Genomic DNA, 57,671 nt, shown 5'->3' on the forward strand with positions numbered 1-57,671 from the left:
AGAGGCCATGCGAAGGTTTGCCAGAAGCAAGGAGCGCAAATTATCCGCTTTTAAACGCGATTCAAAATACGACGCAAAAAACTTTAAGATCAAAGAGTATTCGGATTTCCTCAAGGATGAAAACGTGAAACTCGAATTTAAATAGGTACGATCCTAATAGTAAATTTGACAATCATCGTTCCCTTGACCAAGTGGCTCCTGGTCATTACCTCTTACCAATACTGAATTGTTCTTGATTGTGCCAAAAGTAGCTGACGTTCAATAGCTTAACACTAAAGGCCTGTTCGCTGGTTGAATGCTTTCTTGATAATGATGAACATATAGTATTTGAAATCGTTTATCGTGCCGTAACCGTACATGATATAATTTTAGTAGGGTTTTTAACGTTTATAGTGTTGTAATAAAAACACTATTTACCTAACGATGAAATATTTTATTCTTGTATTTGTGCTTTTGATCGGTATATCCTTTAGCTGTTCTACCGACACTATTACTACTGAAGAAAATATCGATACGGTCTCCGAGGAAGACCCTATCGATGATATAGAAACTCCGCCCAGCGAGGAGACACAGGTCTCAAACGATACGAACGTTACTAGCTTAACCACCTATATCTTTGGGCACAGTTTAATTGTACATGATCCACCAAGCATAGCAACACCTAGCAATGAAACTACGGTGCCGCATTGGATGGCAAGCTTTGCAAATGCCAGCAATACCAATTTTAAGGTTGCGGGCCAATACGGGTTCCTTACCCAACATGACAACTTACCGCCAATATCGCAATGGGGGTTTGATAGTGCAAAACCTGCATGGGACTCCGACAATGAAAGTTTTGCCGCTGCAGGATTTAACACGATTCTTTTGACTGCTGGCAACTTTATTCAATATCAAGCAGCAACAGAAAATTATTACAACGAGCCTATTTCACCTGTTGGATCTACCTTACGGATTTTTGATTGGGTAAACGAGCAGGCGCCAGAGGCTACTTTTTATGTTTATGAAAACTGGCCGGATATGGCACCTTTTATAGAGAATGAAGCTTTTCCTCCTACCGGCGAAGAGTTGAACAATTATCATGAACACACACTAGATGCCTTTCACAATTGGTGGCTAGATTATCATGATTCATTATTGAGCGAACGGCCCAACAGTAGCATTAAAATGATTCCCGTTGGTCCTATTATCAGTAAACTATTAACGGAAACGCCCTTACAGGAAATCCCCATTTTGGAACTCTACGAAGATAACGCACCTCATGGCCGCCCCACGGTATACTTTGTAGCAGGTTTAATATCTTACATGGCCATGTACAACACCAAGGTCACCGAGGAGTACAACGTGCCTAACACCGTCCACGCTGCCGTAAGAGACAATTTTTCTTTAGTCGTGGATTACATCTGGGACGAATTGAATAGTTTTAACTTTGAAAATGGAGAAAGCAGGGTTCTTTTACATGTAGAATAAATGCATTAAGAAAGTAATTTTGACGCGTCCTCGTCCATAAACCAGCTTAATTTTCCAGATATCGGTGCTACCATGGCAGCAGGATAGGATTCATAACCCTTTCCCCTTTCCAAAATTTCCTTAACCTTGGTGGCTTTCGATGTGCCCGTGACCAAGAAAATAACTTCTTTTGCGTTATTAATGACCTTCCCGTTTATGGATACACGTTTTTGACCGGATTCCGGGTGCGTTGCTACCACACAATGGTCCTTTGCATTCCACAGATTTATCTCATGCGGAAAAATGGAAGCTGTATGACCGTCATCGCCCATACCTAAAAGAACCAAATCGAATTGGGGAATATCGTGTACCCGATCTAAATTAATCTCGAGCACATTGGCATAGCGCATAGCTTCGCCCATAGGCTGATTTTCTCCGAGTACGCGATGAATATTTTCCTTTGGCACCTTAATTTTTGAAAACAAATGGTCTTGGGTCATTTTAAAGTTGCTTTGGGTATCTGTGGGTGGCACACATCGTTCATCTCCCCAATAAAAATGAATTTGCGACCAGTCGATCGTGTTGCCATAGGTATCCGCCAATACATCAAAAATAAGCTTTGGTGTACTTCCTCCGGAAAGTGCTACATGAAAGGTTCCGTAGTCTTTCACCAAGTTTGCAAAGTAAGCAGCGAACTGTTTAGCCACATCATTTTTATCGGTATATACTTTCGTTTCCATCTTCTCAATTAGGTTATTTAATACTTTGAATATGTTGATTTTTAAGCCTCTCTATTGATTAAAAACCATCGGTAACTTAAACAAGTACTTTAACTACATTATGCTGCAACAAAGAACTATTTATTTTTTTCTTCCTTCGTCTTACTATTTCAACAAGGTGCCAGATCACATCAACTTCTATCCATCTTTTAAAATTTCGTATGGCTCTTTATAACGGCCCAAATCGAAATAAAAAACACGTCTTACAGCCACTGCTAACTGCGACTTCACATTTATTACTTTTCACTGATTACTTTTCACTGATTACTTTTCACTGAATTCCCCGCTAATATCAACAAAGCACACAAAAGCCAGGGTCATCTGTCAAGTTAGGACCAGGGTTTCTCCACATACCAATTCCGTCAATCAATTCGTCGGCATTCACAGGTCCCCACACTCCGGATGCGTAGCCATACATTCGCACGTCGGTTCCATTTTTCCAGTAATCCAAAATAGGATTTACAAATTCCCATGCGGCCTCTACTTCATCCGCTCTAGCATATAAAGTCGCATCGCCTTGCATGGCATCTAACAAAAGGCGTTCATAGGCTTCCATCACATGGGTTTCTGCCAGACTGGAATAATAAAAGTCCAAGTTTGCGCGCTCAACCTTAAAGCCCTGTCCAGGTACTTTTACGCCAAACTTCACCAAAATACCCTCATCCGGTTGAATGCGTATGATCAATTTATTGTCCTTGCTCTGCATTCCGGAATCCTGAAATATCTGGTGATGGGGAGATTTAAAATGAATGACCACCTCGGTTACCTTGGTGGGCATTCGTTTTGCGGTCCTTACATAGAAAGGTACATCTTTCCATCGCCAGTTATCTACAAAAAACTTAATGGCGGCATAAGTTTCGGTCAGGGAATCCTTTGCTACACCATCTTCTTCCCTATATCCTTTTATGCTCTTACCATCAATGTTGGACCCCATATATTGGGCCCGTATGGTATGGTCGTGTATGGTTTTATCATCCTTCATGATCCGTAAGGATTTTAGGGCCTTTACCTTTTCGTTCCGTATTTCTTCGGGATGGTCACCGATCGGCGGTTCCATAACAATGAGGGAAACAATCTGCAACAAATGGTTCTGAAACATATCCCGGAGGGCACCGGAGCTATCGTAATAGCCACCTCTTTTTTCCACACCCACACTTTCGGCATTGGTGATTTCTACATGGTTAATATAGTTTCTGTTCCATAAGGGTTCAAAAATGCTATTGGCAAAACGGGTAACCAGAAGGTTCTGTACAGTTTCCTTTCCCAAATAATGATCGATCCTATAAATCTGACTCTCCTTAAAATAATTTTGTAAGCCCTTGTTCAGCTTTTTTGCCGTTTCTAGATCATAGCCAAATGGCTTTTCCACGATCATACGTTTCCAACCATTGTTTTGTGTATTTAAACCTGCGGCAGCTAGGTTCTTTGCAATGGTCTCGTACAACGTGGGCGGGGTAGAAAGATAGTACATTATGTTTCCTTCCGTACCTTCGGCATCGTTTAGCGCTTCAATGCGTTTTTTTAATGTGTAATAGTCCGTATCATAATCTCCTCCCAAATCCTCATAGAAGAACCTATTGGCAAAAGTTGCCTTATGATCTTCCTTAAGGTCTTTAAACTTTTCCTGTAAATAACTGCTTTCCAATACAACTTTGTTGCGGAATTCAGCATCGGTCATATTAGTTCTACTGGCACCTAGTACTATAAAATTCTCGGGCAACTGTTTGTCAAGATAAAGGTTAAATAGGGCGGGCACCAATTTCCTTGCGGTTAAGTCTCCGGATGCACCAAAGATGACAAGCATTTGGTTTTCTGTGTTCTTCATGAGGTGCTTCTTAATTAGGCCCTAAAAGTATCGAAAAGAAAAGGCTTTCACAAAGAGTTTACATCAAGTTACCAAAGGATATGGAATTTTTTCGTTTATTTTTGACCGATTAGAAGAATAAACGAAAATTACTTTTAGGCTTAATGGGGTCTTCATCTTTTATAAAAGAAATTACATGAAAAATAAATATGATTTTGGATTGGTAGGATTAGGCGTTATGGGGCGCAACTTTATCTTGAACGTAGCCGATAACGGATTTACCGCTTTTGGAAACGACATTGATTCCGAAAAGGTAAACGCACTGATATCAGAAGGAGGGGATACCGATAGAATTAATGCATCGACCGATATCAAAACCTTTACTTCGGCCTTGTATACCCCACGTAAAATCATGCTTTTAGTTCCTGCCGGTAAAGTTGTAGATGTGGTTATCGAAAACCTAATACCGCATTTAGAAGAAGGGGATATTATTATCGATGGCGGAAACAGTTTTTATACCGATACGGATCGTAGGGACACTTATTTAGAAAAGAAAGGCATTAATTTCTTTGGCGCCGGAGTTTCCGGGGGAGCCAAAGGAGCGAGAAAGGGCCCAAGTATTATGCCCGGCGGTAATCGTGAGGCCTATCAACATGTAAAACCGATTTTTGAAGCTGTTTCCGCCAAGTATAAAGGTGAGCCCTGTGTTGCGTATTTGGGCCCCAAATCTGCCGGAAATTATGTGAAAATGGTACATAACGGTATCGAATACGGATTAATGCAGCTCACCTCCGAAATCTATGACCTGTTAAAAAAAGGAGGAAATTTCTCCAATGATGAATTGCATGATACCTATGCCGACTGGAACAACGGCCGCTTAGAATCCTTTCTGGTAAAGATAAGTTCAGAAATTTTTAATCAGGAAGACGACTTGACAGATGGACGTTTGATCGATCAGATTCTGGATAAGGCAAAACAAAAGGGCACCGGAAAATGGACGAGCCAAAATGCGATGGACTTGGGTATTCCCGTACCTTCTATAGATATAGCCGTAAGCATGCGCGAAATCTCTGCGTTAAAGGACGAACGCATAAAAGCGGATGCGCTTTATGATAGGCCTAAAGTAGCACTTATGGATAAAGAAAAACTAGAAAAATTGGCCGAAGAAGGCCTCTTCTTTTCCTTTATCATCACTTACGCACAAGGACTGCACCAATTGGCCGATGCCTCTAAGGAATATGGTTATGAACTGGATATTACCGTAGTTGCCAAAATATGGCGTGCAGGATGCATTATCCGTGCGGGACTGTTAGCAGATATTACCAAGGCTTTTGAGGCGAACAAGAACCTACCAAACCTATTGCTCTCCCCTACCTTTGTAGAAAAAGTACAAAGTACGGTAGCCTCTGTCAGGGAACTGGTCGCCTATGGTGCAACAAATGGAATTCCACTACCCGGACTTTCAAATTCACTAACCTATTTTGATGCCTATACCTCCTCTAGGCTCCCCTTAAATGTAATTCAGGCGCAACGAGACTACTTTGGGTCCCATACGTATGCCCGTTCAGATCGTGAAGGTGTTTTTCATACGGAGTGGAAATAAGCAATGATATAGGAATAGAATATTTAAGTGGCATTTAGGCGAAAAAACCGTTCGGCTTTCCAAATGCTTTACTATTTTTTCGATAGTATACCCTAAAGTGGTTTAAACTTTTCGGGTTCAATCGAAACTTAGTGATTTTTTGAACATTTGAAGACTTTTTGGAGTTGCATAGCATCGCTACGGAAGGTAAAAAGACAGGGCCGAAACAAAAGCCAACAATTTGGTTTTTGAATGAGGAGCCAGCTGAAACGCGCATTGAGAAAGAGCATTTTTTTAGCGAACCGAAAAAGTTTAAAGGACTTCACGGGGTCAACTCATTCATTTAGAGCAAAAAGACACTAAATTACATAACTAACTCAGCTTGACCTTTTCAGTGATAACCAATTAAAACTTCCAAATGATATCGTATACGATTACCGAGATCAACACTATTTTAAAAGGCGACCTAATAGGGCTACAGACCAACAAATAACCGGAGCAGGAGAAATACGAAAAGCAACTAATGCACAAATAATCTTTATCGGAAACAGCAAATACGCCGGTTTTTGGAAAGATTCCAATGAATATGCTGCACTAGTGCCACGTACTATGAAAATAGACCTAGGAGAAAAGCGTGCTTTAATAAAAGTGCTAAATGTTGATCTGGCAATGGCCAAGATTTTGGAGCTATTTAGTCCACCTAAACCGGTCTTCGAAACGGACATACACCCAACAGCGGTCGTACATGAAAGCACACAGCTTGGCAATGGCTGTAAAATTGGTGCCAACTGTTATGTTGGCAAAAATGTTGAATTAGGAAACGGGGTTGTTTTATATCCCAATGTATGCGTTTTTGACGAAACCATAATCGGTGATAAAACCGTGGTTTGGTCTGGAACCGTAATACGTGAACGCTCTATTATTGGCAAGCACTGCATTTTTCATACTAACGTTAGCATTGGATCGGATGGCTTTGGATATAGACCAAGTGAAGACGGCAAGGGTCTAGTTAAGATACCACAAATAGGAAATGTAATTATTGGGCATTACGTAGAAATTGGTGCGAATTCATGCGGAGACAGGGCAAAATTCGGTTCCACCATTGTGGGTGATGGCTGTAAGGTAGACAACCTGGTACAGATTGCCCACAATAGCGTTATGGGTCGTTCCTGTATTATGGCAGGGCATAGCGGTCTTGCCGGTTCCGTTACTTTGGGCGACGGGGTCATTATTGGCGGTAGCGCCTCTATAAAAGACCATGCCACAATTCATTCGGGAGCAACGGTTGGCGCCGGTTCGGGAGTTATGAACGATGTGCAGGCTGGAAAAACGGTTTTAGGCTACCCCGCGCAAGATGCAAAAGATATGTTAAGGCAATGGGTATTCATAAAACGTTTGGTCAAGACTAAATAAACTCATCTTTAAATCATAATCGGGTATAAACGTACGAGAGGCACTATTCTTTATAAAAAATAGAACCCATGTAATTCAAACCCTCGGTATACAGATGCTTCCAAAAGGATACTCTTGTTTGCCAATAACAGTCATGCTTTTTAAACAAATTGTTAAGTCGGCATAATGGGTTTTAAGACTCGTAACAGGATATAGGCTAAGGATGGTGTTAGAAACAAATCCGAGTTATAGTTTTGAAAGGATTATACTTCCGGGGCGTATAAAAATATCAACATCAGTAGTTGAAAACTGTTCATACCGGTGCAAAAAGATCACGCATTAAATCGTAAATTTGCGTTTTCCTAACCCGCTCAATACCTAAGTATACTATGATTCATTTCTTCGGGGATATCGCAACCAAAGTTTTTGCTGTCCAAACTACTCAAGAAATCAACCCAACCGATATAGAAAAATTAACCTGGTTGTTCGGTAACAAACCTAAAATAGATGTAGCGTCGGTCGACGCTTTTTTTATTGGTCCACGTGCCGCTATGGTAACGCCTTGGAGTACCAATGCCACGGAAATCACCCAAAATATGGGTATTACGGGTATTATTCGTATCGAGGAATTTAAAGGTACTTCAAAAGAGGACACCCATTTTGACCCCATGCTTTTCCAAAAGTATGCGGAATTAAATCAAAACATTTTTAAAGTGGACGTACAACCAGAGGCCATTTTAGAAATTGATGACGTTGCAGCCTATAACAAACAAGAAGGCTTGGCGTTAAGCGATGAGGAGGTTGCCTACCTAAATGGTCTTTCCGAAAAAATGGGCAGAAAACTAACGGATTCCGAGGTTTTTGGTTTTAGTCAAGTAAATTCGGAACACTGTAGGCATAAAATATTCAACGGCACTTTTATCATCGATGGGAAAGAGATGCCTTCTTCCCTCTTTAAATTGATCAAAAAAACCTCTTTGGAAAACCATAACGACATTGTATCGGCCTACAAGGACAATGTTGCTTTCGTAAAAGGCCCCAAAGTGGTTCAATTTGCACCAAAAACGGCCGATAAACCCGATTTTTATGAGGAAACCGAATTTAACTCGGTCATATCCCTTAAAGCGGAAACACACAATTTCCCTACCACCGTGGAGCCCTTTAACGGTTCCGCGACCGGTGCCGGTGGCGAGATTCGCGATCGTTTGGCAGGTGGTAAAGGTTCTTTGCCATCCGCGGGAACGGCGGTATATATGACCGCACTCTCCAGATTGGAGAAAAACAGGCCTTGGGAAAAAGGCATGGCAGAGCGTCCGTGGTTATACCAAACACCTATGGATATCTTGATCAAAGCATCCAATGGCGCATCCGATTTTGGAAACAAGTTTGGTCAGCCACTCATCGCGGGTTCGGTACTAACGTTTGAACACGATGAAAAAACGGATGTAGTCCCAAACGCTCCCGATGCATCGGATGAAGGACAAGAAGTTTCAACTGCGCTCAACATGACAAGAAGATTGGGTTATGATAAGGTTATCATGCAAGCAGGCGGCATAGGCTATGGAAAAGCGGAACAGGCTTTAAAGGACACCCCGAAAACAGGTGATAAAATCGTAATCCTTGGTGGGGATAATTACCGTATTGGAATGGGCGGTGCCGCGGTATCAAGTGCGGATACAGGCGAATTTAGTTCGGCCATAGAGCTGAACGCCATTCAACGTTCCAACCCAGAAATGCAAAAACGTGCTGCGAACGCTATTCGTGGTATGGTAGAAAGCGATAAAAACACTATTGTATCCATCCATGACCATGGTGCAGGCGGACACCTGAACTGCCTCTCCGAACTGGTTGAGGATACAGGAGGGAAAATCGACTTGGACAAACTACCGGTGGGCGACCCTACCTTATCGGCCAAAGAGATTATTGGCAACGAATCCCAAGAACGTATGGGCTTGGTAATCGGCAAGGAAGATGTTGCGGTATTGAAACGTATTGCGGACAGAGAGCGTTCTCCCATGTATGAAGTTGGCGATGTTACAGGAGATGATCGGTTTACCTTTGAATCTGCCACTACGGGAGAAAAACCAATGGACGTGCAGCTTTCGGATATCTTTGGTAGCTCCCCAAAAACGATATTGACGGACACTACCATAAAGAGAAGCTATAAGTCCCCTGCTTACGAACTGGAATTTTTCCATGATTACTTGGAACAAGTACTACAACTAGAGGCTGTGGGCTGTAAGGATTGGCTCACCAACAAAGTAGATCGTTGTGTGGGCGGAAAGGTCGCCAAACAACAATGTGCCGGCCCCTTACAATTACCATTGAACAATGTGGGCGTCATGGCCTTGGATTTTAAAGGAAAGGAAGGGATTGCCACCAGCATTGGCCACTCCCCCATTTCCGGACTAATTGACCCGGCCGCGGGTAGTAAAAATAGTATTGCAGAGGCCTTGACGAATATTATTTGGGCTCCTTTAAAAGACGGATTACAATCGGTATCTCTTTCCGCCAACTGGATGTGGCCTTGCAAGAACGAAGGCGAAGATGCGCGGCTTTACGATGCCGTTAAAGCGGTATCGGACTTTGCCATCAACCTAGGCATAAACGTACCCACGGGCAAGGATTCGCTTTCCATGAAGCAAAAATATAAAGATGGCGATGTGATTGCGCCAGGCACCGTGGTAATTTCCGCTGCCGGAAACTGCAACGATATTACCAAAGTGGTAGAACCCGTTTTGCAAAAGAATGGAGGTGATATCTACTACATTAACCTATCCAAAGATGGCTATAAATTGGGAGGCTCTTCCTTTGCACAAGTACGAAATGCAATTGGTAATGAGGCTCCTACGGTAAAGAACGATGCCTATTTTAAGTCGACCTTTAACCTAATGCAAAACTTAATAAAACAAGGGCAAGTACTTGCAGGCCATGATGTTGCATCAGGTGGATTAATCACTACACTTTTAGAATTGTGCTTTGCCGATACCGATTTGGGAGCCGATCTGGATTTGACCGCTTTAGGGGAATTAGACACCATTAAGTTGCTCTTTTCCGAAAATGCCGGAATTGTATTTCAGTTAAAAGACAATGCTGCGCTAGAGTCATTTACAGAGGCGCAAATCGATATTAAAAAAATTGGAACCGTTACGACCGAACCTATTTTAAGCATTAAAAACGGAGGTATGGAAATGGGACTGAACGTGACCTCCTTGCGTGATACTTGGTTTAAAACTTCCTATCTATTGGATGACAAACAAACCGCGAACGGACTCGCCAAAGACCGATTCGATAATTACAAGGTGCAGCCTTTAACATACGTTTTTCCGACTTCGGCTCCGCTCAGTCTCCCAAATCGTTCCCTGAGCGTAGACGAAGGGAGACCCAAAGCGGCAATCCTCAGAGAAAAGGGCAGCAACTCCGAACGCGAGATGGCCAATGCCATGTACTTGGCAGGTTTTGACGTAAAAGACGTGCACATGACCGATTTAATATCCGGTCGTGAGACCTTGGAAGACATTCAATTCCTGGGAGCCGTAGGCGGCTTCTCCAATTCAGATGTACTGGGAAGTGCAAAAGGATGGGCAGGTGCCATTAAATACAATGAAAAAGCAAACAAGGTCATTAACGATTTCTTTGCAAGGCCGGACACCTTGTCCGTTGGTATCTGTAACGGATGCCAGTTGTTTATGGAACTAGATCTCATCAATCCAGAACATGAAACGCATGGAAAAATGACTTATAACAATTCTCAAAAACACGAGAGCAACTTTACATCGGTCCACATTCAAGAAAACAATTCCGTCATGTTATCCAGCCTTGCCGGCAGCACCTTGGGCGTATGGATATCGCATGGCGAGGGAAAATTTAGTTTACCACAATCAGAAGATGAATATAACATCGTAGCTAAGTATGGCTATGAGACCTATCCTGCCAATCCTAACGGTAGCGACTTTAATACTGCGATGCTTTGTGATAAAACGGGGAGACATTTAGTGACCATGCCGCATATAGAACGTTCTACCTTTCCGTGGAACTGGGCGCACTACCCTACGGATAGAAATGATGAAGTTTCGCCTTGGTTGGAGGCTTTTATAAATGCAAAGGATTGGGTGTTAAAACATAGCTAGTTGTTTAAAATGAGGGTTAAATAGAGAATGGATTCATTGTAATAGCCTACCTCCAGTATTTCAAAACGAACAAAAAAAGTTAAAAGAATTTTGCAAATTAGATTGTGAACTACTTTTATGCCCTTTCCTTTACCACTACTAAGATGAGGTAGTGAAATAGTATCACTCTTGAATACTAAGGAATTTGCGTATTACCTTAACAATCTCTTTACTATTAAAACCTTTGATTCCTAAAATCATCTCTCTGTAAGAAAATGATAACCAAGCATCTACCCCTATTGCTAAAACTTTGTTAAACTTGAATTTTAGGTGATTTATACATTTCTTAATTTTCTAATTTGTAGGGATATGAAATATACCAAACCTTCTCATTGTTTTAATAGTGTAGTGTATCTATGGCTGTTTATGTTTTGCTTCTTTGCAGGTTCAACATCCTTTGCTCAAGAGATGGCTGAGCCAGAAGCAGCAGTGCTTCCGACCGAAAAAGTATATCTTCATGTTGATAAAAGCTTTTATGCGGCTGGCGAGGATATCTGGTTCAAAGCCTATTTGCTAGATGGTGCCAGCAACAGACCGGAGACCATGAGCGAAATACTTTATGTTGAGCTCATAGCACCGGACGACAATATATTGGCAACAAAAACCATTAAAACTACCAATGGCACAGGACATGGGGATTTTAAGTTGCCCCCGCAATCTGAAAGTGGTACGTATACCATAAGAAGCTATACCAACTACATGCGCAATTTTAGTGAGGAAATGTTTTTTCATAAGTCGATCGTAGTCAATTCCACAAAAACCTCCGAAGGTATGGTTCCGGCAGCAAGTAAAGGAACTACATCCACTAAGCGCTCACTTCAATTTTTCCCGGAGGGCGGTTATATGGTAAATGGTCTGGTAAATAACGTTGCCTTTAAAGTCTTGGATGGCCAAGGCAAGGGAACAGAAGTTTCTGGAACGATCAAGGACGATACGGGCCGCACCATAACCAAATTCGCAACTTCACATTTAGGCATGGGACTACTCCACTTTATCCCTACCGCGAATAGATCATACAGTGCTTACGTAGAGGACAAAAAAGAGCCCTTTGCCGTGGCACTGCCCGAAGCGTTGGAAGATGGGGTGCTTATGACGGTATCTTACCAGCACGACTACTACAAAATAGAGCTACGCGCCACAAATAGTGTCGATTTTAGCGACTATGTGCTAGTGGTAAAACAGCAACGAGACCCGATTTTAGAAGTTGCCGTACCTAGCCAACAAAACGAAAGAACGGCGGTGATAAAACTCTCAAAGAACATCTTAAAGCAAGGTGTGGCCCAACTTACGCTGTTGGACCAAATAGCGCGTCCCGTGGCCGAACGGCTCATTTTTAACGAAAATGATGTCATTGCGAATCCGATTGACATCCAAACCGGAAAAACGGAGTACGGGAATAAGGAGCGGGTCTTACTAGAAATTGAGGTAGATCCCACGCTGGTAAAAAATGCTGCTGCCAACAGTATGTCCTTGGCCGTAACCCATTCGGCGGTGTCCCAATTGCCAATTGCCGGTATGGATATTAAAACATATCTTTTATTGGATTCCGAATTGAGGGGTACCATAGAAAACCCGGGGTATTATTTTAACTCCAAGGATGTGGAAAGAAAAAAGAACCTAGATCTCTTGATGCGCACCCAAGGATGGCGGCAGTACGTACTCCAAGGGGAAGGGGCAAAAACAGGGCTCGATTTTGCTCCCGAAACGGGAATACCCATGGCAGGAAAGATCGTACACGCCCTAGACCGAAAAAAAATATTGGCGGGCAGCGTACTACTTACCTCCAGTAATCAACAGGAAATGGCCCAACATACCGCACAAACAGACACAGAAGGCAATTTTAAATTTAACAACCTTGATTTCAGGGATACGACGGACGTGCTTTTGAGTGCCCGGGTAGCCTATGTAAAAGAGGGCAAGAAGGGAAAATACACAACGGATTATAAGATAGTGTTGACCCCTACGGCACCACCCGAGTTTGATAATGGCAGTACCGACTCTGGACCCCTAATGCCTTTAGTTGGCGATGAACGGGAAGCGCAGGAACTTAGCAATACTTTCTTATTGGAAACGGGAAACACCATACAACTGGACGAAGCATTGATATCCGCAGAAGAAATAGAGGAAAAATCGGAGAAGCAACTAAACTACGAACGAAAAAGACAATCCGCCCTATATAAAGAACCTTCCCAAACAGTAGACTTTAACGACATAGTGGCCATGCCGAACCTGAATCCCTTATATGCTTTGCAAGGTAGGATTGCGGGCCTTGAAGTGAGGTTAGAGAATGACAACAGGATAAGCCTAAATATGCGAGGAAGGAGCTCTGCGCAGCCCCTTATACTGTTAGATGGCCTACCTATTGACCCAAATGGTTTCTTTTTACAACCAGAGGATATAGATTTCATAGACGTAATCAAAGGGCCAAGGGCAGGTATCTATGGGCTAAGAGCGGGAGGTGGTGTTATAGCTATTTACACCAAGGATGGTTTAGAGCCACTTTCAGGGAAAACCAAAGGCATAGGATCCATTCGCATGCAGCACCCTGGATATAACTATGCAAGAAAATTTTATGAACCCGACTATGGCAATACCGTACAGGCCGTTCATAAAGTAGATAAACGAACCACGCTGCTCTGGCAACCCTACATTTCATTTAATAACGATGGAAAAGCCTATATCAGTTTTTATACGGGCGATATTGAAGGGGACTACAACCTTACCCTGGAAGGAATAACCTCCGAAGGGCTTCCTTTGCACAGTAGCGCAAGGGTAACGGTAGTTTCCAATTTATAAGGAATTAGTAGTACGGGATACTATGCATAATAACATGTATACAACCATTAGAGATAGGATAAACGATAAATTTAGGGCGAACTATCCAGTAATACGTTTAGAATAGGAACGAATTAGTCCGGGACAAGAAAATACATCTTGTTACAAAATCGGAAATAGGTCCATCAAAACTATTTCACGGAGTACTCCGCATACATCGTCTTCTCAAAGACTTGCTAATGTTCTGGTTTCATACGTTCAGGAGCAAACAAACAAATACCGGTAGCTCCATTTTAGCTGAAAACACGTATTGCTGTTCTCAGTTCTGAAGGTAGCAGTCGGCATACACTGGGTCACTATCATTCGACTTATTTTCAGGATATAGACAAATGAACAGTAAACTGTAGATTGGTTTTGTACCATTAACGGAGGCTACCGCTTCCTTCACCAAGACATCGAATGTAGCAAAGACCCTATTCTTTAGAGTAGAAACAATCTCATTAGGATCGATTTCATATTTGATAGCCGAATCTACAAAAAGAACAAATTTCCATACCCGATCTTAGCTTTATGACTTATATGGGAATACCAACAACCTAATGTTATGATTCTATACATTTTAATGTAGTTACAAGATTTACATTAATAATATTTATAATCAGAATTAGAATTTTTATATCTAATACATGTCAAATTGCGAATCTCGTTTTAAATATTGCCGTTCTTTCCCTATTTTGCAAGTACCTAAAAAAACATAAAATGCAAAACGTTACCCGCCTTTTCGATTTTCCTTACTATCAATTGGAAAATTACAACTTGGATAAAGCTCTCGTGAGCAAAAAAGATGGTGAATGGATAGCGACCTCCACGCGGGAATACATCGATAAGGCCAATGCGCTAAGCCGGGGTCTATTAAGACTTGGTGTTAAACCAAACGATAAAATTGCTATTATTTCCATGACCAACAGAACCGAATGGAATATCTGTGATATAGGTATCTTACAAGTGGGCGCCCAGAACGTACCTATTTATCCTACCATATCGGAAGATGACTATGAATATGTATTAAACCATTCTGGCGCTACCTACTGTTTTGTTTCCTGCAAAGAAGTTTTGGACAAGGTTTTATCCATAGGTGAAAAACTTAAAAATTTAAAAGAAGTATTCTCTTTTGATGATTTGAATAATTGTGAAAGCTGGACCAACGTTTTAAAAAAGGGTGCCGATGAAAGCAACCAGCATGAAGTAGAAGCGAGAAAGGCAGCCGTTACACCGGGAGATTTAGCTACCTTAATTTACACCTCCGGTACCACGGGCAGACCAAAAGGGGTAATGCTATCGCACAATAACATAGTATCCAATGTAATTGCCAGTAAAAAACGTGTTCCTTTTGAGCCAGGAGCAAGCGCATTGAGCTTTCTCCCTGTTTGCCATATTTTTGAACGTATGATATTGTATTTGTACCAATACTGCGGCATTAACATCTATTTTGCAGAGGGATTGGATAAAATAAGTGATAACCTAAAGGAAGTAAAACCCAATGTAATGACAGTGGTGCCAAGGCTCTTGGAAAAAGTATACGACTCTATTATTGCAAAAGGTTCCGCTTTAACCGGAATTAAGAAAAAACTCTTTTTCTGGGCGGTAGAACTAGGTTTGAAATTTGAACCCTACGGCCAAAACGGTTGGTGGTACGAAAAAAGATTGGGACTTGCACGAAAACTTATTTTTAGCAAATGGAAAGATGGCTTAGGTGGTAATTTGGATACTATGGTATCCGGTAGTGCAGCGTTACAGCCTAGATTGGGTCGTATTTTTGGTGCAGCGGATATTCCGGTCATGGAGGGATACGGCTTAACAGAAACCTCACCGGTAATTTCGGTAAATCAGGCAAAAGGCGGCGGATGGCGTATTGGCTGTGTAGGTCGTGTCATAGACAATGTAGAAGTGAAAATTGCCAGCGATGGTGAAATTCTTTGTAAAGGCCCTAACGTAATGATGGGATATTATAAGGATGAGGTGAAAACAGCCGAAGTATTAAAAGACGGTTATTTTCATACCGGCGACATAGGCATCATAGACTCGGACGGTTTCTTGAAGATTACGGACCGTAAGAAAGAAATGTTCAAAACATCGGGCGGTAAATATGTAGCGCCCCAGTTATTGGAGAATCGATTTAAACAATCTAGGTTCATAGAACAGATTATGGTAGTTGGCGAAGGAGAAAAAATGCCTGCAGCTTTGATCCAGCCTAATTTCGAATTTCTGTATCAGTGGGCAGAAAAACATAACATTACCCTGAGCGAAAATTCGGATATCGTACTCAATGAAAGGGTATTGGCACGTTTTCAAGAAGAAGTTGATGCTGCCAATGAGGATTTTGCGAAATGGGAAAAAATAAAGCAGTTTAGACTAACCCCCGATGTGTGGACCATTGATGATGGGCATCTTACGCCTACCATGAAATTGCGTCGAAAAATCATAAAGGGCAAGTATGAAAGTTTGTACAATGATATATACGGGCATTAAGGTTATTAGTGCGAACGCACAGATAAGTTAATAAACTCGGAAAAGGCCTGACCCAGATCAAATGGTAAATTAACTTAGACTATAACACAAGCAAGCTAATATTTTAAATGGTGATTATGGAGTAAAAATCCCCTTACCAGTTTACGTGTTGGTTCGTTGCATATATCAAATTCGATTTACCTTTTTTATAAAACCGCTTTGCAAGCATATTTATTATGGATACCCCAAAAGTTTTGATAAGCTTTGGTTCCTACGCTTACATGTTTTTGAACCGTTCTGTTGAATATTCTATAGGTATTGCCAAAAGGAACGATGTAAAGAATTTATTTTTGAAAATATACTTATGAACTTACTCAAAACCAAGACATCGGATCAGCTAAAAAAATGGAATAAATTTTGTTTGGGAATAGCGCTATTTATCCTGTTTCTCATGTCCACTCTTTTAGGTATAGCTTTATTTCAGATATCGGATGGTAGCCATAGCGCCGTACTTACCTCCCTAGCTCCTTCGTTATTGCTTCCCTTCATTTTTGTCCCCCTTCTTTTTTCTGCACTAATAAGTAGTGAACTCAAAAAGCGAAAGCATTAAAATCCATACCCATTGCAAAACCGGATTTTAGTAATACATTTCAATAAATTTATTATGCATGCATAATAAATTTTCTTATATTTGAGGACGAACTTATAGTCCCATGAAGGAAATTACAATTGATTATGCACTTCGAGCCACTTGGCAAGCCGTTGCCAGAATGTATAACGAGGAGGCCAAACAATTTGAAAGTACAATGGCAGTGGGCTTTACCTTGCTAAGTATAGATCCAAAAACAGGAACACCTTCTACCGCTTTAGGCCCTAAAATGGGAATGGAAGCCACAAGCCTATCAAGAATTTTAAAAAGTATAGAGGAAAAGGGACTTATAGAACGTAAGCCTAATCCTGCCGATGGTCGTGGTGTTCTTATTCATTTAACTGATTTTGGATTGGAAAAAAGAAAGGATTCCAAAGATGTGGTTATGCGTTTTAATGAAATCGTGAAACAAGCTGTGGAAGCAGAGAAACTTCAGCACTTTTTTGAAGTGACCGAAACGATCAACAAACTCATCGCGGACAAAAAAATATACGTAAAGAATACAACAAATCATTAATTACAGGGTATAGTACATGAACAAGCACATTAAAAAAGTAGCAGTAATTGGCTCGGGAATTATGGGAAGCGGTATAGCTTGCCACTTTGCCAACATTGGGGTAGAAGTTCTTTTATTGGACATCGTACCCAGAGAACTTAACGATAAGGAAAAAGCCAAGGGCCTTACCTTGGAAGATAAGATCGTTAGAAATCGTATGGTAAACGACTCGCTTGCGGCGGCTTTAAAATCAAAGCCCTCCCCTATTTACCATCAAAAATTTTCGGGTAGAATCACCACAGGGAATTTAGAGGATGATATTGCAAAAGTCAGCAAAGTAGATTGGATCATCGAGGTCGTGGTGGAGCGTTTGGACATTAAAAAAACGGTATTCGAAAATCTTGAAAAACACCGAACGCCTGGTACCTTGATTACCTCCAACACTTCGGGTATCCCCATAAAGTTTATGAGCGAAGGAAGAAGTGAGGATTTCCAGAAACACTTCTGCGGAACCCACTTTTTTAACCCTGCCAGATATTTAAAATTATTCGAGATTATCCCTGGGCCAAAGACCTCCGCGGAGGTATTGGATTTCCTGAACGGATATGGTGAAAAATTCTTGGGAAAAACATCGGTCGTTGCAAAGGATACTCCGGCATTTATCGGAAATAGAATTGGTATTTTCAGTATCCAAAGCTTATTCCATGCCGTTAAGGAAATGGGAATGACCGTTGAGGAAGTGGACAAATTAACCGGACCTGTCATAGGCAGGCCTAAATCGGCCACGTTCAGAACGGTCGATGTGGTTGGTTTGGATACCTTAGTGCATGTCGCCAACGGTATTGCAGAAAATTGCAAGGAAGACGAGCGACACGCGCTCTTTGCCCTGCCCGATTTCATCAAGACCATGATGGAGAACAAATGGCTGGGAAGTAAGACCGGACAGGGATTCTACAAGAAATCAAAAGACGCCAAAGGCAAAACTGAAATACTAACACTTGATTTGGATACGATGGACTATCGTTCTAAAAAAAGTGCCAAGTTCGCCACCTCGGAAATGACCAAGACCATTGACAAAGTGGTAGACCGTTTTGCTGTCTTAACGGGCGGAAAAGACAAAGCAGGCGAGTTTTATAGAAAAAGTTTTGGGCAATTGTTCGCGTACGTATCGCACCGTATTCCTGAAATAACGGATGAACTCTATAAAATAGACGATGCCATGAAAGCCGGTTTTGGCTGGGAGCATGGGCCGTTCCAAATCTGGGACGCGGTAGGTCTTGACAAAGGACTGGAATTTATTGGTGCCGAGAATCAAGAAGCCGCCTCATGGGTATCGGAAATGAAGGCCGCCGGAATTGCGTCTTTCTATACCGTAAAAGACGGTGCTACCTATTTCTATGATATTCCATCAAAGAAAATGGAGAAAATACCTGGTCAGGATGCATTTATCATTCTGGACAACATCAGAAAATCCAAAGAAGTATTTAAAAACTCCGGAGTTGTCGTAGAAGATTTAGGCGACGGCATTTTGAATGTGGAGTTCCAGTCTAAAATGAATACGATCGGTGGCGATGTGTTGGCCGGATTGAACAAGGCAATAGACATGGCCGAAAAGGATTTCCAAGGATTGGTCGTTGGTAATCAAGCTGCCAACTTCTCTGTTGGCGCCAATATTGGTATGATTTTCATGATGGCTGTAGAGCAGGAATATGATGAGCTGAATATGGCCATAAAAATGTTCCAAGATACCATGATGCGCATGCGGTATTCATCCATCCCAACAATTGCTGCGCCACATGGAATGACTTTAGGAGGCGGTTGCGAGCTATCCTTACACGCAGATAAGGTAGTTGCAGCGGCAGAAACTTATATTGGTTTGGTAGAATTTGGTGTTGGGGTTATCCCTGGTGGTGGGGGTTCTAAGGAATTGGCACTAAGAGCATCGGATACCTTTAGAAAAGGGGACGTAGAGCTGAATATCTTACAAGAATATTTCCTGACCATAGGAATGGCAAAAGTATCCACATCGGCCTATGAGGCTTTTGATACGGGTATTCTCCAAAAAGGAAAAGATATTGTGGTGGTCAATAAAGACCGTCAAATTGCTACGGCAAAAGCACATGCAAAATTGATGGCCGAAATGGGCTATACCCAACCTCCAACAAGAAATGATGTAAAGGTATTAGGAAAGCAGGCCCTAGGTATGTTCTTGGTGGGAACAGATTCCATGGAAGCGAGTCACTATATAAGTGAACACGATAAAAAAATCGCGAACAAACTGGCCTACGTGATGGCTGGTGGCGATTTATCAGAACCGACACTGGTTTCTGAACAGTATCTATTGGATTTGGAACGTGAAGCATTTCTTTCACTTTGTACAGAACGGAAAACTCTGGAACGAATTCAGCACATGTTAAAAACTGGGAAACCACTTCGTAATTAGATTTGAGATTTGAGACATTAGATGTTAGACTAAAAACTATAAGAAGATGCACGACTTTCAGAAATTAATCATTTGGCAAAAATCCATGGAGATAACAGAAGATATTTATAGATTATCTGCAGAATTGCCAAAAGAAAAAAAATACGGATTGACAAGTCAAATAAAAAGAAGTGCCGTTTCAGTTCCTTCTAACATAGCCGAAGGTGCAGGTCGGAATACAGATCGAGAATTCAAAAATTTTCTGGGTATTGCAAGTGGGTCTGCTAATGAGTTATTAACCCAGCTCATACTATCACATAGATTGGATTTGGTCTCAGAAAAAGTTGTTGAACCTATTCTAAGCAAACTTATTGAAGTACAAAAAATCAATTATTCATTAATTAAAAAATTTACAAAGTGAAATATCTTAGCTCTAATATCTCACGTCTAATATCTAACATCTACAAATGAAAACAGCATACATAGTTAAAGCATACAGAACGGCAGTTGGGAAAGCACCCAAAGGCGTATTCCGTTTTAAAAGAACAGATGAATTAGCGGCGGAAACCATCGATTATATGATGAAGGAACTGCCAAACTTTGACAAAAAACGCATCGACGATGTGATTGTGGGCAATGCTATGCCGGAAGGTTCCCAAGGACTGAACATGGCCCGTCTTATCTCATTAATGGGACTGGATATCGTAGATGTTCCCGGTGTAACGGTTAACCGTTTTTGCTCCTCGGGGATTGAAACGATTGGTATGGCCACGGCCAAAATCCAATCTGGAATGGCGGATTGCATCATTGCAGGTGGTGCGGAAAGTATGAGTTCGGTACCTATGACAGGCTACAAAACTGAATTAAACTACGATATAGTAAAGGCAGGCCATGAAGATTATTATTGGGGCATGGGGAATACCGCTGAGGCGGTGGCCAACGAATTTAAGGTATCGCGTGAAGATCAAGATGAATTTGCCTACAATTCGCATGTAAAGGCATTACGGGCCCAAGCAGAAGACCGTTTTCAAGATCAGATTGTTCCCATTGAAGTGGAAGAAACTTATGTGGGTCCTGATGGTAAAAAAGCCACAAAGAACTATACGGTAACCAAAGATGAAGGGCCGCGAAAAGGAACTTCTGTTGAGGTGTTGAACAAATTAAGACCTGTATTTGCAGCGGGCGGAAGCGTTACCGCAGGAAACTCGTCCCAAATGAGCGATGGCGCGGCTTTTGTTTTGATCATGAGCGAAGAAATGGTAAAAGAATTAAACCTTGAGCCCATCGCTAGATTGGTAAATTATGCAGCCGCAGGGGTTCCTCCAAGGATAATGGGTATAGGACCCGTTGCCGCAGTACCAAAAGTTTTGAAGCAGGCCGGACTAAAACAGAACGATATTGAATTGATAGAGTTAAACGAAGCCTTTGCCTCGCAGTCCTTGGCCGTCATTAGAGAGCTTGATTTAAATCCGGATATCATCAATGTCAACGGAGGAGCCATCGCACTGGGCCATCCATTGGGCTGTACAGGTGCAAAATTATCCGTTCAGGTCTTTGATGAAATGCGAAAACGCAACATGCAAGGAAAGTATGGGATGGTCACAATGTGCGTAGGAACAGGACAAGGTGCCGCAGGGGTATTTGAGTTTTTAAATTAAACGCCCCCTAACCCCAAAAAGGGGAACAAAAGATAAATATAAAATAAGTTAAATTTAAAATGCCCGTTAGACTTCCTCTCCTTTGGAGAGGACTGGGGAGAGGTTATGGAAACAACAACAAAAGAAATACTGCGAGGCGGACAGTTCCTCGTAAAAGAAACAAAATGTGAAGATGTTTTTACCTTAGAAGATCTAAGCGAAGAACAAAAGATGATGCGCGAGAGCACAAAAGAGTTCGTAGATCGTGAACTTTGGGCCCATTGGGAACGCTTTGAGCAAAAGGACTATGCGTATACCGAAGAGACCATGCGCAAGGCTGGCGAACTGGGACTACTAAGTGTAGCCGTGCCGGAATCTTACGGCGGTATGGGCATGGGCTTTGTATCTACGATGTTGGTATGTGACTACATCTCTGGAGCTACCGGATCTTTTAGTACGGCCTTTGGAGCACATACGGGTATCGGCACAATGCCTATTACATTATATGGAACCGAAGAGCAAAAACAAAAATATGTTCCAAAATTAGCCTCTGGCGAATGGTTCGGTGCGTATTGCTTAACAGAACCGGGAGCGGGATCTGATGCCAATTCAGGTAAGACCAAAGCGGTACTATCCGCTGACGGGAAACATTACCACATCTCTGGACAGAAAATGTGGATTTCAAATGCAGGTTTCTGTAATCTTTTTATCGTTTTTGCAAGAATTGAGGATGACAAGAACATTACCGGCTTTATCGTAGAAAACGACCCCAGCAACGGTATTTCGTTAGGCGACGAAGAAAAGAAATTAGGAATTCACTCCTCCTCTACCCGTCAGGTGTTTTTTAACGAAACAAAAGTTCCGGTAGAAAACATGCTATCCGAACGGGGCAATGGTTTTAAAATCGCCATGAACGCCCTAAACGTAGGACGTATAAAACTCGCGGCAGCGTGCCTGGACGCACAACGCCGTATTGTGGACGAGGCTACCAAATACGCTAATGAACGCGTACAATTTAAAACGCCGATAATGAATTTTGGCGCTATAAAAGCAAAGATTGCCGATATGGCCACCAATGTATATGTAGATGAATCGGCCTCGTACCGTGCCGCTAAAAATATAGAAGATCGTATTGCCATGCGATTAGCGGACGGAAACACCCACCAAGAAGCGGAACTAAAGGGTGTTGAGGAATATGCCATAGAATGTTCCATACTTAAGGTTGCCGTTTCTGAACATGTACAACAAACCACGGATGAAGGTGTTCAGATTTTTGGAGGTATGGGCTTTAGTGCGGATACACCCATGGAATCCGCTTGGAGAGATGCGAGAATTGCCAGAATATATGAAGGTACCAACGAAATAAACCGTATGTTGGCGGTAGGCATGTTGGTCAAAAAAGCCATGAAAGGCCATGTAGATCTATTAGGCCCTGCAACCGCTGTGGGTGAAGAATTAATGGGTATCCCCTCGTTCGATACCCCCGATTTTTCAGAGCTCTTCGCAGAAGAGAAAGACTTGGTCAAAAGGTTAAAGAAGGTCTTTCTAATGGTCGCCGGCAGTGCCGTACAAAAATTCGGGGCGCAATTGGAAGAACACCAACAATTGATGTTGGCCGCCTCCGATATTCTGATACAAGCCTACTTGGCCGAATCTGCCATCCTAAGAACGGAAAAGAACGCAAAACGATTTGGGGAAGAAGCACAAGCAGCGCAAATTGCGATGTCCAAACTCTATTTATACAGAGCTACGGAAATCGTAATCCAAAAAGGAAAGGAAGCCATTGTTTCATTTGCCGAAGGAGATGAGCAACGTATGATGCTTATGGGCCTAAAGCGATTTACAAAATATACGAACAATCCCAATGTCATTGCACTGCGTACACAGATAGCGGACAAAATAGCAGCGGATAACGAGTATACATTTGACTAACTCAACAGACTTTTGTTCTACAACAGAAGCAAAACCGTCCGCCAATTGGTGGGCGGTTTTTATTTGCACATATTCTTGCAAGCATCTAACTTTAGCCGATGAAAAAACCGCTTTTACACCAGGTGTACGACACCGATATGTTTCGGAAAAAAGGCCATGAACTGATCGACCAATTGGCCGACCATCTAGAGGATAAACTCCGGCAAACATCCAAAAACGCCATTCATTGGAACGAACCGGATACCGAATTGGCCTTTTGGGAGAACTTTCTTAAAAATGGCGTGGAGAACCGATTATTCCCGGAAATCATCAAAAGGACTACCTACATACACCATCCGCATTACATAGGACACCAAGTAACGCCCACCGCGCCCATGACCGCTTTAACGGGCATGATTAGTTCCTTGTTGAACAACGGCATGGCCGTCTATGAAATGGGAATGTCCCCTTCCGCTATCGAACGTGTCGTTACCGATGTACTGTGTAAAAAAATAGGTTATGATACACACTCCGGTGGCTTCCTTACCTCCGGTGGAACATTGGCCAATTTAACCGCCTTGCTTACTGCCAGAAAAGCAAATGTCGAAGCTGATATTTGGAACGAGGGCTCGCAACAGCAATTAGGCATAATGGTTTCCGAAGAGGCACACTATTGTGTGGATAGAGCGGCCAAGATTATGGGGCTTGGGGAACAGGGCATCATTAAAATTCCGGCTACGACCGACTTTAGAATGGATACTGCACTATTGGAAGAGACATACGCGGAGGCAACGAAAAAAGGCATCCATATTTTCGCCATTATTGGCAGTGCCCCGAGCACGGCCACAGGCATGTTCGATGATTTGCAGCAAATAGCAGACTTCGCAAAAAACAAAAAACTCTGGTTCCATGTAGATGCTGCCCATGGCGGTGCCGCCATATTCTCTCCTAAATACAAACCACTATTAAAAGGTATAGACCAAGCGGATTCCGTAGTCATAGACGGACATAAAATGATGATGATGCCCGCCCTAACCACGGCATTGTTATATAAGAAAAGTGTACATACCAATGTAACCTTTAGTCAAAAAGCAGACTACCTTTTAACCGAATCCGAACTCGAAGACTGGTGCAACTCGGGTAAAAAAACCTTTGAATGTACCAAGACCATGATGAGCATTCATTGGTTTACCATGCTAAAATTATATGGAGAAGATGTTTTTGATGCCTATGTGACCCATTTGTTCGACATGGGCGAACACTTTGCGGGGGTTATTTCGGAACATCCGCATTTTGAACTGGCCGTACAACCTATGTCCAACATCGTTTGTTTTAGATTTATAGATGCCAAACTATCGTCTGAAGCCCAAAATAAACAAAACGAAACTATCAGAAAAGCCTTGTTGGAAGATGGCGAATTTTATATCGTACAAACTAAATTAAGAGGTGTTCACTACTTGAGGGTAACGATAATGAACCCGTTTACGACCGAAACTCATTTTAACAACCTACTGGATAAAATTTGTGTACTAGCCGATAATATCTAATCAATCTATTTCTAAAAAAAATATTTGTGACTTCCAATACTTAGAAAAGGTGCCTTATACTATGATTGCGAAAAGTGTACGGAGTGACTAAAAATTGTACTGCTAAACGGACTTTTTGCACTTTTTGCTGCAAACCGGACAAGGCATTGTAAAGAACAATCTTACGGCAATAGGCAAGAGTATTTTCGCAATAGAGGCCTATTTAAATATTACTTGAACACATAAAGCTATCGGCCACTAAAAAACTACTCTGAGTTCCTAAGCGCAAATTTATATATCGTTCCTCCAAAATCACAGACATAAAGTTCGTTCTCATTGTCCGTTCCAAACGATGCTATGCTCAACCTAGGTTCCAGTAAGAGCGCATTGGTAGCATTAGCTGTGTCCAGCGCCCAAATACGCCCACTAACAAAATCCCCATACACATATTTTCCAACTAAAGAGGGCAGCTCAGTGCCACGATAAACAAAACCACCCGTTACGGAGCGGTCACCGTTGTCATGGCCGTACTCAAAAATAGGAGCTTCCAATCCTGTTGTTTCACAATCTCCTGAAAAACAGGAGTTACCTTCGAAAATTCTCCAACCGTAATTACCGCCCGACACAATCGTATTTATTTCTTCACGCGCACCTTGGCCCACATCTGCGGCCCATAGTGAACCATCTTGGACATCAAAACTCATACGCCATGGATTACGCAGTCCATAAGCAAATATTTCGGGTCTAACCGATGCTTCGTTCACAAAAGGGTTCGTTGCAGGTATTGCATAGTTTAATCCATTATCTTCATTATCCACATCGATTCTTAGTATGTTACCCAAAAGATTTGTCCTGTTCTGTGCATTATTATCTGGATCACCTGCGCCCCCGCCATCACCAACGGCAATGTATAAATAACCGTCCGGCCCAAAGGATAACTGTCCTCCATTATGATTGGTTTCCGGTTGTGGTATTTCCAATATAACTACCTCGCTCCCGGCATCTGCAACATTTACATCATCAGATACCGTAAACCTAGAAACTACCGCTAAGTTAGCGTTTGGGGTATAAAAAATATAAAAATAGCCGTTACTACTATAATTAGGATGAAATGCCAAGCCTAACAATCCTTGTTCGCTAGCCGATGAAATAGTTGAAATATTTAAAAAATCCGTAACCGATGTAGTAGTAGAATCATTTTCAAATACTACAATACGACCGCGTTTTTCAACCACAAAAATACGGTCTGTGCCATCATCAGGTGATTGAAGGTCTAAAGGTTGATTGAAAGATAAGTTGGGAAATGGGTTTACAAGAGCGACTTCTTTTCCTTCTTCATCAATAATTGGCGCATTGGTATCGTCAGAGTCACAGGATACAAGACTTGTAAAAACAAAAAGTAAAAGATATTTAATTTTTTTCATAGGTAGTAGGCTTTACTTGATTTACGGAATCAAACGTATCTCGGATTACGGGCATTCTCTTAAAAAATGCTAAAGTTTTAACTTAAAGTACCGTTACCCGTACCTTCTTCTTCTTAAGTCGCGTATTATTTAATATATGCACCAAGGTATCTGCAAGAGCCAACGGGACGGCTACAAAGGCACAATCGTGTTTTAGTTCGATCACCCCAAGTTGGTCCTTGTTGATTCCCCCTTGCTTAAAAAACAAACCGGCTATATCACCTTTAGAAATTTTGTCTTTTCGTCCGCCAGATATAAATAGTGTTTCCCAATACTGTTCGTTATATGCTTCCTTCTTTGAAATTGAAACTGGTTTTTCTTTTGGAATAAAGCTTGGTAAACGTTCTTGACTATGTTGAAGCACGTATGCCGTTCCTTTCTCATTTACACGGGCGGTTCTTCCATTTCTGTGCGTAAACTCTTCTGCGGCTCTAGGAAGCTCATAATGCACGATGTATTTCATTTCTGGAATATCAATTCCTCTTGCCGCTAAATCGGTAGCTACTAGTATTTGGCAAGTACCATTCCTAAATTTAATCAAGGAACGTTCCCGATCTCGTTGTTCCATACCACCAGAAAAACAAGCATGGTTTATTTGATACGCATTTAAATAAGCGCTCACCCTTTCTATACTATCCTTAAAGTTACAAAAGACGATACCTGGTTCATTTCCTATATGCTTAAGTAAATCTACCAAGGTCTTCAACTTATCTTGATCAGCCGAGTACACTGTTTTTATGCTCAGGTTAGACTCGGCCTTTTTATGTAAGAAATTGATAAGAACAGATCGTTCCAAGCCTACAAAATTTGGGATTTTAATTCCTTGAGTAGCCGAGGTCAAAATACGTTTATTCAGCTTAGGGAGTTCATTTATAATAGCATTCATTTCCACTTCAAAACCTGTTTCCAGCGATTTATCGTACTCATCTAAAACGAGTGTTTTTATGTTATCCTTCGAAAAACGTTCTGCATGAAAATGATCAGATATTCTACCAGGTGTACCTATTAAGATAGCTGGCGTATGTTTTAATTCTATTTTATCCTTGGAAATAGCTCTACCGCCATATACCGCATTTACCTTAAACCCGGAACCCATTGCCCTAACTACCTGCTCAATTTGGATGGCGAGTTCTCTCGATGGCACTAAAATTAATGCTTGTACCTCATTACAGCTTGCATCTAAGGAGTTTATAAGTGGTAATAAAAAGGCTAACGTTTTTCCTGTACCCGTAGGGGAAAGTTATACCGTATTCTCGGTTTTATCAATGATTTCCAGTGCCTCCTTCTGCATTGGGTTCAGCTCCGAAATTCCTAACTTTTTTAATATTTCTTCCTGATTCCGTATGTGATTGGCCATAGTTTTTACGGTGTTTCGGGTGATTCAGGTTTTGCATTTGCACTGCCGTTTTGCACTATATAATCGGCTAACACTTTTTCTACGAGTTCCTCTTTCGTCAAATGATGAAAAAGGTTCTTCACTTTGTCCTTGGTTTCTAATGGTATAGTACGATTTGGCTTTGTTTTAAAAATCTTCTTTGCCCACAAAAGCAGGTTTGTTTCATCCCTATCTTTTGCATCCTGTATTTGAACTTCAGTAAAAACAATACCGAGCTCTTTTTCAAACTCCGGGATATCGATGCGTTCTTCTTTTTGTATAATACTTAACGAAACTCCGTTTGCCCCTGCCCTAGCGGTTCTGCCACTTCGGTGTACGTAGGCATCATAAGTGTCTGGCAAATGGTAGTTTACCACATAAGAAGTTTGTTTTACGTCTATACCACGAGCCGCTAAATCCGTAGCTATTAAAATAGCTATAAAACCTTCGCGAAACTGCCCCATAATACGATCCCGTATACCTTGGCTCAAACTTCCATGAATAGCTCCTGAAGAGAATTTATTGATGGCTAATTTTTTTGCCAGTTTATTAACCGCAGCCTTTGTCTTACAAAATATGATACCACGTTCCCCATCCTTAGAATTTAAGAAATGTAGTAAGACCTCTAATTTTTCAATAGGCTCTACCACAACATAGGTGTGTTCTATTCCTTTATGGCCAGTCTGTTCCATATCTGCAGACAAATGCACAACATGTTTGGACATGTAATTTTGTATCATTTGTTTTACTGCACCGGTTAAGGTTGCCGTAAACAAAAGTGTTCTTCTCTTTTTAGGTATTTCAGCTATTACAACATCAAGATCTTTTTTTAAGGAGCTAATCATTTCATCGGCCTCATCTAGCACCAAAGTGCTAATATTCGTAACATTGACTGCTTTGCGTTGTATTAGGTCTATTAGTCTACCCGGTGTTGCTACTAGCAGATGTGTGGTTTTCGATAGCCGATCTATTTGAGGTTTTATAGGGATTCCGCCGCAAACATAAGCAATGGATAGCTCCGGTATAGTTGATGAGAACGATATTAGGTTTTCATATATCTGCTGTCCTAATTCTCGTGTTGGCACCAATATTATTGCTTGTACGTTGTTTTTTTTTAGGTCGATCAACTGTACTATCGGTAAACCAAAAGCTATCGTTTTACCAGTACCCGTTTTAGCCAAACCAACCACATCTTCCTTTTGCTTTAATAGCACTGGTATGGTTTTCTTTTGAATATCTGTAGGAACGGAAATCTGTAATTTGGCAAGACTTTTTAAAAATTCTGCAGCTACACCTAATTCAGCAAATTGTTTTGACATGTGAAACGTTTGCGCAAAGATAGTTACACCGAATCTGGAAATCTGGTAAATGAGTTGATAATTACAGGATGAGGGAAATGAAGTCATTTAAACTTTTTCCGTTAGCTAAAAAATTGCTCTTTTTCACCCATTTTTTGTCTTTTTTTCTTTCCATAGCATAGCTATGGAAAGAAAAAAAATCTTCAAAGGTTCAAAAAATTTCTAATTTTCGCTTGAACGCGAAAAGTTTAAACCACTTCAATATTAAGATTTAATTTCCCGTAGGATTAACTTCTGGCCGAAACAAAAACTTAATTCGCTTATATTGTTGATATTTGAATTTAGGGCCAAAACGATAATGCCTGGACTAATTTTATTTTTTTGTGCCAAATTTAAAAGTGCACATCGAAAGGATTATTTGTTCGCATACGATCATTAACTAAATTTTTCTGCACATATATGCAATCAACCGAATTAAAAAAAGTTATTCAAGGTATTCCAAAAGCGGAACTTCATTTACATTTAGAGGGAAGTTTTGAACCAGAACTTATGTTCAAAATTGCAAAGAGAAACAAAATCGTTTTAGATTATGCTTCTATTGATTCATTAAAGGAGGCCTATAAATTCAATAATCTCCAAGAATTCCTAGATCTTTATTACATTGGCGCACAAGTATTGCTTCATGAGCAGGATTTTTTTGATTTAACCTGGGCTTATCTAACTAAAGTACATAGTCAAAACGTGGTACATGTCGAGGTTTTTTTCGACCCACAAACGCATACGGACAGGGGTGTCCCGTTTGATGTTGTTATTACGGGTATTCATAAAGCACTCGAAAAGGCAGAACACGAATTACATATTTCTTACAGACTTATCATGTCCTATTTACGGCATCTTAGCGAAGAGGCAGCATTTAAAACGCTAGAATCTTCCCTACCCTATAAAGACTGGATAGACGGTGTAGGCTTGGACTCCTCCGAGTTAGGAAACCCTCCCAGTAAGTTTGTCAATGTATTTAAAGCCTCTTACAATTATGGTTATACATTAGTAGCGCATGCTGGGGAGGAAGGACCGGTAGACTATATATGGCAGGCATTGGAGCTTCTACAGGTTGTACGAATAGACCATGGAAATAGATGCTTGGAAGATGAAGCCTTGGTAAAACGACTAATTGAAGAAAAGATACCATTGACATTGTGCCCGCTGAGTAATGTAGCACTTAATGTTATCCAAAAAATGGAAGACCATCCTGCCCTAAAAATGTTGGAGATTGGGATGATAGCGACCATTCACTCAGATGATCCTGCGTATTTTGGAGGTTACATGAATGAGAATTACTATGAAACAGCAAAAGCACTGCACTTAAACAATTCTCAACTGAAACAATTGGCCATCAATGCATTCGAAGCTAGTTGGCTTACTAGGGAAACAAAAGAAAAACACATAGCTCACGTTAAAAGCTATTTCAATACGTTACGTTAGTTAGCAGAAAAACACCTATACGATTTTTAAAAATAAAAAGCTCTAGTTAAAAACAACGTTGATTTACCAAATCCTTAAACGTACCGTTTAAAAGGGTTCGCTAATGTTCGAAGCTGTGCGGGCTATGGGTCGCTTACCCATTTTTCTTGACAGGCACTCCTTTTTTTTTGAACAAACCGTTCCCATTATGGTTCCTTCCCCTAGCAGGGGAAGGAACAGAGACCGAAAATGAAAGTGTATAGCGATAATTTCAAAAGGTTCTATTTTGCTTAGTACAACATAAAGCTGTCAATGCAAAATTAGACTACAGCCAAATAAAATAGCTTAACCTTATGTAACCAATACATTATGCCTCTTGCAAGGTACGCTTAGATTTTCTGTACAAGTAATTAGGATAGATGGTTCGTTTTGCAAAACGGTTCAACTTTGGGGAATTTACCATTTTAATATAAATAGGTTTTCTAACTCCAAAATACTCATAAGTAGTTCCGTCCAAGAAAGTGATTTCCAAAACCGAACCATCATGTATATAGTCCGCTATGCCGGAATTCGTAATGGTCTCTGTATAAGCCTCTAGGTTAGCCTCAATAGTTTCTGGGGCAATACTGACTAAAAAGTGGTAGCCGTCAATGATTGCGCGACTTTGTACTTCCGCTTCCTCCCGCTTTGCATCCCCATCTTGAAACGTATCGGGATGCCATTCTTTTACTAAATTTCGGTATGTAGCCTTTAATGTTTTTAAATCGATTTCTTTTTCGATACCGAACAACTTCTTATACTCTGCAATACGTTTCATAGCTCATTTTTACAAGGCGCAAAAGTACATTAATATTATGATGCGCAGCTGCCTTATCTATTTTTTTGTGAAAATTGGGGTAGGAATGACTAATTGGTTAAAGAACCGAAAATCAACGAATTGTCTTTCCGACCAAAGGAGGAAACCCACTCACTGTTATGTGGAGATTCTTCGTGCCTCGGAATGACAAAAAACAGGAGGGAATTTCAATCAATTGAAATGGGTCAAACCCTAACACTACTCCTCTCGCTGCTCTATTAACTTGTCGTTTTTCCAAATTCCTTTGGTTACGACCTCCCCATCCGAACTATAGAAAATTCCGGCTCCGTTTCGTTTATCTTCCGCCCATTGGCCAACGTACTTTTCTCCGCTTGGCCAATAATAGGTTCCTAATCCAGATCGTTTATCCTTAGCATAGCTACCTTCGTAGTATTCTCCATCAGGCCAGTAAAATTTACCTTCTCCGTGTCGCTCGTTATCCTTCCACTCTCCTTCGTAGCGACTGCCCGTATCTAATACTGCTATTCCGGCGCCATTGGCCTTTTTATTCTTAACCTGACCCACGTAGTGTAACTCGTTGTTTTTTTTACTTTTGAATTGCAGGTATTCACCAAATGATTTTTGCTCCAACTGTCTTCGTAACGCGTTAAGCTGTACTTGCTTTTTTTCAATAATAAAATTAAGGGAATCGTAGCGATTCAAAGCCATTGAACTCATCACAGTTGCTGTTAAATTCGAATCATTTGTAGTAGTATCGATTTTAATAATCGAGGCACCGGTCTTCAACTCGGAAAATTTTTTGGCAAGTGCTATACGCAACTCTAAACTTCTGTTGTCTCTATTCGTTTCGAAAGATCGTTTGTACGCGTTTAATGCACCATCAATATCTCCGGAAACTAAAACAGAATCAATTTGAAATAAATTGTTATAATCGGTCAGTTCGTTTTTAACCGTATAAAGTTCCTTGTTACGCTGTTGTAAATCATATTCCAGACCTGTACTTCTGAACATAAAAAATACAGCAACACCGGTGGCTACAATAAGTAAACTATAAGGTATGGCTATTCTTTTTTTCATTCGTTGTTTCATATACGAAGAGGATTAGTCATCTAGATGTATTGCGGGCAGTTTATTCCTAACCTTTCTAAAATCCGGAGAAAAATACATATGAAAACGCATGGTCCACCTTTGTTTGAAGATACCTGGATTAAATAGCTCCTGGCCATGTGAGTACATGACGCCCGCTGCAAAGGTAAGTCTCGGCGTAGCTATATATCCTAAGGTAGTCGTTAATCGTAAATCCTCCATAGTACTTCCTACCACTGCTTTGCCGCTTTGCATAATCAATTCGGCCTCTGGCGAAACATAAATGGTTTTCGGGGCTAGTTTAGTGCTGTTCAAAGGAATCTTGGCCCGGAATAGATAACGCCATCGATTTCTAAACGTATATGCGCTATTATCGGCAAAACCTTGTGTCCATCGATGCTCTATTCGAATTCGATGATAGATCATGGCACTGTATAAAGGTTGGGCAAATTGATATTGATGCCAAATACGCCACTCGGGAACTACATTTCTATCCGTAGAACTATCATCTGTATTAAAATTGACACGTGCTACACCACCCAGTCGAAAATCAATCTGTTTGGAATATATATATCCTATAGCATGCCGATTATAAACTTGTGCCACCTGGCCAGCGAATGGGGTGTTCTCCGTTTCCTGAAACCTAAAATGGGTCTGTGCATCCCAAAACAGACGTTTAGAAATACGGATGTTACCATAGGTATTTAGCCAAAGCCTCGTTTTGGGTTCCTGAAAAACAGATTCCTCCGGCAGTAGGGTTTCTTGACCTATCGCAGCACCGATCGAACATAAGAACAAGCCTAAAAAACAGCAGATATGGAGGTACGCATGTTTCATTCCTCCTTACTGTTTTCGACCACTTTTAGCTTGAGCATATCTAGCACCGATAAAGGGTCTGTTTCTTTCCTAAGTTTTCTTTCCAGTTTTTTCGTATCCTCATTTATGAGCTCCAACATACGCCTGTGCAGCGCATCCAAGAGTAGTTTAATATCGTCTACATTCTCACAGCTTAATTTTGTGTTGACCTGATCGAGGAAATACGGAATCAACACATTATGATAGGCCGATGTAATTCGCTTTTTTACCGCCTCGTTCATTAGGGTAGCCATAAACGGATTCCAAATTCTATCCTGATACAATTTAGTAATCTCGTCCGATTGCGCTGGCAAAGCAATGACCGATAATGCTAATTGATGCATGTTTTCATGACATACCACCAACTGCCTGGTAAGTTCCAAATCTTCCTTTGAAGACAAATCGCCAAGATTCTTGACAGTAACCGTTTGTATAGCTGACAGCGCTTTTTGATACGCTAATGGAAGTGTGTTCCCAACGGAATCCATGAGTATGGACAACCTTTTATTCTGTGCCAACAATTGCTCATCCAAAGCCATACGCTCTTGCTCGCGTTCTTGTTTGGATAATTTCACCTTTAGTTTTGCCTTAACAAATTCTAAATGCTCGGCAGTATATTGCGCTAGCATGGCGATGGACGCCATAGTATCATCTTCAAAATCAAATGCTAAAGTTTTTATGGACTTAAAACCGGTACTAGGGGCATTTGACTCGCGTTGCGCTAGGATATCCGAATCGATACCGTTGGGCCATAGGTTCTTTAAAATATCATCCTTGGTAAGAAACTCGATTATTTTATCTTGGTTGTAGGCCACCAGTTTTTGCAATGGAACCAATAGTTCCCTAACCATCTGTGCTAAGCTAGTGTGCAATGCCAGTGCCTCCGCATCCGATAATTTTAAAATATCCAACAAGGTATTGTCCAGGTAAGCATCGCTAACAGCAGTAGCCGCAGTAACGTTCATTTCTATAACGGACAGATGCCCTTTGGAAATTGAATCCACTGGATAGTAGGGAACTCGAACACCAAAATTTGGTGATAGTCCAGAAGTTCCGAGCGCAGTGAGAATGGTCTCTACTTTTTGATAAAACAGGTCATTTTGAGTCAATAAACTTGCGATACTATTCGATTCAGGAATTTGATTATGGGCGGTAGTTAGTTTAATATCTAAAAGACTAAGGAATTTCAGGTCTAATGCTATCGACTTCGTTTCATCTATTGTTGCATTAAAAACGGGAATACTATTCTCTTTCCCGTCTACCTGATTTACTATTTGCTCCAGTACGCCATCGTTAAATAGCCAGCGTTCGCTTGCATCTACTTGATCTATTGTGTAGCGTACCCATTCGTCTTGAGCGAAACCGTTCCGTAAAAAACGCCCCACGAGGACAGCACTATCGTTCTCGATACGAAAATTCTGTTGTGGAGTTCCGTTTTCAAAAGTAATACTGCTTTTAAAAAGGGTCTTTACGATATCACCATCCTTAATGCGCTGCACCGTATAGTTCCAAGACCCGTCGGGCTTTCCCTGTACCATAAGTCCTTGTACCTCCTCTTGCACGCCACTTGCAGAAATTCGATATTGATAATCCACCACCTGAGATTCTGCCCTTGCCTCAAACACACCAAAGCGAAACTTCCAAAACCCAGAGGCTATTCCTTTATCAAAAGTACCTTCTATTAAAAAAGTAGAATCTTTTTTGGTAAGTAAATTTTCAAGGTTGGATTTTTGCATCAAAAACCCACCGTTTAATATAGTATCCTGTTCGTTCAATTCAAATCCGTACGTAGCTTTTCCTTGGTAGTTGAGGAGTTTATAAGGCCCATTGTACTCCCCTTTCTCCTGAGCAAACAAAGCGTGGAGATTGCATAGAAGGATACAAACCAACGTAGGAACAAAAAGATATTTCTTAGATAGCCATAACATGGGGCAAAACAACCAAAATTATTCCGAAATAAGCTGTCTTATCCCGAAAAATTATAAACATATACCTATGGCTTATAAACCAAACATTAGTCATGGGATATATTTAGTAATAAAAAACAAAAGCCCCATCATTGCTGACGGGGCTTTGCTAAACTTTAAAGTGTATGTATTAAATAACCTTTACGTTCACTGCATTTAATCCTTTGTTACCTTCTTGAAGATCGAACTCAACTTCATCGCCTTCGCGAATTTCGTCTACCAATCCTGAAATGTGTACAAAGTGATCTTTTTCAACTCCTTCTTCAGTGATGAATCCAAAACCTTTTGTGTCGTTGAAAAATTTTACTGTTCCTTTACCCATTGTAATGTAATTAAATTTATAATACTTATTTAGTGGACAAAGATGGTGCCATTTTTCTGATATTCAACATTTTAATTGGTTTATTTTAAATTTATTATCTAAATCATTGTTAATAATAACTTCTAATTGTCGTAAATGACGGTCTATCAATCTATTTTTAAGACTCATACAAGTAATTTCTAATGTAATAATGTCCAGTTTATCCAAAAAGATCATAACAGTGCTTTTTATTGATTATACCAACGTTAAATAAAAGGTAAATCCATTTCAAAGCATGGGAGCTAAGATTATGTAAATATCTTTAAGGTAGATATTTTAAACTACCATGAGACAACTAGTGCTTTCTTCTTTGACTATTTTGTGTTGGACCATGAGCTTTGCGCAAGTACCAATAGAACAGCGTAATATTCCAGATAAAAACCCCGGAAACAGACTTTTGCAATACAATATGGATATGCCCAAGGGCGTAAATGGCGAGTAATTTGTTAGTGGTACGGTAGATATTCCAGTACTAAAAGATGTAGCGGTACGATTAGAACGTTTTTATACCAGATTTGGCACCCAAGAACAGGTAACCGCTAGTATGGCGTTCAAATATTTTATTGGAGATGATGTATACACCATTAGCGGCGCCGAAGTAGAATACAACTTACAATCTGGCCTAGCGCCTAAAAACAAGGTAATGACCCGGTTAAATTTCGGTGTAGGACATGAGGTAAAACCTAATCTTTTCTTGGAATTAGGATATAAACCCGGTATAGGTACGGCATCACCAAACGTACTACAAGGCCCTGTTTTCAATAGTCGTAATTCGTTTTCCTTGAAAGCGAAATTTTAAATGAAATTTGTAGCCTGCGCAAGTTTTATCAATTAACAATAGAATTCTTCTTACATATTTAATTCAAACCTTGAAAGGACAGGTAAACGAGAAATTAAATTCCATTTCTTAGATTTTAGTTTTGTATTTTCATAGGGATATTGTTAATCGCTAAATCTATATCGGTACAATGAAATTTAAAAGTAGAAAAGACACCCTTTTTACCCTGATTGTTTTTGGGGTATTGAGTTTCGTTATCGTATTAATCATTACCGGCATACTAAAGGATGAAATGGCCCCAGAAGAACGTTGGGTTATGATTCCCGTTAGTCTAGTTATTGGACTTGTACTTTGGCTCTATTTTGGAACATGTTATGAACTTAACCAAAATGAATTTATATACTGGTATGGCCCATTTAGCGGAAAGGTAAGTATCCATAAAATCCGAGAAGTAGTTAAAGGCAAAACCGTGTATGTTGGATTTAGGCCCGCAACGGCCAGAAATGGGCTAATTATAAAATATGACACCTACGGGGAACTTTACATTAGCCCAGAAACCAACGACAGCTTTATCAAACGCTTATTGGAACTAAAAAGTGATGTCATCATTTCCGAGTAGCTGGGAAAACCTGTATTTTACGTAAACTACCTTGGGGCAAGCCCACGAGGCATTAAATAAGAAAACGATTTTTAATTTCGAGGCAAGCCTCGGAGTATCAAACCCTTTGGCGGTGCCAATGAAAATTATATGTGTTGAAAAACAGTTTACTATCCATTATCTTCCTATGTCTTTTTGCTTGCGATACCAATCGGATACCGTATGCAAAGGATATGCTGGACCGCGAAACAAACACTTTGAAACCGGACCAACTGAATCTTATTTTTGATAACAGCAAGGTATTTCCGGACAACACGCAACTGGCTATTGGTATCATAGCTAACGGGAAAACGTCGTTTTATGGCATAAAAAGGGAAAATGGAGCGCTAATTACAGTTAAGAACGCTAAAAAAGTTTTTGAAATTGGTTCTATTTCAAAAGTTTTTACCGCTACCCTACTCGCCAACTTTATAGTGAAAAGCAAGGTCTTTTTAAACGAGCCTATAAATACCTACTGGGACAACCCCTTCAAGGCTGATAAAAAGTTGACCTTTAAGAACTTGGCCAATCATACCTCTGGACTACCACGCTTGCCCAGCAACCTTGACCTTTTATCGGTTGACCAAGACAATCCGTACAAGGACTATGACGCCAAGAAGTTGGATTTTTACCTTACAGAGGAAATGGAAATGGCAGATGAAACAGAACATCCCTATCTCTATTCCAATCTCGGAGTTGGATTGCTTGGTTTTACACTCTCTAAAATTGAAAACAGCTCTTATGAAGCTTTGTTACAGACCTATATTACCGAAAAGTTTAACATGCCGCAAACCACAACCCTACGTAATATCGTTGCATCCAATATGGTACAAGGGCAGGGTCCGAATGGTAAAAGTGTCCCCAACTGGGATTTGAACGTATTGGTTGGAGCTGGTGGCATTTTATCTTCGGTTACCGATCTGTCAACTTTTGCTTTGGCACAATTTGATGCTTCACAGGTTACCTTGGCACTTACCCGAAAAAAAACAGCCAATGTAGATGAACGGACAGCTGTTGGTTTGGGCTGGCATATCGTTAAAAATGATAAAGGGCATCACTGGGTAAGCCATAGTGGCGGCACCGGTGGTTATAGTTCTTCAATGTTATTGGATATTACGGATAAAAACGCCGTTATCATTCTTTCCAACGTATCCGGTTTTAACGACTCCGCTGGGAATATAGAGGCACTAGCTTTTGCATTGATGCACACCTTGGAAGCAGAATAGCACGTACCTAATACATGCGACTGAAACACCTAGGCACAATCATTTTGGTATGTGTTTGGAACTTATGTTATGTTCAAGGTACAACAAACGCCTTGCAAGGATTAAATGATATATAAGCGATTCACGGCCAATAGCGCTTTCCATTTGTGCAGTAGCCCAAGGAAATTTGCAACATAAATGGCTGTTTAAACGTTATAACTGCACCAATCAACGCTACTATGAATCGTTTTTTACTTTTCTATTTGCTATCCTTATCCATACTTCTGCTCTCTTGCAAGGATAGAAAGGGAATCCTTCCGGAGCATACCAGCTTTTGCGACTCCATTAAACGAAAAACCACAACAAGCCTATCCAAAGAACTGGCCACGCTCAACGATAGCATGAAAACCCAAACGGGCGTATACGTTTTGGAAGATGGCGGTGGTGCCATGATTACCCGGGCTTGGCTTACCGAGTCTGCCGAAAAAAGCATAGACATTCAATATTTCATTTTTTCCTTGGACAATGTTGGACTAATTGCAATTGATTATTTGGTACGTGCGGCTGATAGAGGTGTAAAGATAAGGCTGCTTGTAGACGACCTCATGGTAGATGCCGATATTGAAGACATACTCATACTGGATTCCCATAAGAATATTGCTATCCGGGTATACAATCCGGGTGTAAACCTAGGGAAGAACATTGTTCAGAAACTTGGCACTTTTGCCACAAAATTCCGTTCCGCCAACCTACGTATGCACAACAAAACCTTTATTGTGGACGGGAAGGTACTAATTACAGGCGGACGCAATATAGCGGACGAATATTTTGATTACGACCATGAGTATAATTTCCGTGACCGCGATGTGCTTTTGTTGGGCAAGGGGACCAAAAAAGTACATACGTCTTTCGAGGAATTTTGGAACAGTGAACTCAGCGTGCCAATTGCCCAAATGGTAAATGACCCACAGCCGGAAAAGCAAGACAAAAATCGCTTTGACCGTTTGCACGAATATGCCTGTAATCCAGAAAATTTCTGGCCGCAAATACGCGAGAAGATCGCAAGGCTTCAAGAAGCGTTTCCAAGCATAAAGGCATCCAATAAATTGGTATGGGTAGATGAGTTGGAGTTTGTATCCGACCAACCGGGAAAAAACGATGGCAACAGCGGACTTGGAGGAGGTGGAAAAACGACTACTAGACTCATAAGACTGATTAAAAACGCCAAAAAAAGCATTGAAATTCAAAGTCCGTACCTTGTAACTACCGAGCTATCGCAGCAATTGTTCAAAGACGCGGTAGACCGTGGGGTAAAGGTGCGTATTTTGACCAATAGCCTTGCATCTACGGATAATTTGGAGGCCTTCGCGGGATATCAGTCCACGCGTGAAGCTTTGTTGAAAACAGGAGTGCGTATTTTTGAGTTCCGGCCAGACGCTGCTGCACGTATGCAAATTATGACGGGTGAACTTCAAAAAACGATAAACTATACGCCCATTTTTGGCCTACACTCCAAATCTATGGTGGTAGATAGTGAAATTACGGTAATAGGTACGTTTAATCTGGATCCAAGAAGTGCCAACCTAAACACCGAATGTGTAACGATAATCCACTCTGATCAAGTGGCTCAAAATGTCCTAGTAGGGATAGAGAAAGAATTTAACCCTGAAAATGCGTGGGAAACGACCTTGGAGTTTAATCCCGATAGTAAGGTAGATGCCTATAAACGCATAAAAACTTGGACACGCAAAATACTTCCAAAGGATATTTTATAATGGTTTTACCCGTCTTGGAATTTTAATAATAAACTACAAAATCTGTCCAATCATGGAAGTACTTTATTAATGCCTTCATGATATTGCGGAAAGGAAATAAGATTGTTATGATCGCCTTCTTCTATGGTGAAAAAGGTTTTACGACCATGAGGTATGGCCTTGAACAGCTTTTCGCCAGATTCATAAGGTACAACGGAATCACTAGTTCCATGAAAAATGGTAATGGGGCAGGACACATCTTGCATAAACTCAAAAGAAGGAAGCGTATACTTTAAGAAAAGGGAAACCGGGAGTATGGGAAACATACTTTTGGCAACATCGAGCAAACTATAGAAAGGCGTTTCCAACACCAATTGTTTTGGATTATTGGTCGCTGCCAACTTGGTTGCAATACCTGTTCCCAATGATCTGCCATAAAGCGTAATCCTATGCTCGTCGTACTGTTCCAAGGCATATTCATAAAACAATTGGGCGTCATCAAATAGTGCTTGAGGACTTAACTTACCGGTACTTTTGCCATAGGTACGGTAATCCATAATAATAACATCGTACTCTTTTTCTACAAAATAGAGTACTATTTCGCCCCAGCGCGATAAATCTCCTGCATTTCCGTGAAAATAGACGAGTACACCTTTGGAATTTGAATTTTTAAAATGAAGTCCATTCAATACAGCTCCGTCTTCGGTTGTTAAGTTAAATTCTTGGTGAGGTAAGGCAAACGAGTACACATAGTCCTGTGGTAACCGGGATGGAAGAAAAATAAGTTTCTCCTGTAAGAAATAGAGCATAAGAGTACTAAGGATATAAAGGCCCGCAAGAATTATGGCCAACTTTTTAAGTCTTCGCATGTTTCTTTTTTGAGCCGTGTTTTACATGGATACTGGAGCCCTCCAAATTTATGGCTTTTGGACGGGAAGTAATGATTTCCGTTAACATTTTGTGATACCCTTCAAAGGTGTTCAAATCTTTATGACCGCCCCCGATCACTGTATGCAAGGTGGTCGATTTTGGGCGTATACGTGATAATTTCACACTGGTGTTATAGGGAATAAGGGCATCATCCGTACCATGGATAATGTGTATGGGACAATTCACGTATTTAAGCCATTTGTAGGTGGGCATGGGAAATTTTATCAAGAGGGATAAGGGCATAAATGGCAAGTAACGTTTGGCTATTTTACTTAAACTATAATATGGGGCATCCAGTACCAACATCCTTGGATTGTTCATGGATGCCAATTTGGTCGCAAAACCGGAACCCAATGATCTTCCGTACAGGATGATGTGTTTTTCATCGACCTTATCCTTTAGTTTGTTATATACAACCTGTAAATCCCTTTTTATAGCCTTTTGGGTACGCCTGCCCGTACTCTTGCCAAAACCACGGTAATCTACCATCACCACGTCATAGCCATGGCGGGTAAAGTCTACTGCAAACTTGCCCCAACCCTTAATACTTTTGGAGTTTCCCTTTAAATAAAAAACGACGCCCTTTGGGTTCTCCGTCTTAAACCGGAGTCCGTTTATAATAGCGCCGTCCCTGGTTTCAATATTGTATTCTTCAATCTCCTGGTGTTCGTAGTAAAACTGAAAATCCTTAGGAAGTTTCTCCGGTTTGAAAAGGAGATAGTCCTGTAAAAAATAGACTAGAATATTCAATGCCACGTAAACGACAAGAACAACGTATAAAATGTAAGTCCAATCAATGGCTGCAAGCATAGGGATTAAAGTACAAAATTTAACGCTAACCATTATCTTTAAATACATTGAAATAATGGCAAACCTATGTTCTAAATTAGCACAGGAACATATTTGTATCTTGGCTGGAGAGCAAAGTATGATCTAAAGCCAATCTTTCTTTTTAAAATACACCATCATACCAATAAAAAGAACGATCATAAGGCCCCAAACATAATAGTAACCGTTTTCCATGTGCAATTCTGGCATGTGGTCAAAGTTCATCCCATATATACCCGCAATGAATGTCAACGGAATAAATATCGATGCCATAATCGTGAGTACTTTCATGACTTCGTTCATCTTATTGCTCATGTTGCTCATATACATTTCCATAAGGCTCATGGACATTTCCCGATATATCTGTAAACTTTCATTAATCTCGAGCATGTGATCCAGCGCGTCCCTCAAAAATAACTTGGTATCTTTTTCAATCAGGGAATTTTCGGAATCTATGAGTCTACTTATCAATTCCTTTACAGGGAAAATCCACCGTCTTATCTTCAATATCTCCTTTTTTAGCTCCTGAATATCCTGCGCCACTATGGGTTTTGGGTTGTTGTAGACTTCATCTTCTAAATTCTCTATCCTTTCGTTAATATGCTCTAAAACCAGGAAGTAATTATCTATAATAGCATCTAAAAGAGCAAAAAACAAGTAATCCGCAGCCCTACTTCTTATTCTACCTGTTTTTGCCGCTATCCGATTTCTTACACCGTTAAACACATCGTCCTCTACTTCTTGAAAAACAAGTACCGTGTTTTCCATAAGCACCATGGCTACGTGCTCTCCTACAATTTCTTTGCCCGTATTTAAATACAACATTCTAAAGACACCAAAAATGTAATCCTCATACTCGTCTATTTTAGGTCTTTGCTCTGTATTTACGGCATCTTCCAAAACTAGGGGATTTAGACCGAATTTGGTGCCAAGGGCCTCAATAAAAGGCTCATCATTAATGCCGATTACATTTATCCAAGCGGTTTTATCGGACGCTTTAATGTCTAATATGTGGGCAATATCTATCGTCTCTTCTTCCATAAGACTATCCCCACTATAAAGTGTAGCGTATACCTTACTTGCCGTTTTATCCTTGGTACCAAGATAACTTATGGTTCCCGGCGCTTTTCCCATTTTGGTATGCACACGCGATACCTGTTTCTTCTTTTTTTGAAAATCTATTTTTCGTTTTAATGGCATAAAGACACTATTTTTTTCTAAAGATACTAAAACCGTATAGCTGCACTAGTCAAAGCTTAGCTTGTTAAGTAACAGTCCCGATCCTGGCGCCACTGTGGTAAACACTACGTTCGAGTCTGCTTTTAGAGACTCCTTGATCTCGTCTATGGACAACTCACCTTTCCCAACTTGGAACAAAGCGCCCATCATCATCCGAATTTGATAACGCATAAATCCTGCTCCGTTAACGATTAAAGCAAAACTTTCTTTCGGGAAAAAATTAGCGGTGAGTATACTATTGGTAACAATTTCGCAACTATATACTTCTCTCACGACCTTGGTATTAGGTTGTAGTTTGGCGGTATATGCAGAAAAATCATGGGTTCCCTCAAATAAGGCTGCGGCCTCTTTCATAAGCTCAATGTCCAAGTTGACCAACACATTTGTTAGGAAAGGTGCGCAGAAGGGATGGTTTTTGCTACCATAAGAAAACAAATAGATATATTCCTTGCTTTTACTTTGCTGAATAATATTGAAGTCCGCCGTTGTTGGTATAATCCCCGTCACCCTAATATCCGAAGGTAAATTTGAATTAAAAAGGTGAATAAATTCAGCTAAAGGCGGGAGTTCGCGTTCTATAACAAAAAGTTCAAAAGCCCCGTCCAAGGAAGATACCTTGGCATCGGTTCTACCGGCTCCCAATATTTTGAATTCCGTATCAGGAAGTATAAATTTTAAGGTTTTTACCAACATTCGTTCAATGGTCAGCTGCCCGGGCTGCTTTTGCCAGCCGCTAAACCGGAAACCCAAATATTGTAACCGAACAATATAGTAAAATCGTTTTTTCTGCATAAAACCTTCTCAGTCTTTATCTGTAAATAACTGATAACAATATAATTATCTTGAAAATATTAAAATAGACGGTTATTTTTATAATTTTAGAACTACTAATCTAAACCATTTTATTATGAAAACCACAACAAACATAAAGCCACCTAGGTGGTTTTGGGTTATTGGCACTGTAGCGCTACTTTGGAATTTAATGGGTGTGGGGGCTTATCTGGCAGACGCTTATACATCTATTGAGGATCTTGAACAAATGTCCCAGGCGGAACGTTTGCTTTACGAATCGCAACCTGCATGGGTAACCGGAGCTTATGCCATAGCCGTCTGGGGCGGCACATTAGGCTGTATACTTCTACTGATGCGCAAAAAATGGGCACGTACCATACTTTATATATCCTTGCTTGGAATTATAGCTCAAATGAGTTATTCCATTTTTTTCAGCAACTCCTTTGAAGTGTACGGACCTGGTGGTATTGTTATGCCAATAGTAGTATTGGGGATTGGAATCGGGTTGATACTCTTTTCCAATAAAGCAATAACGGCAACGTGGCTTCGATGAGGACATAATAGGCTAAAAATCGAAAATACTTCAATTTTTAGCCAATCCACCACATTTAATACCTTTCATCGATTTTATTGAAATAAAGAAACATTTAAGTCGTTAATTTCACATCTTTTAGTTTACCGTATCCCCCTAAAGTAGCATATAGAATGAAGTTTTTTAAAGACGTTTTGCCTTGGAAATGGACACTTTTACTTTCGATTTTTATTTTATTGTTGGTTGATGTATTTAGCTTTTACGGTTTGTATACCAATAAATTCTACTTATTCAAAATAGATAACTACATTATTCCAATACTCTCGATCGTCCATTTTGTTTTTCTTTATGTTCTCTGGTTTAAAATAAAGGAAAAAGAACTTAGCGATCCTCCAATGCGAAATTTGGAGTACTTGCTCTATGTTATCGGTATTATTTATGTCTTTAAGTTTTTTGACACCCTGTTTATTCTTTTAACCTACAATGATTATGAGAATTATTTGATCCCGGACACCTTTATTCCATTAGGGCTGGCGATACTTTTTCTCTACCTCGTACTGCTGTTACTTACAACGATTACTATTGCACATAGAAAGCAACTGGTAGGCACCTATCATTTTGACGATATGAACCAACATGTTGACAACTGGGGCGATTAAAGGTTAACCATCACAAATAAAAACGCCATTGCGAAATCCCAACCAGGATTTCGCAATGGCGTTTTAGCAACAAAAAACACTACAAGTCGTTAATGAATCCGCTATATAGATCCTTAAACTGAAAACCGTCTTCAAAACGTTGCTTGTTCAGTTTTTTATAGGATACCAGTCCCCACAATGCCAATTCCTTTAAGAAGTAGACATCTTCCTTGGGAAAATCCGGTTGGTGCGCTTTAACCAACTCGTTTAAGGCCGGGATACTGTCCAAGGTGCGTTTATATTCTTCATCCGTAAAGTCATCTAGTAGTTCAAAGCCTTCACCCTGAAAAAACCAATGTAACAACTCATCATAAGGCGTTTCGGCGTCCTTGCGCTCCAACTTGTTAATTTCCGGGAAATACTCGGGAAACAAGGATTTAACAGCATCATCGATCAAAATACCGGCAACACCGTCCGCACCTTCCTGTTCGCCTTCATAAACCAATTCTATTTTACCTGTAATTGCTGGTATCACGCCAAGAAAATCACTTAAGCGTACCATGGTCTTATCCGCTCCGGTTAACAATGACCTGCGCTCAGCGGTACTTAATAAATTCTGAAAAGCGGTAATACTTGTTCTTGCACTTACACCACTTTTTGCATCTATATATTCGCTGTCCCGCGCTTCAAAACTTATCTGTTCCAATAAATCCTTCGCCAAGTCCGGCACATAAACAGACTCTGTTTGTCGCAATTCTAAATTAGCCTCTTGCTCCGTGATTTTTCGAGCCGTTTCTATATCCTCTGGGTAGTGGGTTAAAATCTGGGAGCCTATTCTATCTTTCAGCGGAGTTACGATACTTCCCCTATTGGTGTAATCTTCCGGGTTTGCCGTAAACACAAATTGAATATCCAAAGGCAAACGAAGTTTAAACCCTCTAATCTGTATATCGCCTTCTTCTAAAATATTGAACAAGGCAACTTGAATTCTGGCCTGTAAATCGGGTAATTCGTTGATCACGAAGATACAGCGGTTGGCTCGTGGTATCATTCCAAAGTGAATCACACGGTCGTCTGCGTAAGAAAGTCTAAGGTTTGCAGCTTTTATGGGATCTACATCACCGATCAAATCGGCCACGGTTACATCTGGTGTCGCCAATTTTTCATAAAAACGATCGCTCTTATGCATCCAGGTAATCGGCGTACCGTCTCCCTTTTCCTTGATCAATTCCATCGCAAATCGCGACATAGGTTGTAAAGGGTCGTCATTTATTTCCGAACCTTCCACAACGGGAATCCACTCATCCAAAAGTTCCACCATTAAACGCGCCAGACGTGTTTTTGCCTGTCCGCGTAAACCCAAAAGGTTGATGTTGTGCCGCGATAAAATGGCCCTTTCCAATTCGGGAATTACGGAGTTTTCATAGCCCCATACTCCTTCAAAGCTGTCTTTTCCAGTTCGTAAACGTTCCCGTAAATTATCTCTAAGTTCATCCTTGATGCTTTTGCTAGCATACCCGGATGCTTTTAACTCACCTAAATTTTTAATTTCTGTTTGTTTCAATTTCAATTTTTTTATTTTTTCCTAAACTCCTAACCTGCTAAACTCACTGCAAAACTAACACTACCCACAAATCAAACAGTTTGCCACCTCGCTTAAACTCCTATTAATAACTTCACCCTTCTTTAGCACCTCGCAAAGACGGCCTTCGTGTTTTGTGCCAGTAAACGATACATCCACTTTTACTACCCACTACCCTCTACCTACTACCACTACCCACTATCCACTATTTCAACTTCTTCCTCCTATTGGACTCATAGTCCTCAAATATCATTTCTCCCAATCCCTTTAATCCCGTAAAGAAGGCTTTTCCTTTGTTCGCCTCCGTAAACTCACGAATAAATTGCATCAGATAGGGGTCTTGTGCAATCATAAATGTAGTGATCGGAATGTGTAATTTCCGTGCCTGCCTGGCCATATTGTAGCATTTCTCCACGATAAAATCATCCAATCCGGCGCTGTTTTTATAATATGTGCCGTCTGGCAGTCGCAAACAGCTGGGCTTTCCATCGGTAATCATAAAAATCTGTTTGTTCGTATTCCTTTTTCTTCGCAGCATATCCATGGCCAGTTGCAGTCCGGCTACGGTGTTGGTATGATAAGGTCCAACTTTTAGGTACGGTAGGTCCTTAATCGGAATAGGCCAAGCGTCATTACCAAAAACCAAAATATCCAAGGTATCTTTTGGGTACCGCGTCGTTATCAATTCCGATAGCGCCATTGCTACTTTTTTGGCGGGGGTAATGCGGTCTTCCCCGTACAGAATCATACTATGGCTAATGTCGATCATTAGAATCGTACTCATCTGAGCCTTGTACTGGGTATCCTCTACCACCAAGTCTTCCTCACTCAATTGAAAACTGCCAATACCGTGGTTCACCTGCGCATTTTTAAGGCTTTCGGTCATAGAAATATGCTCCAAGCCGTCACCATAGCGGTATTCCCTAAAATCGCCCGTATGTTCGTCCCCTTGTCCGGATTTTCCCGTTTTATGATTACCGGCACCACTTCGCTTTAGTTTGCCAAAAATCTGGTCCAAAGCACGTTGACGGATAATACGTTCCATCTTGGCAGTAATGGAAATATCGCCACCACCACTTCCTTCTTTTCCATCTTCTCCTGTTCCGCCACCATCTTCAAACTCCTCCCGAATATAACCTTTGGCCCTTAAGTCTTCAATAAAGTCCTCAATGGTATAGTTTTCATCAGTAAGTTCATATTCCTTGTCCAATTCGCGCAGCCAATCTATAGCCTCGTCAAAATCGCCCGAGGTGTGGGTAATCAATTCCTGAAAAATATCAAAAAGTTTTTCAAAGGGAGAGATTTCTTCCGCTTTATAAGGTACAAACCGAAATCCTTTTCTTGTATTCATAGCCATAAAGATAAAATTAACACATTTACGTGGGAAGTACTTCGTATTTAGGAAATGTTAACGTTGTTGTTTAAGCTTACGAAGGTTTCGCGGGTTTTGATTTACTACATATTGACACTACATGCGCTTACAAAGACCTATACGGGCAACAATGCAAGTAGCTAAACAAACGGAAATTCCGTAATTTGGTACCGCTATGCAAGAAGATCATCTTCAACAACAAATCGCTGGATTTCTTAATACCCCCGCCATCTGGCTAAACTCCCAATTTGGCATAAGGCAGTTTCATTTTCCACAAGTGGATGTATTAAATTTCTCCCCTTCGCCCATTCCGCAAAAAATACGTTTGGGCCACCAAATGGAACATGTCTGTAAACAGCTTTTGGACCACAGTGATACGTACGAAGTACTGTTGTATAACCTACCTATCCGAGAAGGAAAACAGACGATTGGTGAAATTGATTTTATCCTAAAAGAAAAAGCAACTCAGCAATTGGTCCATGTGGAACTGACCTACAAATTCTACATCATAGACCCCAGCATCTCAGAATCCATACACCAGCTCATGGGACCTAACCGAAGAGATATGTTCTTTACCAAAATGGAAAAAATAAAGAACGCTCAGTTTGCACTTTTACACAGCCTGGCCGGAAGCTCTGCTTTGGCCCAACATGATATCAATAGCAATGAAATACAGCACCAAGCTTGCTACAAGGCGCAACTGTTCGAGCCCTACGGGAGCGCACCGCTGCATCTTAGACCTTTAAACCCCAAATGTATCGTTGGCTATTGGTTACGCATGACCGATTTACAGACCGATGCCTTTAAAAACTACCAGTTCTATATTCCCTATAAAACGCAATGGGTCGTTGCGCCCCATGCCGAAATGGAATGGACCTCCCATTACGAAACCCTATTGGAAATTAACCTGCGCCTGATCAAACAAAACGCACCCATGGTCTGGATGAAGAAATCCGAAACGGAGTTTGAGAAGTTTTTTGTGGTTTGGTGGTAGTTTGTGGGTAGTGGGTGGTGGGTAGTGGGTAGTGGGTAGTGGGTAGTGGGTAGTGGGTAGTGGGTAGTGGGTAGTGGGTAGTGGGTAGTGGGTAGTGGGTAGTGGGTAGTGGGTAGTGGGTAGTGGGTAGTGGGTAATGTAGTGAAAAAAAACGAATGGAAAAATGAAAAGCTTTAATAGGTGATATCTTGTTCATAGGTTTTGATAAGTACGCGCAATTATGGGTTTTTAAAATCGTATTTTAGTCTTTATTAGCGGGATAATAAAATTTGCGTTATGCAGTTGTTAGCAGTAATATGAAAAAACTAATTTTAATTTCTAATTTATTCTTTCTTTTGGCAAGTTGTTCGCCAAAACCGGAGAATACTATTTCGGAAATGGAATTACTAAACGATATTTTTATTGAGTTAGTGGGAACTGAATATTATTATGAAAAACTTCCAATACCACCAATGCCGTTAGAATATGCAGAAAGCAAACAAGATTCATTAAACTACCAAATTGGGAAAGAAAAGTTTGACGAGGCATTTGACAACCCTAAATTGGAAAAAGCGGACTTGGTAATAGGAATTGAGCCATATCATCTTAATCCGAAAAGAGAATTTAAGGATTGGGATTCTGATGATTCGTCATTCCCTAGAATGTATTACAAAGACACTATTCATTCAAAAGATTTTGATAACCTTTTAATTCAATTGATAGACAGTACTAAATTTGAAAAGGGGAAATTGGAATTGGACAAATTATATGAAAGAGGACGATATATCATTAAAGATTTAGGGCAACTAGAAAAAGAAAAAAAAGTATATTGGAATAGTTCTGAATACAGATACGTTGCATCAATTCGGTTCTCAGATTTTAAAATAAACCAAAGGAATGATAGGGCTATTTTCTACTTTGATTTTTTATGTGGTAGTTTATGCGGTTCAGGAGAAATAATATTCTGTATTAAAGAAAATGGAAAATGGAAAATTGTGGATAGAAATATGCTCTGGGTGTCATAAATACTACTGCTAACAATGTATCCTAAGAAAAGCCCTAGTCCAGTTCTCTAAAGTTAATCAATATTTTCTTTTTGTCTTAAACCACCCCGGCTAGCGCTAGTTTGTAACTAGTGCCGTACCGAGTAAGCGGTTACCAAGGTTACCAAAAATTATGCATCCTATAAGTACTAATATCTGCAGGAAAGCGCAGAATAAGCATAACCCTACGTACCTAAAAGAAACAGATTACTTCGTCGTGCCTCCTCGTAATGACGATAGCGCAAACCACAGATTACTTCGTCGTGTCTGCTCTTAATGACGATAGCCACAAGCCACAGATTACTTCGTCGTACCTCCTCGTAATGACGATAATAACAAACACTGTTTACCTTGTAGTGCCCCCCCGCTAGCCTTAGTTTGCAACTAGTGCCGTACCGAGTAAGCAAATCCCAAGGGTACCAAAAATACGCATCCTGTAAGTACTAATATCTGCAGGAAAGCGCAGAATAAGCATAACCCTACGTACCTAAAAGAAACAGATTACTTCGTCGTGCCTCCTCGTAATGACGATAGCGCAAACCACAGATTACTTCGTCGTGTCTGCTCTTAATGACGATAGCCACAAGCCACAGATTACTTCGTCGTACCTCCTCGTAATGACGATAATAACAAACACTGTTTACCTTGTAGTGCCCCCCCCGCTAGCCTTAGTTTGCAACTAGTGCCGTACCGAGTAAGCAAATCCCAAGGGTACCAAAAAAAATACGCATCCCTAATAAGTACTAATATCGGTCTAGTCTAAGAATAGTAGCGGATTTTCACGCACTAACTTTTCGATTTAACACAGACCTTTTTTAAATTTACTTGCTTTTGTTTTAGCGAGTAAACCGCTATTATTTTTAACATTGTTAGCAGCTGGCATTATTTCCGAGCTAAAAATTCTTTCGCAGTTAAAACAGGAATTTTCGAATTTTTGAAATCCTTTTTATTCCGCGTTATAATTACATCTATTTGATTTTCGATAGCTGAATAGTATTGTAGTCCATCCTCAAAATCTGGAAAACTATCATCGCTCAAAGCTAATTCTGTAATCTTGTCATCTAAACTCAATAACTCAACGAGTACTTTAAATTTTCTCAATATTTTCCTCGCTTCTTTAGCTGATTTGAGTTTGGAAAGAATATAATTTGTGTTTGCAAATGTTAAAGATGAAATAGTCAGTTCTAATTCTTTCTTGTCCGCACGAGAAAATAAATCGGCAGCTTCATTATAGAATTTATCTCTTCTTGAAAGTAAATCTATTACGATATTTGTGTCAATTAATAATCTGCTCATTTGTATTTCTCAATAAGGTAATCAGTATAATCATCTTTTACGTCAAAATCCTCATCAAGATTAATTACTCCACTTAAACTTTCAACGAGAGGTGTTATTTCCGTTGAACTTCTTTGCCGTTTGGTGAGCGTTGTCAAATAAGATTCGATAAGTTTCGACAAGCTAATGTTATTCGATTTGGCATAATTCTTTGCACTTTCGATAATTGATTTGTCTAAACTCAATGTCAATTTTTTGTCCATAACATTTATTTTACGTACGAATTTAATAAATTATTACGTAAGTTTATTTCAATCACAGATTTTTTTGCTTGTGGCTAACTGCAGGAAAGCGCAGAATACGCATCACCCTGCATACCTATAAGAAACAGATTACTTCGTCGTGCCTCCTCTTAATAGCGATGAAAACGAACCACAGATTACTTCGTTGTGCTTCCTCGTAATAGCGATGAAAACGAACCACAGATTACTTCGTCCTGCCTCCTCGTAATAGCGATGAAAACGAACCACAGATTACTTCGTCGTGCCTCCTCTTAATAGCGATGAAAACGAACCAAGCAGCGCGAGCAATGTAAGCCGTACCAGATTAATTATTATGCTTGTGACCTTGCCGATAGATTATACGTCAAGTATTCATCAATTATAGCGTCAAAGTTTTCAGGAACACTGCTGTTTAAAAGTAGCGACCCTACATGAGCTTGATACTAGTTTTGAATATGTTTCTTGGCTATATTTACCGGTAAGGTATCCATAAGAAAATTATCCATCAAAACCGAAAAATACCATGCTCCAGCGTTCGCCATCAACATTCAAAACCACCCTCCTAGCCCTGTTTTTAACGGTTTACTTCACTCGGGGACAATCATCAAGTTATGATATTGTAGTTTATGGCGCTACTTCATCAGGAATTGTTGCGGCCATACAGGCGAGTAGGTTGGGAAAATCTGTAGTACTTATAACGCCTACAAGCAGAATAGGTGGCTTAACCACAGGAGGGCTAGGGCAAACGGATATAGGGAACAAACAGGCCATAGGTGGGATTTCCCGAGAATTTTACGAGAACATCAAGACCTATTACGATAATCCGGCCAATTGGAAATGGGAGAAAAAATCCGAATATAAAGACGGTGGGCAAACACGGACTACTGCAAACGAAAATTCCATGTGGACCTTTGAACCTTCGGCGGCACTTTGGGTTTATTTGGATATGTTAGGTAAAGAGAAAGTTACCTTGGTGTATAACGAACGTTTGAATCGGGAAAGCGGTGTTATAAAATCCGATGGGAAGATAGAATCCATTACGATGGAAAGTGGTACTATTTTTACTGGAACAATATTTATTGATGCTACCTATGAAGGGGATCTAATGGCGAGTTCCGAGGTAAGCTATACCTACGGCAGGGAAAGCAATGCACAATACGGTGAGACCTTAAACGGAATTCAAGCCAATGCAACCAGTGAAACCTTACGAGGTACGGTTTCCAATAATAACATTTACCATAATTTTGTGGATGGCGTAGACCCGTATATCATTAAAGGTGACCCATCTAGCGGATTACTGCCTTTTATTAATGAAGGAGGCCCTGGCGTAGATGGCGAAGGTGATAAAGGCATACAGGCCTACTGTTTTAGAATGACCTTGACAGATCACCCGGAAAACCGGATCCCGTTTAAAAAACCAGCCGACTATGACGAATTGGATTATGAATTGCTATTTCGGAATTACGAGGCCGCCACCGGCACACTGGAAGAAATGTATTCGTACGGTGACAAGATGGCTCCTTGGATCAATGCCCCCATGCCCAACCGAAAAACGGATACCAACAATCAAAAAGGATTTTCTACCGATTTTATTGGTCAGAACTGGGACTATCCCGAGGCTTCCTATGACAAGCGGGAAGCAATCGTAGCCCGCCATCGGCAGTACCAACAGGGCCTAATGTGGACGTTGTCCTATCACCCTCGAATTCCTGAAAAAGTACGGGATAAAATTTCGAAATGGGGTACTTGTAAAGATGAGTATGCCCGCGAAGATGGGTGGCAAGAGCAGTTGTACATTAGAGAGGCACGGCGTATGGTAAGCGATTATGTGATGACCCAAAAGAACTGCGAAGGGCTGAACCTTGTTCCTGATCCAATAGGCATGGCGGCATACGGTATGGATTCGCATCACATCAAACGTTTTGTTACTGCTGAGGGTTTCGTATCCAACGAAGGAAACGTAGAAGCTTATGTGAAAGCCCCGTACCCCATCAGTTATAAATCCATCGTTCCCAAAAAAAAGGAGTGCGCCAATTTGGTCGTTCCTATATGTTTAAGTGCCTCGCATATTGCTTTTGGTTCTATACGTATGGAACCTGTGTTTATGGTGCTTGGTCAAAGTGCTGCGGTAGTTGCCAGTATGGCCATTGATGAACAAAAGCCCGTTCAAGATATTTCTTACCCAAGGCTTAAAGAAAAATTACTCGAACAAAAACAAGTTTTGGAATAGGGTATCCTAAGGCACTAAAGTACACCATTATTCTACTATCCAATTACTTGAAATAGTATCTATTTTCCTTTGCTTAGGTACGGGAAATAGCTTTACTATATTCACTATCTTTCCTACAACCAATGCTTTAACAACTTCATCAATCAAAATCAAAACCCACATGGCCGACCAATCTTATTCTAGAATACAAAGTATAGACGCTTTGCGAGGTCTTGCTTTAGCGGGTATATTCATCTGTCACATGACGGAGAATTATATAGGTTCCATGGCGCCCCAAAGCTTTAATGACGCTGTACATCTAGGTTTTATTGATGATATAATCGATGGTTTAATTTTCTTCTTCCTTAGGGGAAAATTCATTGCCTTGTTCTCCTTTCTGTTTGGATTGAGTTTTTTCATCCAAATGGATAATGGTGCTAAAAAAGGAAAACCTTTTGGAATTCGCTTTCTATGGAGGCTCATTATTTTATTAGCTATAGGTTACGTACATAGTCTTTTCTATAGAGGCGATATCTTAACCATTTACGCGTTTCTAGGCATTTTCCTAATCCCTTTTTACAACATAAACAACAAGTGGATTTTAGGTATTGCAGCTGTCTTGTTTCTTGGTCTTGCAAGGTATATCGTCTATTTTATAATTGGCACGGACAGTATCTGGGGCGGAAGTCCGGAAATGGACGGCAATGCTGCCTGGGTAACGGAATACTATGACATTCTGAAAAACGGAAGTCTTTTGGACGTATTTGATACCAATGCAATAGCCGGTCATAAAGGAAAATCCGATTTTCAGTTTAGTATTTTTGGTAGGGGTTATTTTACCTTTGCTTTCTTTCTATTGGGTTTGTATATGGGTCGCATCGGGTTCTTTCAAAACTTAGGTGAACATAAGAAATTTATAAAAAAAGCCCTCATTTGGTCCGGTGTCACTTTAGTTGTTTCCTTTGGTATCGTAGCAGGCGCATTTTCACAGGTTGGTCCGGATGCCGGGTTGGATAGTTGGTATGCCATGGTAGGCTTATCGGCCTTGGACATCGCCAATATGGCGCAAACCTTTCTTTGGATCGCCGTATTTGTTGTACTCTACCAAAAGGTAAAACCGGGACGTTGGTTATCCAAATTAGCACCATACGGCAGAATGGCATTGACCAATTATGTACTGCAAAGTATCGTAGGAACATTTTTACTCTACGGTTGGGGATTGGGGCTCATCGGAGAACTTAGACAATTGTATGCCTTTTTGCTCGCATTGGTGCTTTTTGCATTGCAAGTGTGGTTGAGTAAACTATGGTTGGGCCGTTTTAACTACGGACCCTTGGAATGGCTATGGCGTAGTCTTACTTTTTTTAAAATTTTTCCCCTGCTCCGAAAATAAAGTCAGCGCTAACATTCATAAATATAGCTGTTTTATCCTGAATTTTACGGCGCTTTTCCATATCTTGATATCCTAAACCGAACAAATTTTACAGTCGAAATTAGCATGCCCTATGGAATACAATACCCTAATGAACTTACACTTGATTACCGTTGTGCCCTGCTTCTTTATTGGAACACTATTATTGATCATAAAAAAAGGAACTGCCATACACAAGGGTTTTGGCAGGGTGTATATGGTTCTGATGTTATTTACGGCCGTAGTTACCCTTTTTATGCCCGCCGATGTGGGACCACAGTTTTTAAATCACTTCGGATGGATCCATAGTTTCAGTTTTTTGACTATATGGACCGTTCCAACCGCTTATACTGCAATAAAGAAAGGAAATGTACGTGCCCATAAACGTAAAATGATCCTGCTCTATTTTGGAGCTATTATAATCGCTGGTGGATTTACTTTTGTACCCGGACGCTACTTGCATGATGTGTTTTTTGGGGGATGAAGTTTAGTGGTTAGAGGGTAGTTTTTAGTGGGTAGTAATTAGTAAAAGTAAATAGTGATTCGCTTATGTAATACCACAAACCAACCGTCTTTGCGAGGAGCTAACCGTTTGCTGTTGTAAGAAATACTGGTTAATGCGACGCGGCAGATTGTTGATTTAGTGGGTAGAGGATAGTTTTATGTGGACATTGTAATATGTATCCCTTCCTGATACAAGTTCAACACTTTAAATATTCTAGAGTCCGATCTTTATTCTTTCAAAAGTTAAGTCATATTACATGTAAGAAACAGCTCGTTTTGTTGAGCCTACTCGTGAAGACGAACATAACATTCCTCTAAGACAGCATTAACTACGTAATATAGACTACTTCTTCCGCTTCATTAATTCCGCCTCAATATCTTTTAGCGTAAATCCTTTGGCCTTTAAAAGAATAAGGTAATGAAACAAAAGATCGGCACTCTCATACAAGAAAAGTTCATCATTGTTATCCATAGCCTCGATAACCGTTTCTACGGCCTCCTCCCCAACTTTTTGGGCTATTTTATTGATGCCCTTGTCAAATAAAGACACAACATAGCTCTGTTTGATACCCTGCCGAAAATCGGGTGCTATGTTTGCTTCTTCTTGTCGTTGTGCAATGGTACTTTCCAGTTCCGAAAAGAATCCGAAGTTGGTTTCGTTCTTCTCGTTCCAGCAGGTATCGCTTCCCGTGTGGCAGGTGGGTCCAACTGGGTCTACGGTAATAAGTAAACTATCTTGATCACAATCGTTTTTGATGTCTACCACATTTAAAAAATTACCGCTTTCCTCCCCTTTGGTCCATAACCGTTGTTTGGACCTGCTAAAAAACGTAACCTTTCCCGTTTCTTGGGTCTTTTCCAAACTTTCCTCGTTCATGTAGCCAAGCATAAGTACGTTCTTGGTTTTGGCGTCTTGGATAATGGCCGGAAGGAGAGTGCCGTTTAGCTTGTTCCAATCGGGTGTAGAAAAGAGATACCTATTTTTATCGGTGTTCATGGTTTCATTTGTTTTACCGCTACCCTCCCAATTTTGGAGGTGTATGCATTTTTAAGAGGTAAATGGGAAAACCCAGTTCCTGCTCGGTGTTAAAAATTTTAAGTCCGAATTTTTGATAGAGTTTTACATGTTTCTCGGATGCCGTATCTACAATAATCGGTAATTTATTGTCTTTAAAGTCCTTGAAAACTTCTAAAATAAGCTTGGCGGCCGTTGTGGTACCTCGATACTCTTCCTTTACCGCAAAAATCATGGGGCGAATGTATTTTCCTTTTGGATAGTTTCGTTGAATTACCGCTTGCCTTTTCAGTACTTTTCGTACTCGTGTTGCCCCTATACATCTGAACACCAACCGCAACGTCGATAAGGCTTTGGATATGGAAAAACGATCCTTGTGCGCGTATGTAATCAACAAACAGCTTGCACGGTTATCCGATAAAAACACGGCTCCCGTACGCATGGCCTTCTCAAAAAGATACTCCATTAAAACCTGCATACGTTGCTTACGTTTTTTATCCTGTTTTACTACAAAATTAATGGAATTATCTTCCTGTAAAGGTTCAAACGCTTCCATTAAAATACTCACGACCAAGGCTTTGTCTTCTTTCGATGCTCGTAACACTATGTTTTCTTTATAGGCGAACGGGTATTCCCTTTTCCGCTAATTCTACTTTTAGATCTTTAATTTTTATTTCCTTAAAATGGAATACACTGGCGGCCAAGGCGGCATCCGCTTTTCCTTCTATAAATGTGTCGGTAAAATCCTGCATGTTCCCAGCTCCGCCCGATGCAATAATAGGAATATTACGTTCGGTAGACAATCTTGCCAATGCTTCGTTTGCAAAACCGTCTTTTGTACCGTCATGGTCCATGGAAGTAAACAAAATTTCACCGGCTCCCCTTTGCTCCACT

At 40.6% G+C, this 57,671-nt stretch carries 45 protein-coding genes and 2 pseudogenes (2 of these 47 running past the window's edge); 26 read left to right on the forward strand and 21 right to left on the reverse strand.

Annotated features, from left to right (window positions below; translation table 11 throughout):
- A protein-coding gene (locus tag ACFQZJ_RS09825) for an acyl-CoA thioesterase (protein ID WP_379934213.1) crosses the window boundary here: on the forward strand, positions 1-145 show its end. It extends 401 nt beyond the left edge of the window; 145 of the gene's 546 nt are visible here — the last part of the coding sequence; the start codon falls outside the window, past its left edge; its stop codon occupies positions 143-145.
- 278 nt (positions 146-423) lie between these two features.
- Complete coding sequence (locus tag ACFQZJ_RS09830; RefSeq protein ID WP_379934215.1) at positions 424-1,467, forward strand: hypothetical protein; 1,044 nt, start codon at positions 424-426, stop codon at positions 1,465-1,467.
- A gap of 5 nt (positions 1,468-1,472) precedes the next feature.
- On the opposite strand, the gene pgl is transcribed toward ACFQZJ_RS09830, so the two are convergent.
- On the reverse strand, positions 1,473-2,186 hold the full coding sequence (gene pgl / locus ACFQZJ_RS09835; RefSeq protein WP_379934217.1) for a 6-phosphogluconolactonase: 714 nt from the start codon (positions 2,184-2,186) through the stop codon (positions 1,473-1,475).
- 331 nt (positions 2,187-2,517) lie between these two features.
- Positions 2,518-4,050, reverse strand: a complete 1,533-nt coding sequence (zwf, locus tag ACFQZJ_RS09840) for a glucose-6-phosphate dehydrogenase (protein ID WP_379934218.1) — start codon at positions 4,048-4,050, stop codon at positions 2,518-2,520.
- A gap of 175 nt (positions 4,051-4,225) precedes the next feature.
- Between zwf and gndA the strand changes: the two genes are divergently transcribed.
- The 11 genes and pseudogenes from gndA (at position 4,226) to ACFQZJ_RS09895 (ending at position 25,117) form a co-directional block, all read left to right on the forward strand.
- A complete protein-coding gene (gene gndA, locus ACFQZJ_RS09845; protein WP_379934221.1) occupies positions 4,226-5,632 on the forward strand; it encodes an NADP-dependent phosphogluconate dehydrogenase in 1,407 nt (468 codons plus the stop codon).
- Positions 5,633-6,029: 397 nt separating this feature from the next.
- Positions 6,030-7,024, forward strand: a pseudogene (lpxD, locus tag ACFQZJ_RS09850) (UDP-3-O-(3-hydroxymyristoyl)glucosamine N-acyltransferase).
- A 368-nt stretch (positions 7,025-7,392) separates the two neighbouring features.
- Positions 7,393-11,133, forward strand: a complete 3,741-nt coding sequence (gene purL, locus ACFQZJ_RS09855) for a phosphoribosylformylglycinamidine synthase (RefSeq protein ID WP_379934223.1) — start codon at positions 7,393-7,395, stop codon at positions 11,131-11,133.
- A gap of 348 nt (positions 11,134-11,481) precedes the next feature.
- A complete protein-coding gene (locus ACFQZJ_RS09860; RefSeq protein WP_379934225.1) occupies positions 11,482-13,968 on the forward strand; it encodes a TonB-dependent receptor plug domain-containing protein in 2,487 nt (828 codons plus the stop codon).
- 738 nt (positions 13,969-14,706) lie between these two features.
- Positions 14,707-16,476: an AMP-dependent synthetase/ligase gene (locus ACFQZJ_RS09865; RefSeq protein WP_379934226.1), complete on the forward strand. Its 1,770-nt coding sequence runs from the start codon at positions 14,707-14,709 to the stop codon at positions 16,474-16,476.
- 692 nt (positions 16,477-17,168) lie between these two features.
- On the forward strand, positions 17,169-17,621 hold the full coding sequence (locus tag ACFQZJ_RS09870) for a MarR family winged helix-turn-helix transcriptional regulator (RefSeq protein ID WP_379934227.1): 453 nt from the start codon (positions 17,169-17,171) through the stop codon (positions 17,619-17,621).
- Between the two features lie 16 nt (positions 17,622-17,637).
- Entirely contained in the window at positions 17,638-20,043 is a 2,406-nt protein-coding gene (locus ACFQZJ_RS09875; protein WP_379934229.1) for a 3-hydroxyacyl-CoA dehydrogenase/enoyl-CoA hydratase family protein, read from the forward strand.
- A 46-nt stretch (positions 20,044-20,089) separates the two neighbouring features.
- Positions 20,090-20,443, forward strand: a complete 354-nt coding sequence (locus tag ACFQZJ_RS09880) for a four helix bundle protein (RefSeq protein WP_379934230.1) — start codon at positions 20,090-20,092, stop codon at positions 20,441-20,443.
- 46 nt (positions 20,444-20,489) lie between these two features.
- Complete coding sequence (locus tag ACFQZJ_RS09885; RefSeq protein WP_379934232.1) at positions 20,490-21,680, forward strand: acetyl-CoA C-acyltransferase; 1,191 nt, start codon at positions 20,490-20,492, stop codon at positions 21,678-21,680.
- Between the two features lie 105 nt (positions 21,681-21,785).
- Entirely contained in the window at positions 21,786-23,591 is a 1,806-nt protein-coding gene (locus ACFQZJ_RS09890) for an acyl-CoA dehydrogenase family protein (protein WP_379934233.1), read from the forward strand.
- A gap of 98 nt (positions 23,592-23,689) precedes the next feature.
- A complete protein-coding gene (locus tag ACFQZJ_RS09895; protein ID WP_379934234.1) occupies positions 23,690-25,117 on the forward strand; it encodes a pyridoxal phosphate-dependent decarboxylase family protein in 1,428 nt (475 codons plus the stop codon).
- A gap of 245 nt (positions 25,118-25,362) precedes the next feature.
- Here ACFQZJ_RS09895 and ACFQZJ_RS09900 read toward each other — a convergent pair whose 3' ends face one another.
- The 3 genes and pseudogenes from ACFQZJ_RS09900 to ACFQZJ_RS09910 all read right to left on the reverse strand — a co-directional run bounded on the left by ACFQZJ_RS09900 (position 25,363) and on the right by ACFQZJ_RS09910 (position 29,253).
- The gene (locus ACFQZJ_RS09900; RefSeq protein WP_379934235.1) at positions 25,363-26,520 is read right to left on the reverse strand and encodes a PQQ-dependent sugar dehydrogenase; all 1,158 of its coding nucleotides are present in this window, start codon (positions 26,518-26,520) and stop codon (positions 25,363-25,365) included.
- 82 nt (positions 26,521-26,602) lie between these two features.
- Positions 26,603-27,916, reverse strand: a pseudogene (locus ACFQZJ_RS09905) (DEAD/DEAH box helicase).
- Positions 27,917-27,921: 5 nt separating this feature from the next.
- Entirely contained in the window at positions 27,922-29,253 is a 1,332-nt protein-coding gene (locus ACFQZJ_RS09910; RefSeq protein WP_379934236.1) for a DEAD/DEAH box helicase, read from the reverse strand.
- A gap of 438 nt (positions 29,254-29,691) precedes the next feature.
- Between ACFQZJ_RS09910 and ACFQZJ_RS09915 the strand changes: the two genes are divergently transcribed.
- On the forward strand, positions 29,692-30,714 hold the full coding sequence (locus ACFQZJ_RS09915) for an adenosine deaminase (protein WP_379934237.1): 1,023 nt from the start codon (positions 29,692-29,694) through the stop codon (positions 30,712-30,714).
- 346 nt (positions 30,715-31,060) lie between these two features.
- On the opposite strand, the gene ACFQZJ_RS09920 is transcribed toward ACFQZJ_RS09915, so the two are convergent.
- The 5 genes from ACFQZJ_RS09920 to ACFQZJ_RS09940 form a co-directional block, all read right to left on the reverse strand.
- Positions 31,061-31,510 carry a KTSC domain-containing protein gene (locus ACFQZJ_RS09920; RefSeq protein ID WP_379934238.1) on the reverse strand — a complete coding sequence of 150 codons (450 nt, stop codon included), beginning with the start codon at positions 31,508-31,510 and terminating at the stop codon, positions 31,061-31,063.
- Positions 31,511-31,747: 237 nt separating this feature from the next.
- Positions 31,748-32,587 carry an MORN repeat-containing protein gene (locus tag ACFQZJ_RS09925; RefSeq protein WP_379934239.1) on the reverse strand — a complete coding sequence of 280 codons (840 nt, stop codon included), beginning with the start codon at positions 32,585-32,587 and terminating at the stop codon, positions 31,748-31,750.
- 24 nt (positions 32,588-32,611) lie between these two features.
- A complete protein-coding gene (locus ACFQZJ_RS09930) occupies positions 32,612-33,433 on the reverse strand; it encodes a DUF2490 domain-containing protein (protein WP_379934241.1) in 822 nt (273 codons plus the stop codon).
- Complete coding sequence (locus tag ACFQZJ_RS09935; protein ID WP_379934242.1) at positions 33,430-35,307, reverse strand: hypothetical protein; 1,878 nt, start codon at positions 35,305-35,307, stop codon at positions 33,430-33,432. Before ACFQZJ_RS09935 ends, ACFQZJ_RS09930 begins: the two co-directional genes overlap by 4 nt.
- 241 nt (positions 35,308-35,548) lie before the next feature.
- The gene (locus ACFQZJ_RS09940; RefSeq protein ID WP_379934243.1) at positions 35,549-35,740 is read right to left on the reverse strand and encodes a cold-shock protein; all 192 of its coding nucleotides are present in this window, start codon (positions 35,738-35,740) and stop codon (positions 35,549-35,551) included.
- A 325-nt stretch (positions 35,741-36,065) separates the two neighbouring features.
- Between ACFQZJ_RS09940 and ACFQZJ_RS09945 the strand changes: the two genes are divergently transcribed.
- The 5 genes from ACFQZJ_RS09945 to ACFQZJ_RS09965 all read left to right on the forward strand — a co-directional run bounded on the left by ACFQZJ_RS09945 (position 36,066) and on the right by ACFQZJ_RS09965 (position 40,174).
- Positions 36,066-36,221: a hypothetical protein gene (locus ACFQZJ_RS09945; RefSeq protein ID WP_379934244.1), complete on the forward strand. Its 156-nt coding sequence runs from the start codon at positions 36,066-36,068 to the stop codon at positions 36,219-36,221.
- Positions 36,222-36,323: 102 nt separating this feature from the next.
- Positions 36,324-36,578, forward strand: coding sequence for a hypothetical protein (locus ACFQZJ_RS09950; protein WP_379934245.1), 255 nt, complete (start codon positions 36,324-36,326; stop codon positions 36,576-36,578).
- A 169-nt stretch (positions 36,579-36,747) separates the two neighbouring features.
- Positions 36,748-37,176: a PH domain-containing protein gene (locus ACFQZJ_RS09955; RefSeq protein WP_379934247.1), complete on the forward strand. Its 429-nt coding sequence runs from the start codon at positions 36,748-36,750 to the stop codon at positions 37,174-37,176.
- A gap of 134 nt (positions 37,177-37,310) precedes the next feature.
- Positions 37,311-38,420: a serine hydrolase domain-containing protein gene (locus ACFQZJ_RS09960; protein WP_379934250.1), complete on the forward strand. Its 1,110-nt coding sequence runs from the start codon at positions 37,311-37,313 to the stop codon at positions 38,418-38,420.
- A 218-nt stretch (positions 38,421-38,638) separates the two neighbouring features.
- Positions 38,639-40,174 carry a phospholipase D-like domain-containing protein gene (locus ACFQZJ_RS09965; RefSeq protein WP_379934252.1) on the forward strand — a complete coding sequence of 512 codons (1,536 nt, stop codon included), beginning with the start codon at positions 38,639-38,641 and terminating at the stop codon, positions 40,172-40,174.
- Between the two features lie 50 nt (positions 40,175-40,224).
- On the opposite strand, the gene ACFQZJ_RS09970 is transcribed toward ACFQZJ_RS09965, so the two are convergent.
- The 4 genes from ACFQZJ_RS09970 to ACFQZJ_RS09985 form a co-directional block, all read right to left on the reverse strand.
- Positions 40,225-41,022 carry an alpha/beta hydrolase gene (locus tag ACFQZJ_RS09970; protein WP_379934253.1) on the reverse strand — a complete coding sequence of 266 codons (798 nt, stop codon included), beginning with the start codon at positions 41,020-41,022 and terminating at the stop codon, positions 40,225-40,227.
- Positions 41,009-41,893, reverse strand: coding sequence for an alpha/beta hydrolase (locus ACFQZJ_RS09975; RefSeq protein ID WP_379934254.1), 885 nt, complete (start codon positions 41,891-41,893; stop codon positions 41,009-41,011). Before ACFQZJ_RS09975 ends, ACFQZJ_RS09970 begins: the two co-directional genes overlap by 14 nt.
- Before the next feature lie 123 nt (positions 41,894-42,016).
- A complete protein-coding gene (gene corA / locus ACFQZJ_RS09980) occupies positions 42,017-43,111 on the reverse strand; it encodes a magnesium/cobalt transporter CorA (RefSeq protein WP_379934255.1) in 1,095 nt (364 codons plus the stop codon).
- 45 nt (positions 43,112-43,156) lie between these two features.
- On the reverse strand, positions 43,157-43,942 hold the full coding sequence (locus tag ACFQZJ_RS09985; protein WP_379934256.1) for a tRNA pseudouridine synthase A: 786 nt from the start codon (positions 43,940-43,942) through the stop codon (positions 43,157-43,159).
- 115 nt (positions 43,943-44,057) lie between these two features.
- Here ACFQZJ_RS09985 and ACFQZJ_RS09990 point away from each other — a divergent pair, with 115 nt between their 5' ends.
- Entirely contained in the window at positions 44,058-44,495 is a 438-nt protein-coding gene (locus ACFQZJ_RS09990; protein WP_379934257.1) for a hypothetical protein, read from the forward strand.
- Between the two features lie 152 nt (positions 44,496-44,647).
- A complete protein-coding gene (locus ACFQZJ_RS09995) occupies positions 44,648-45,133 on the forward strand; it encodes a hypothetical protein (RefSeq protein WP_379934259.1) in 486 nt (161 codons plus the stop codon).
- Between the two features lie 79 nt (positions 45,134-45,212).
- Here ACFQZJ_RS09995 and ACFQZJ_RS10000 read toward each other — a convergent pair whose 3' ends face one another.
- Together ACFQZJ_RS10000 and ACFQZJ_RS10005 are read right to left on the reverse strand one after the other, a co-directional pair.
- Complete coding sequence (locus ACFQZJ_RS10000) at positions 45,213-46,676, reverse strand: magnesium chelatase (protein WP_379934260.1); 1,464 nt, start codon at positions 46,674-46,676, stop codon at positions 45,213-45,215.
- Positions 46,677-46,899: 223 nt separating this feature from the next.
- Positions 46,900-48,051, reverse strand: a complete 1,152-nt coding sequence (locus ACFQZJ_RS10005; RefSeq protein ID WP_379934261.1) for a vWA domain-containing protein — start codon at positions 48,049-48,051, stop codon at positions 46,900-46,902.
- 190 nt (positions 48,052-48,241) lie between these two features.
- Between ACFQZJ_RS10005 and ACFQZJ_RS10010 the strand changes: the two genes are divergently transcribed.
- On the forward strand, positions 48,242-49,060 hold the full coding sequence (locus ACFQZJ_RS10010; protein ID WP_379934262.1) for a DUF1853 family protein: 819 nt from the start codon (positions 48,242-48,244) through the stop codon (positions 49,058-49,060).
- A gap of 296 nt (positions 49,061-49,356) precedes the next feature.
- Positions 49,357-50,064: a hypothetical protein gene (locus tag ACFQZJ_RS10015; RefSeq protein WP_379934264.1), complete on the forward strand. Its 708-nt coding sequence runs from the start codon at positions 49,357-49,359 to the stop codon at positions 50,062-50,064.
- 900 nt (positions 50,065-50,964) lie between these two features.
- Here ACFQZJ_RS10015 and ACFQZJ_RS10020 read toward each other — a convergent pair.
- Together ACFQZJ_RS10020 and ACFQZJ_RS10025 are read right to left on the reverse strand one after the other, a co-directional pair.
- A complete protein-coding gene (locus ACFQZJ_RS10020) occupies positions 50,965-51,378 on the reverse strand; it encodes a type II toxin-antitoxin system VapC family toxin (protein WP_379934266.1) in 414 nt (137 codons plus the stop codon).
- Positions 51,375-51,620, reverse strand: a complete 246-nt coding sequence (locus ACFQZJ_RS10025; protein WP_379934267.1) for a DUF6364 family protein — start codon at positions 51,618-51,620, stop codon at positions 51,375-51,377. Before ACFQZJ_RS10025 ends, ACFQZJ_RS10020 begins: the two co-directional genes overlap by 4 nt.
- 541 nt (positions 51,621-52,161) lie before the next feature.
- On the opposite strand from ACFQZJ_RS10025, the gene ACFQZJ_RS10030 reads away from it, so the two are divergent.
- From ACFQZJ_RS10030 to ACFQZJ_RS10040, 3 genes are all read left to right on the forward strand, one after another.
- Entirely contained in the window at positions 52,162-53,868 is a 1,707-nt protein-coding gene (locus ACFQZJ_RS10030) for an FAD-dependent oxidoreductase (protein WP_379934269.1), read from the forward strand.
- A 160-nt stretch (positions 53,869-54,028) separates the two neighbouring features.
- Complete coding sequence (locus ACFQZJ_RS10035) at positions 54,029-55,240, forward strand: DUF418 domain-containing protein (protein WP_379934270.1); 1,212 nt, start codon at positions 54,029-54,031, stop codon at positions 55,238-55,240.
- Positions 55,241-55,352: 112 nt separating this feature from the next.
- A complete protein-coding gene (locus ACFQZJ_RS10040) occupies positions 55,353-55,742 on the forward strand; it encodes a DUF2306 domain-containing protein (RefSeq protein ID WP_379934271.1) in 390 nt (129 codons plus the stop codon).
- 363 nt (positions 55,743-56,105) lie between these two features.
- Here ACFQZJ_RS10040 and hisIE read toward each other — a convergent pair whose 3' ends face one another.
- The 3 genes in view from hisIE to hisF are tightly spaced (at most 19 nt apart) and all read right to left on the reverse strand, a layout consistent with a single transcriptional unit that may run on beyond the window.
- Positions 56,106-56,759 carry a bifunctional phosphoribosyl-AMP cyclohydrolase/phosphoribosyl-ATP diphosphatase HisIE gene (hisIE, locus tag ACFQZJ_RS10045; RefSeq protein ID WP_379934273.1) on the reverse strand — a complete coding sequence of 218 codons (654 nt, stop codon included), beginning with the start codon at positions 56,757-56,759 and terminating at the stop codon, positions 56,106-56,108.
- Positions 56,760-56,778: 19 nt separating this feature from the next.
- Complete coding sequence (locus ACFQZJ_RS10050) at positions 56,779-57,381, reverse strand: GNAT family N-acetyltransferase (protein WP_379934274.1); 603 nt, start codon at positions 57,379-57,381, stop codon at positions 56,779-56,781.
- 10 nt (positions 57,382-57,391) lie between these two features.
- A protein-coding gene (hisF, locus tag ACFQZJ_RS10055) for an imidazole glycerol phosphate synthase subunit HisF (protein WP_379934275.1) crosses the window boundary here: on the reverse strand, positions 57,392-57,671 show its final stretch. The gene runs 476 nt beyond the window's last position; 280 of the gene's 756 nt are visible here — the last part of the coding sequence; its start codon lies off the right edge, out of view — the gene reads right to left on this strand; its stop codon occupies positions 57,392-57,394.

Origin of the sequence: Maribacter chungangensis, from assembly GCF_042676845.1 — a bacterium.
Lineage (GTDB): Bacteria > Bacteroidota > Bacteroidia > Flavobacteriales > Flavobacteriaceae > Maribacter > Maribacter chungangensis.

Excerpts from the sequence above, each read along its gene's own strand:
- ACFQZJ_RS09830 (WP_379934215.1), top strand. The coding sequence starts at position 424 with ATGAAATATTTTATTCTTGTATTTGTGCTTTTGATCGGTATATCCTTT.
- pgl (WP_379934217.1), bottom strand. The coding sequence starts at position 2,186 with ATGGAAACGAAAGTATATACCGATAAAAATGATGTGGCTAAACAGTTC.
- zwf (WP_379934218.1), bottom strand. The coding sequence starts at position 4,050 with ATGAAGAACACAGAAAACCAAATGCTTGTCATCTTTGGTGCATCCGGA.
- gndA (WP_379934221.1), top strand. The coding sequence starts at position 4,226 with ATGAAAAATAAATATGATTTTGGATTGGTAGGATTAGGCGTTATGGGG.
- purL (WP_379934223.1), top strand. The coding sequence starts at position 7,393 with ATGATTCATTTCTTCGGGGATATCGCAACCAAAGTTTTTGCTGTCCAA.
- ACFQZJ_RS09860 (WP_379934225.1), top strand. The coding sequence starts at position 11,482 with ATGAAATATACCAAACCTTCTCATTGTTTTAATAGTGTAGTGTATCTA.
- ACFQZJ_RS09865 (WP_379934226.1), top strand. The coding sequence starts at position 14,707 with ATGCAAAACGTTACCCGCCTTTTCGATTTTCCTTACTATCAATTGGAA.
- ACFQZJ_RS09870 (WP_379934227.1), top strand. The coding sequence starts at position 17,169 with ATGAAGGAAATTACAATTGATTATGCACTTCGAGCCACTTGGCAAGCC.
- ACFQZJ_RS09875 (WP_379934229.1), top strand. The coding sequence starts at position 17,638 with ATGAACAAGCACATTAAAAAAGTAGCAGTAATTGGCTCGGGAATTATG.
- ACFQZJ_RS09880 (WP_379934230.1), top strand. The coding sequence starts at position 20,090 with ATGCACGACTTTCAGAAATTAATCATTTGGCAAAAATCCATGGAGATA.
- ACFQZJ_RS09885 (WP_379934232.1), top strand. The coding sequence starts at position 20,490 with ATGAAAACAGCATACATAGTTAAAGCATACAGAACGGCAGTTGGGAAA.
- ACFQZJ_RS09890 (WP_379934233.1), top strand. The coding sequence starts at position 21,786 with ATGGAAACAACAACAAAAGAAATACTGCGAGGCGGACAGTTCCTCGTA.
- ACFQZJ_RS09895 (WP_379934234.1), top strand. The coding sequence starts at position 23,690 with ATGAAAAAACCGCTTTTACACCAGGTGTACGACACCGATATGTTTCGG.
- ACFQZJ_RS09900 (WP_379934235.1), bottom strand. The coding sequence starts at position 26,520 with ATGAAAAAAATTAAATATCTTTTACTTTTTGTTTTTACAAGTCTTGTA.
- ACFQZJ_RS09910 (WP_379934236.1), bottom strand. The coding sequence starts at position 29,253 with ATGTCAAAACAATTTGCTGAATTAGGTGTAGCTGCAGAATTTTTAAAA.
- ACFQZJ_RS09915 (WP_379934237.1), top strand. The coding sequence starts at position 29,692 with ATGCAATCAACCGAATTAAAAAAAGTTATTCAAGGTATTCCAAAAGCG.
- ACFQZJ_RS09920 (WP_379934238.1), bottom strand. The coding sequence starts at position 31,510 with ATGAAACGTATTGCAGAGTATAAGAAGTTGTTCGGTATCGAAAAAGAA.
- ACFQZJ_RS09925 (WP_379934239.1), bottom strand. The coding sequence starts at position 32,587 with ATGAAAAAAAGAATAGCCATACCTTATAGTTTACTTATTGTAGCCACC.
- ACFQZJ_RS09930 (WP_379934241.1), bottom strand. The coding sequence starts at position 33,433 with ATGAAACATGCGTACCTCCATATCTGCTGTTTTTTAGGCTTGTTCTTA.
- ACFQZJ_RS09940 (WP_379934243.1), bottom strand. The coding sequence starts at position 35,740 with ATGGGTAAAGGAACAGTAAAATTTTTCAACGACACAAAAGGTTTTGGA.
- ACFQZJ_RS09945 (WP_379934244.1), top strand. The coding sequence starts at position 36,066 with ATGAGACAACTAGTGCTTTCTTCTTTGACTATTTTGTGTTGGACCATG.
- ACFQZJ_RS09950 (WP_379934245.1), top strand. The coding sequence starts at position 36,324 with ATGGCGTTCAAATATTTTATTGGAGATGATGTATACACCATTAGCGGC.
- ACFQZJ_RS09955 (WP_379934247.1), top strand. The coding sequence starts at position 36,748 with ATGAAATTTAAAAGTAGAAAAGACACCCTTTTTACCCTGATTGTTTTT.
- ACFQZJ_RS09965 (WP_379934252.1), top strand. The coding sequence starts at position 38,639 with ATGAATCGTTTTTTACTTTTCTATTTGCTATCCTTATCCATACTTCTG.
- ACFQZJ_RS09970 (WP_379934253.1), bottom strand. The coding sequence starts at position 41,022 with ATGCGAAGACTTAAAAAGTTGGCCATAATTCTTGCGGGCCTTTATATC.
- ACFQZJ_RS09975 (WP_379934254.1), bottom strand. The coding sequence starts at position 41,893 with ATGCTTGCAGCCATTGATTGGACTTACATTTTATACGTTGTTCTTGTC.
- corA (WP_379934255.1), bottom strand. The coding sequence starts at position 43,111 with ATGCCATTAAAACGAAAAATAGATTTTCAAAAAAAGAAGAAACAGGTA.
- ACFQZJ_RS09985 (WP_379934256.1), bottom strand. The coding sequence starts at position 43,942 with ATGCAGAAAAAACGATTTTACTATATTGTTCGGTTACAATATTTGGGT.
- ACFQZJ_RS09990 (WP_379934257.1), top strand. The coding sequence starts at position 44,058 with ATGAAAACCACAACAAACATAAAGCCACCTAGGTGGTTTTGGGTTATT.
- ACFQZJ_RS09995 (WP_379934259.1), top strand. The coding sequence starts at position 44,648 with ATGAAGTTTTTTAAAGACGTTTTGCCTTGGAAATGGACACTTTTACTT.
- ACFQZJ_RS10005 (WP_379934261.1), bottom strand. The coding sequence starts at position 48,051 with ATGGCTATGAATACAAGAAAAGGATTTCGGTTTGTACCTTATAAAGCG.
- ACFQZJ_RS10010 (WP_379934262.1), top strand. The coding sequence starts at position 48,242 with ATGCAAGAAGATCATCTTCAACAACAAATCGCTGGATTTCTTAATACC.
- ACFQZJ_RS10015 (WP_379934264.1), top strand. The coding sequence starts at position 49,357 with ATGAAAAAACTAATTTTAATTTCTAATTTATTCTTTCTTTTGGCAAGT.
- ACFQZJ_RS10020 (WP_379934266.1), bottom strand. The coding sequence starts at position 51,378 with ATGAGCAGATTATTAATTGACACAAATATCGTAATAGATTTACTTTCA.
- ACFQZJ_RS10025 (WP_379934267.1), bottom strand. The coding sequence starts at position 51,620 with ATGGACAAAAAATTGACATTGAGTTTAGACAAATCAATTATCGAAAGT.
- ACFQZJ_RS10030 (WP_379934269.1), top strand. The coding sequence starts at position 52,162 with ATGCTCCAGCGTTCGCCATCAACATTCAAAACCACCCTCCTAGCCCTG.
- ACFQZJ_RS10035 (WP_379934270.1), top strand. The coding sequence starts at position 54,029 with ATGGCCGACCAATCTTATTCTAGAATACAAAGTATAGACGCTTTGCGA.
- ACFQZJ_RS10040 (WP_379934271.1), top strand. The coding sequence starts at position 55,353 with ATGGAATACAATACCCTAATGAACTTACACTTGATTACCGTTGTGCCC.
- hisIE (WP_379934273.1), bottom strand. The coding sequence starts at position 56,759 with ATGAACACCGATAAAAATAGGTATCTCTTTTCTACACCCGATTGGAAC.